Source organism: Paenibacillus ginsengihumi DSM 21568 (assembly GCF_000380965.1).
Lineage (GTDB): Bacteria > Bacillota > Bacilli > Paenibacillales > NBRC-103111 > Paenibacillus_G > Paenibacillus_G ginsengihumi.
This window is the reverse complement of sequence record NZ_KB905557.1, coordinates 57,672-114,762: the sequence shown is the minus strand read 5'-3', so window position 1 is coordinate 114,762 and position 57,091 is coordinate 57,672. Positions and strand designations below refer to the sequence as shown.

Sequence of the window (57,091 nt, the reverse complement as noted above, 5' to 3'; positions counted from 1 at the left end):
CAAGCCGTTCATCGTCATCGTCAACTCCACCAAGCCGCACAGCGATGCGGTGCAGGAGCTGCGAAGCGAGCTGCAGGCGAAACACGACGTGCCGGTCGTGGCGATGAGCGTCGCCAATATGGCTGAGGACGATATGATGAACGTTTTGCGCGAAGTGCTCTATGAATTCCCCGTTCACGAAGTGAACGTCAATCTGCCGAGCTGGGTGATGGTGCTGGAGGAAAACCATTGGCTCCGCTCCAGCTTTGAAAATTCGGTCCGCGAAACGGTGCAGGACATTCGCCGCCTGCGCGATGTCGACCGGGTCGTCAGCAATTTCCGGCAGTACGATTTTATCGAGAACGCCGCTTTGGCCGGCATGAATATGGGTCAGGGCGTTGCCGAGATCGATCTGCACGCGCCGGATGAGCTCTACGACCGCATTCTGATGGAAGTGGTCGGCGTGGAGATCCGCGGCAAGGACCATTTGCTGCAGCTGATGATGGATTTCACTCACGCCAAGCGGGAATACGATCATTTTGCCGAGGCGCTGGAGATGGTCAAGACGACGGGCTACGGCATCGCGCCGCCGACGCTGGCCGAGATGGCGCTCGACGAGCCGGAACTGATTCGCCAGGGAGCGAGATTCGGTGTCAGACTGAAGGCGACGGCGCCGTCGATTCATATGATTCGCGTCGACGTCGAATCCGAGTTTTCCCCGATCATCGGAACAGAGAAGCAGAGCGAGGAGCTTGTCCGCTATCTGATGCAGGACTTCGAGGACAACCCGCTGAAAATATGGGAGTCGGACATTTTCGGCCGCAGCCTCCATTCGATCGTTCGCGAGGGCATTCAAGGAAAGCTCGCCATGATGCCGGACAATGCGCGCTACAAGCTACAGGAGACGCTGGGACGGATCATCAACGAAGGCTCGGGCGGCCTCATTGCGATTATTTTGTAATGCATCCGGCATTCGTCAGCGCCCTCAAAATATGGTGCCATTTCTTTCGCCGTATCTTGCGAAATGCACTCCGCGCGGGTGCATTTTTCGTTTTTTACTTGAAATCGGTTCGTCCCTGTATTACTATAATCTTGGCTTGTTTACGAACATACGGGCTAAGGCATGTATATTTTGCCCCGAAACGGTGAACAAAGAGGAGTAATATGATAAGTCAGCTGTGGGGGGAGGTGAGTGGCATGAACAAGACCGATCTGATCAACAAGGTCGCCGAGGTTACCGAGTTGTCCAAGAAGGACGCTACCAAGGCGGTTGAAGCTGTATTCGACGCCATTTCCGAAGCGCTGCAAGCCGGTGATAAGGTGCAGCTGGTAGGGTTCGGCAATTTTGAAGTTCGCGAACGCTCCGCGCGCAAAGGACGCAACCCGCAAACTGGCGAAGAAATCGAGATCCCTTCGAGCAAAGTTCCGGCTTTCAAGCCTGGCAAAGCGCTGAAAGAGGGCATTCAGTAATTCGCTACATACAGGCGAGAAGGGCGTCCGGGGCTGATCGCCTCGGGCGTCTGATTTTTTTGAAATAACCTCTTTACAAACCTGCTGGACGTATGTATAATACTCTTTGTCGGCTTTCCAATAAATAGCCGCACATTCGGGGTATGGCGCAGTCTGGTAGCGCGCACCCTTGGGGTGGGTGAGGCCGTGGGTTCGAATCCCGCTACTCCGACCATGAAGAAGACATCGTTATATGCGGTGTCTTTTTCTTTTGTGCTCTGGCGCTGCTTGCGGGGGACGGTTGACATTGAGAGCGATTTTTTGCATGATATGCTTAAGAAGAGTAGAGGCAGGGGAGATGAGCAAGTGGAAAGCGACTGGAGACACGGTGAATGCTTCGTCGTGAAGGCGAAGGAGAACGGCGTGCAGGTGATCGGGCTGACCAGAGGACAAGATACGAAGTTTCACCATACGGAGAAGCTTGATAAGGGCGAAGTGATGATCGCTCAGTTTACCGATCATACGTCCGCAGTGAAGGTGCGCGGCAAGGCGATTGTTATGACGAGGCACGGTGTGATCGATACGGAGGAATAATTTTTCAAAGCGTGCAGGCATAGCCTGCTTTTTTTCGTTGTAGAATGATAAGAGACGCTAAGGACAACCTATGTTCCCGCGATTTCCTTACGAACCAAGGAGGCGCTGTTTCCGAGATGAACTGGTTTTCCCGGTTTCTTATCACAATACTGCTGTCGATCGGCGTGGCGGCCGCACTGACGTTTCTGTTCCGGCTGGACGAGAGCAGCGCCGTGTTCCGCACGATGCGGCAAGCCGAGCCGGTCACCGATGCCAACATCGTCGATGTGCTGAGCGCAACGGAGCTGCATTTGCGCATCCGCCGAGTGGAGGTAAGCCGCGCTACCGTTTCGGTCGACCTGCTGGCCGCAAGTGCTACCGATGCCGTCAGCGCGCTGCAGGACTTGGTCGAGCTGCCCCGCCATCTGTTCACTTCCTCGACGAATATTCACCAGGTGCTCGTCCGCGTCCTGGACGGCTCGCAGCGGGCCGGGGGGAGCGCTGCGCTGCTGGCCGCCGTCGATGCGAGGCGGGAGAAATGGACGCCGACCAAGACGCCGAAGAGCAAGGACAGCGCTGAAGAGTTGAAGCGGTTTCTCGATACGTATTACCGGGTTACGTATATGCCCAGATGGCAGGAGCGCTTCGGAAGCGCCGGCTGATGTGCAATTTTATTGAGCCGGAGCATGCGTTTCCGATTCGTTTATGCTATAATATTTTAGATTGCGAGATCTTTAACTTTTGTTCGGTTCGGAGGCTCAACTTTATGAACACCTTTCGGATTCCGGAAATGGCCAGACCTTACATCGAGTACGATATGATCCAGAACCATACGGATCTGCCGCATTTTCCCGAGTTCCGCACGCGTCTGTTGCATGCATTCCTGAATAAATCAACCAAGATCGCCGGCTTCAGCGACCTGTACACGCTCGTTACTTCGCTGGTACAGCTCGGGCTGGACACGCACGACATGGTCAGCGTCACGAACGACGACAAGGAACGGAAGGCGGCCCGCTCCCGCCAGCTGAAAGTGCTTGCGGGCGATTATTTCAGCAGCCGCTTTTATTATATGCTGTCCCATGCCGGCCAGATCGATCTGATCGGGGTGCTGTCGAACGCGATTTGTGAAGCGAACCGAATCAAGATGAACCTGTATTTGCTCATGAAGCAGTTCAAGATGACGGCTGACGAATATATCCGCCAGTCGGTCGAGGCGAAGTCGCAGCTGTTCCTGTCTTACGCGGATTTGCTGGAGGAACGGTTCCGCAAGCTGTGGCCCGAAGTGCTGCGGCTGTTTACCCGCTGCGAGGTGCTGCTCGCCGAGCTTGTCCGCTCCGAGTCGGCCGGCGATTACCGCAACAGCTGGGGATATTGGCACGTCATGCAGAACGGGACGAAGGAGGAGGCCAAGCTGCTTCGCTCGGACAACCTGGACCCGCTCAAGCTGCGGTCGCTGTGGCATAAATATAACGTCACCGCTGAGCTCTACAAGCGTCTCGAGCGCTGTTCGCAGGAGCTGCACGATAAGCTGCAGTCGCTCGGCTCCGATACGCTGGCCAAGGAGCTGCAGGCCATCGGCGAGCCGTTCAGGCATTATCTTGCCGGCGTCCGGATCGACGGGGGGAATATGAGGTGAAGGCCGTGGAATCAAAATCGAAGGAGCAATTCGTTCACTCCGTATTTGAAAGTATTGCGCCGAAATACGATATGATGAACGATATTCTAAGCTTCCGCCGGCATAAGGCTTGGCGGAATTTTACCATGAGAAAAATGAACGTAAGGCCTGGCAGCACGTCGATCGATCTATGCTGCGGCACGTGCGATTGGACGATCAGCCTGGCCCAGGCCAGCGGCACCGGGCGGACGGTCGGGCTCGATTTCAGCCAGAACATGCTGAGCGTCGGGGCAGAGAAGGTGGCGAGGCTCGGGCTGGAGCGGCAAATCGAGCTCGTCCAGGGCAACGCCATGGAGCTGCCGTTTCCGGACAATACGTTCGATTACGCGACGATCGGCTTCGCGCTGCGCAACGTGCCCGATCTTGTGAAAGTGATCGAGGAGATGCAGCGCGTGGTGAAGCCGGGCGGCCTGGTCGTATCGCTGGAGCTGTCCAAACCGACCTGGGAGCCGTTCAAGTCGCTCTATTACTTCTATTTTCAAAAAATATTGCCGCTGCTCGGCAAGCTGATCGCGCAAAAATACGAGCAGTACAAATGGCTCCCGGAATCGCTCGTTCATTTCCCGGATCACAAACAGCTCGCAGCCATCTTCCGGGAAACCGGTCTGACCGAAGTCCAAGCTTATCCGCTGACCGGGGGCATCGCCGCCGTGCATATCGGGAGGAAGAAGTAAGGCTTCAGTCCGCTTAGGGGGTCAAGCGCAACATGTGGAGAAAGACCAAAATCTTCTTGGAAATGATTAAAATCGAGCATACGCTCTTCGCATTGCCGTTTGCTTTCATGGGAGCCCTGCTGGGCTCTGTTGTCGTCTTCGGCAGCCTTCCGTCCTGGGGGCAGATCGGCTGGATCTTGCTGGCCATGGTCGGGGCGCGCAGCGCGGCTATGGGGCTCAACCGGGTCATCGACAAGGTGATCGATGCCAAAAACCCGCGAACAGCGATGCGGGCTATTCCGGCAGGACTGATTTCGTCGAAAGAAGCTATTCTTTTTATTATAATATCCTTCGTCCTGCTGTTCGTCGCTGCCGTCAACTTGAGTCCGCTGTGCGTGAAGCTGATGCCGATCGCGGTCGTACTGCTGGTGTTTTATTCTTATACGAAACGGTTCACCTGGACATGCCACTGGTTTCTCGGCCTGACCGTCGCTCTGGCGCCGCTGGGCGGGTGGGTCGCCGTAACGAACGGCGTGTCGTGGACGGCCATCGTCTTTTACGTGACCATCGTATTTTGGCTTGCCGGCTTCGATATCATTTACGCTTGCCAGGATGCCGAGTTTGACAAGCAGGAAGGACTGCACTCGGTTCCGAGCCGCTTCGGCATCGCCAAGGCGCTGAAGATCGCCCGCTGGTGCCATATCGTCACCGGATCGGGATTCGTTGCGCTATACTTCATGACCGAGCTCAGCTGGTTTTACTTGCTCGGCATCATTATCTCTATCGCGCTCCTTCTGTACGAGCACCTGATCGTCAAGCCGGAGGACATGCGGCGGCTGCAAACCGCGTTCTTCACCATGAACAGCCTGCTCAGCTCGGTTATGCTGGTGTTCACGCTGATCGATCTGGCGGTGCTTGTCTCATGAGCGCAGGCAGTCCTTGGGTCATCGGTTTGACCGGCGCCAGCGGCGCCGTATACGGCGTGCGGCTGATCCGCTTCATGCTGGAGACGGGCCGTTCCGTCCATCTGATCATTACGGATGCCGGCTGGAGGGTGCTGAAGGAGGAGCTCGGCTGGGATGTAAGCCGGAGAGTCGAAGCGCTTCGCGCCGAGCTTGGCGAGCCGGAACGGGGATGGACGTACCACCCGAACGGGGATATCGGAGCGGCGACAGCCAGCGGCTCGTTTCGCACCGCAGGCATGGTCATCGTCCCCTGCTCGATGGGGACGCTCTCCGGCATCGCCCGCGGCGCTTCCGACAACCTGCTGGAGCGCACGGCGGACGTGATGCTGAAGGAAGGACGGCCCCTTATTGTGGTCCCTCGCGAAACGCCGCTGCACGCCATCCATCTGGAGAACATGCTGGCGTTATCGCGCATGGGAGTGCGGATCATACCGGCGATGCCCGCCTTTTATCAAGGGCCGCAAACCGTCAGCGACATGGTCGATTTTATCGTAGGCAAAGTGCTTGACAACATGGGATTGGATCATCAATTGTACAGAAGATGGGGTATGCCGGATGAATGACTTGGAGCGGCCGGTTCGCATCGGCCGGATCGATTACACGAACGTGTGGCCGTTGTTTTATTATTTCCCGCTGGCCGCCTTCGGCGACGAGCTTGAGATCGTCCAGCAGCTGCCGACCGGGCTGAACCGGGCGATGGCGGCCGGAGATATCGACATCGGCCCGATCTCTTCGTTCGCGTACGGCGAGCATTTCGACGACTATATCTTGTTTCCGCACATGTCGGTCAGCGCGCTCGGCCGGGTGCACTCGCTGCTATTGTTCCATCGCGAGCCGCTGGCTCGGCTGGGCGGCAAGCAGATCGCGCTGACGACCGCTTCGGCCACGACCGTCGTCCTGCTCAAAATCATTTTACAGAAGTTTTACGGGGTGAGGCCGGTATATACGCCGATGGAGCCGAATTTGGACGAGATGATGAAGGAAGCCGACGCCGCGCTTCTCATCGGCGATCACGCGATTCGCGCCAGCTGGGCCGATCAGGGCTATCTCGTGACGGATTTGGGGGCGGAGTGGCATAAGCATACGGGCGAGTGGATGTCCTTCGCCGTATGCACGATGCGCAGGGCGCTGGTCGAGAGCCGGCCCGAGCTCGTAAAGCGCATCTACGACGCCTTTTTGGAAAGCAAGACGAAATCGCTATCCGACCTGACGGGACTCGTGCAGGAAGCCTGCGCGAAAATCGGCGGCTCAAGCCGCTACTGGACGGATTATTTCAGCAACTTGTGCTACGAATTCGGCCCGCGCCAGTGGGCAGGGCTGAAGCGGTATTACGATTACGCGGCGGAGCTCGGTTTTCTGGATCGGGAAGTAACTCTGCACATCTGGAACGATACTACGACAGTGCAGGTGACGGAATGAAACTTTTGGAATTATATGCCAAGATGAAACGGGATATCGGATACATCGAAAAGGAGCTGGAACGGAGCATCGATGCCGACCATGCGGTGCTGCGGGAAACGTCGCTTCATCTTCTGAAGGCAGGGGGCAAGCGTCTGCGGCCTGTATTCGTGCTGCTCGGCGGCAAGTTCGGGCAGTACGATCTGGAGCGAATCAAGCATGTGGCCGTTCCGCTTGAGCTCATCCATATGGCTTCGCTGGTGCACGACGACGTCATCGACGATGCGCAGCTGCGGCGCGGTCAGCTAACCGTAAGGTCCAAGTGGGACAACCGGATTGCTATGTATACCGGCGACTACATTTTTGCCAAGGCGCTGACCATCGTCACCAAGCTGAACAATCCGGCGATTCATCAGATCATGTCCAAGGCGATTATGGAGATGACGATCGGCGAGATGGAGCAAATTCGCTTCTTCTACAATTCCCGGCAGAAGGTCAGGGACTACTTGCTGCGCATCAAGCGCAAGACGGCTTTGCTCATCGCGGTCAGCTGCCAGCTTGGCGCGATCGCCGCGAACGCCCCGGAGCGGACGGCGCGGCAGTTGTACTCGTTCGGTTATTACGTCGGAATGGCATTCCAGATTCGCGACGATCTGCTCGATCTGTGCGGAACGGAGAAGGAGATCGGCAAGCCGCCGGGCAGCGATATCAAGCAAGGCAATATGACGCTGCCGGTCATCTATGCGCTGCAGGAAGATAAGCTGCGGCCGCAGCTGCTCAAAGAGCTGGAGATGATCCGCGAGCGCGACGGCCAGACCGATGTCAGCGCATTTTTGGATCTGATCCGCGGCAGCGCGGGACTGAGGCGGGCTGAGGAGCTGGCGAACCGCTACATCGACAAGGCCATTCATGCACTGGACGAGCTGCCCGATATTCAAGCCAAGAAGGATTTGACGGCGATCGCGCACTTCGTAGGCAACCGATCCTATTAACCTTGACTAACCAGAGAAAAGAGGTTGAATTCGATGGAAAAAACGTTTCTGATGATTAAGCCCGACGGGGTGCAGCGCGGATTGATCGGCGAAATCGTGCGCCGCTTCGAGCAAAAGGGTTTTCAACTGATTGCCGCCAAGCTGATTCAGGTAAGCAGGGAGCAGGCCGAGGCGCATTACGCAGAGCATAAAGGCAAAGATTTCTACGAGCCGCTGCTGGAGTTCATCACCTCCGGCCCCGTGTTCGCCATGGTATGGCAGGGAGAGCAGATCATTCAGCTCGCCAGAATCATGATCGGCAAGACGAGCCCGCTGGATGCGGCCCCGGGAACGATCCGCGGCGATTTTTCCGCCCGGACGCGCATGAATTTGATTCACGGCTCCGATTCGCCGGAAAGCGCGGAGCGGGAGATCGCGAATTTCTTCCGGCCGGAGGAATTGCTGCAGTACAATAAAACAATACAAACCTGGATTTGATAAAAGGCGGTTGGGCAGCGTGGAGGACCGGGATTATCTTCAATTCATACATAAAGTAAGAGATTATACCTCAATCGATTTATCGCAGTACAAGGAAGCGCAGATGAAGCGCCGGCTCACGACGTTGCGGACGAAGAAAGGCTATTCGACGTTCGCCGCGTTTTTCGAGGCGATGACGAAGGACAAGGAGCTGTTCTACGAATTTCTCGACCGGATGACGATCAACGTATCCGAGTTTTGGCGCAACCCGAACCGGTGGGAGGTGCTGGAGCGGCGCTTCCTGCCGGAGATGCTGCAGCGTTCGAAACGGCTCAAATGCTGGAGCGCCGCCTGCTCCACCGGCGAGGAGCCGTATACGCTGGCGATGATCTTAGCCGAGCACGGGGCGCTGGCAAGCAGCACGCTGATCGCATCCGATATCGACGAAGGAGCGCTCGAGAAGGCTAAGCGGGCGGTATACTCGGACAGGTCGATTCGGGATGTGCCGGCATTATATTTGAATAAATATTATCGGCAGGACAATCTGACATACTCGATCGTCGATTCGCTCAAGCCGCATATTCGCTTCCAAAAGCAAAATTTACTTACCGATCCGTTCGAATCCGGCTTCGATCTCATCGTTTGCCGCAATGTGATGATTTATTTTACCGAAGAGGCGAAGCATCTGCTGTACGGGAAGTTCGCCCAGGCATTGAAGCCTGGTGGCATCCTGTTCGTGGGCAGCACGGAGCAAATCTTCTCTCCGGGACAATACGGCCTGGAGCCGGCAGACACTTTTTTTTACCGGAAACAGGAAGCGTAGGGGTATAACGTCTGGCATTCGTTCCTATACTAGAATTAACACCATCCGGGAGGAAACGAATGGACAAGCGAAAAGTCATCCTAGCTTACCGCCGGGGATTTATTACAATGCAGGAATGTGCGCAAATCTTAGGTATCGATTCCGCCGCGATTCTCGGCTTCGTCAACGATCCGCAATTCGCGGAAGTTTCCCGCAAGCGGACCAAACAGCCGGTCAACGGCTGAGCGATTTGTCGAATTCTTGCTTGTAGCGCGCTGCCGCCGCGGTCCTGCATGGACTGCCGCTGCAGCGTTTTTTTTGCTGCCAGCGTTTTGGGAGAGTTGTTGCCTCGGCTTTTCTTGTCAAACCGTGGTGGCTGTACTATAATTAGCACATGATTAGCACATAAAAGCGCTAAAGCGCCGAAATGCGCGCACACGCACGGCATGGCATCGTCTGCAGCGCCTGCACGGCATGGGATAGGACGAAAGGGGAATAAACGCATATGAGATATTTAACAGCAGGAGAGACGCACGGGCCGCAGCTGACGGCCATCATCGAAGGTTTTCCAAGCAACGTAACCATTGATTTCGAAGAGATCAATCACCAGCTGGCGCGGCGGCAGAAAGGCTACGGCCGCGGCCGCCGCATGCAGATCGAACAAGATACGGCCATCATTGCCGGAGGCGTCCGGCACGGCAAAACGACCGGGGCGCCGATCGCGCTGGTCGTCGAGAATAAAGACTGGAAGCATTGGACGTCCGTCATGAACATCGAGCCGATCGAAGGCAGCGACGAGACGAAGCGGCGCGTCAACCGCCCGCGGCCCGGCCATGCCGATCTGAACGGCGGGCTGAAGTACAATCAGCGCGACTTGCGCAACATTTTGGAGCGGTCCAGCGCCCGCGAGACGACGATGAGGGTGGCGGTTGGCGCCATGGCGCGGCAGCTGCTGAAGGAGTTCGGCATCAAGGTGGCCGGACAGGTGATCCGCATCGGCGACGTGACTGCGCAGCGCAAGGAGATGCCGATTGACGAGCTGATCCGCATTACGGAGGAGTCTCCGGTGCGCGTGACGGACAAAGAGGCGGAAGCGAAGATGATCGCCGCGATCGACGCCGCCAAGGCAGAGGGCGATACGCTCGGCGGAGTGATCGAATGCATCGTCGAGGGTGTGCCTGTCGGACTCGGCAGCCATGTGCAGTGGGATCGCAAGCTGGACGGGCGCATTGCCCAGGCGGTCGTCTCGATCCAGGCGTTCAAGGGCGTCGAATTCGGCATCGGCTTCGAGGCGGCGGAGCGCCGCGGCTCCAAGGTGCATGACGAGATCATGCACGAGGAAGGGCGCGGCTTCTACCGGGCCTCCAACCGGGCCGGCGGCTTCGAGGGCGGGATGACGACCGGCGAGCCGATCGTCGTGCGCGCGGTGATGAAGCCGATCTCGACGCTGTACAAGGCGCTGCAAAGCGTCGATATCGATACGAAGGAAGCGTTCACCGCGCAGGTGGAGCGCTCCGATACGTGCGCGGTTCCCGCGGCGGGAGTCATTCTTGAGAACGTCGTCGCCTGGGAAGTAGCGCGGGCGTTCATGGAGAAGTTCGGCGGCGATTCCATCGAGGAGACTCGGCGCAATTACGAGAGCTACTTGGAGCAAGTACGCAGCTACTAAAAGGCGGTGAACGAGATGACCGTAACGGAAATGAAAGAGCTGACCGTCGAGCTCGGCGCGCGTTCCTACCCGATCTACATCGGGGAAGGACTGCTGCAGAAGCTGGGGGAGCTTTGCGGCAAGCATGGGCTGGGCGCTGCTTCGCCCATCCTCGTCGTCACGGACGAGCACGTGGCGGAGCCTTACCTGGCGCAAGTCATGGCGCAATTGGCCGGCGCGGGATACCAGGCCGTGTCGCATATCGTACCTGCCGAGGAATCGTCCAAATCGCTGGCTGTGCTTGAGGATATTGTGACGACGGCGCTGAAGGCGGGGCTTGATCGCAAGTCAACCGTCATTGCGCTGGGGGGCGGCGTCGTCGGCGATTTGGCCGGCTTCGTGGCGGCCAGCTACATGCGCGGCGTGCGCTTTATCCAGATTCCGACGACGATTCTTGCCCATGACAGCAGCGTCGGCGGGAAAGTCGCCGTCAATCATCCGCTGGCAAAGAACATCATCGGCGCGTTCCATCAGCCCGAATTCGTCCTGTACGATACGGCTACGCTCAAGACGCTGCCGCCGCGCGAGGTGCGTTCCGGGCTGGCCGAGATGGTCAAGCACGGACTCATCTGGGACCGGACGTTTACACAGTGGTGCGAAGCGAATGCGGAGAAGCTGCTGGCGCTTGATCCGCAGGCGCTCCAGCACGGTTTGTACGAAGGCTGCAAGGTCAAGGCTGCCGTCGTTTCGCGCGACGAACGGGAGAACGACCTGCGCGCCATTCTGAACTTAGGCCATACGATTGGCCACGCGATCGAGGCGGTATCCGGCTACGGCCAGTCGCAGCACGTGCTGCATGGAGAGGCGATCGCCATCGGCATGGTCGGTTCGGCCAAGCTGGCTCTTCGGTTAGGCTATCCGCAGCATATATACACGACGACCAAGCGCATCCTGAAAAAATTCGAGCTTCCTGTGCGCGTGCCGGAGCATCTGGATACGGAGCAAATGATGAGCGCCATGATGCACGACAAGAAGTTCAAGGAAGGCCGCATGGTATTTGTCATACCGACGGAGATCGGCAAGGTCGAAATCAACCATAACGTATCCGCCGACTGGGTGAGGGAAGTCGTGGAGGAACTGAAACGGGAGGACTAACGATGTTTGTACGGGGAATCCGCGGAGCGACGACCGTGGAGCGCAATGAAGCGAAGGAAATTTTGCAGGCGACGAACGAGCTGCTTCAACACATCGTTGCCGAGAACGGCATCGTTCCTGAGGAAATCGCATGTATTTTTGTGACGGTAACGCAGGATTTGACGGCGACGTTCCCGGCGCAGGCGATTCGTTCCATGGCGGGCTGGGAGCTGGTGCCGCTCATGTGCTCGCTGGAAGTGCCGGTGGAGGGCAGCCTGTCGCGCTGCATCCGCCTGATGGTCATGGTTAACACGGAGAAGAAGCAGGACGAGATCCATCATGTTTATTTGCGGGAAGCGATGCGGCTTCGCCCGGATTTATCGAAATTGACAAATGCATAGCGGTGCCTGTATAGTATAGGTAGTTCAGTACAGAGCTGTTAGCGGCCGGATCGGCAGCGATCTTGCCGGAGAGTAGAGACGAGTTAGCAGAGCAGAGCCGAGTCGAGCCTGACCGATATTTCGGGCTTCACAGGATGGAGAACCTATGGCGAACGAATTGTCGCCGCCGGTCGACATCTTCGGTTAATGGAAATTTGCCGGCAGATCACCGTCAAATTTTCAGGATGGACGCCTATGACAAGCGATTCCTTCGTCATCGGTCGTCACCTTCGTTACTGATCATATGCCGACGGAATGCGTCGAATGATCAGGATAGGTTGCGCGGATTGGAGAACGATTGCCGTTATTTTTATGATTAACGTTTATCGATACCGCTTTTCTCCTTTCTTCTGCAGACGCGAGCGCTATTGCCCGTAGCACGGGTATGCCGCGCTTGATGCTGTGCTGTAACCTATGCGATATCTGCTTCTAACCGCCTCTACTTTTACAGTAGAGGCTTTTATTTTTGTAAGGCTGACCTATTCGGGGCTGTCGCCAAGACGCCCTGCAGAAGAGACGAGAAGAGGAGAGATGGATATGTACAGTCCGGAAGCGAAGGAAGTGCTCAGGCTCGCCAAGACGTACAATTTGATCCCGGTGGTCCGCCATCTGCTGGCCGACACGGAGACGCCGATCCGCGTATTTCAGCATTTCTACGACGAGCAGCGGGCGTTTTTGCTCGAAAGCGTGGAGGGCGGCGTCAAATGGGCGAGATATTCGTTCATCGGCACCGATCCGTTCCTGATGCTGGAAGCGAAGAACGGCGAGACGAGAGTGAACGGACCGGACGGCACGGCCGTCTCCAGGGAAAGGCCGGTCGATGTGCTGAAGGCATACCTTCGCCAGTACCGCAGCCCTTCGCTCCCGGATCTCCCCCGGTTTACGGGCGGAGCGGTCGGATTTTTCGGCTACGACCTGCTGCAGTATTACGAGAAGCTGCCGGCGCACCGCAACGACGATCTGCAGCTGCATGACATCAAGTTCATGTTCTGCGACCAGGTGATTGCCTTCGATCACGTCAAGCAGCAGCTCAAGGTGATCGCCAATGTGCACGTGCCGAAGAACGGGACGGACGCCGAAATTTTGGCCGCTTACGAGGCGACCTGCGCCAAGATCGAGGAGACGATCGAGCGGCTGAAGCGCCCGCTGCCGACGTTCTCCATGTCGCAAAGCCCGATCCCGGACGATGTGGATCTGGGCGAAATCCGCTCCAATATGAGCCAAGAGCAGTACGTCGGCATGGTGGAGCAGGCCAAGGAATACATTCGCAGCGGCGACATTTTTCAGGTCGTTCTCTCCCAACGATTCGAGATCGAGACGGACGTATCGCCGCTTCACGTGTACCGGATTTTGCGGACGCTGAATCCTTCGCCGTATATGTATTTGCTGAAAATGGACGACGCCGTCATCGTCGGCACGTCTCCCGAGCTGCTCGTTCGCGTGGAGGACGACAAGGTGGATACGCGCCCGATCGCCGGCACGCGGCCGAGAGGCCGGACGCCCGAGGAGGATCTGGCGCTGGAGAAGGAGCTGCTGGCGGACGAGAAGGAGCGGGCGGAGCATCTGATGCTCGTCGATCTGGGACGCAACGATTTGGGCCGGGTCTGCGAATTCGGCACGGTCAAATGCGACACCTTCATGCAGATCGAGCGGTACTCGCACGTGATGCACATTGTCTCCAACGTGACCGGCCGGATGGCCAAGGACAAGGACTTTTTCGATGCCTTCATCTCCTGCCTGCCGGCGGGCACCGTATCCGGAGCGCCGAAGCTGCGGGCGATGGAAATCATCGCCGAGCTTGAGAATGAAGCCCGCGGCACCTATGCGGGAGCGATCGGGTATCTTGGCTTCTCCGGCAATCTGGACACATGCATTACGATCCGCACCATCGTGTTCAAGGGCGGCAAGGCCTATGTCCAGGCCGGAGCCGGCATCGTCTGGGATTCCGTGCCGGAGAACGAGTATCAGGAGACGGTCAACAAGGCGAAGGCGATGCTCAAGGCGATTCGCATTGCGGAAGCAGTATTCAAACCGAAGCCCGTCGACCATGCGCTGATCAATCACGATTATTATTGATTCGCGATGTTTAATGATCGAGGGACCACTTATTCCGTTCATTTGGGGGAGGCACGAATGATGGAAGCAACGACCATTACCGTACAGCAGGGCATACAAAAGGTGATCGCAGGACGCCACCTGACGCGAAGCGAGGCGCGCGACGTGATGAACGACATCATGGACGGGGGGGCGACGCCGGCGCAGATCGGCGGCTTGCTGACCGCGCTGCGGATGAAGGGCGAAACGATCGAAGAAATTACCGGCTTCGCCGATTCCATGCGGGCCAAAGCCAGCCGCGTGCAGACGGTGCAGACGAATCTGCTCGATACATGCGGCACCGGCGGCGACGGAGCCGATACGTTCAACATCTCCACGACGGCCGCGATCGTCGCGGCGGCCGGCGGCATCCGCGTCGCCAAGCACGGCAACCGGGCGATGTCGAGCAAGAGCGGCAGCGCCGATGTGCTGGAAGCGCTCGGCGTGAACATCCAGCTGAACCAGGAGCAGGCATCGCGCTGCCTGGAGCAGGTCGGCATCTGCTTCATGTTCGCTCCGCTGTTTCACCAATCGATGAAGCATGCGGCCGGCCCGCGCAAGGAGCTCGGCTTCCGGACAGTGTTCAACCTGCTCGGCCCGCTGACGAACCCGGCAGGAGCCGACCGTCAGGTGCTCGGCATCTTCGACCGCAGCAAAACGGAGACGATCGCCCATGTTATGCAGGCGCTCGGGCTGAAGCGGGCGCTCGTCGTCGCCAGCATGGACGGTCTGGACGAGATCAGCATCTCCGACGCGACGCAGGTGACGGAGCTGAAGGACGGCGAGATCCGCACGTATCAGGTGAGCCCCGAATCGCTCGGCCTGCGCCGCTACGCGATGGCCGACGTCGTCGGCGGGGACGCGACGGAGAATGCCCGGATCGTCAGCGATATTTTGGCCGGCGCTGAAGGGGCTTGCCGGGACGTCGTGCTGGCCAATGCCGGCGCCTGCTTCTATGTGACAGGCATGGCCGATACGCTGCAGGAAGGCGTGCGCATTGCCGCAGAGACGATCGATTCGGGCCGCGCGCTCGCCAAGCTCAAGCAATTAGTCCAATGTACGGGAGAAATGCGACATGTTTCTGGATAAAATCGTAGCAACGAAACGCGAGGAAGTCGCCCAGCTCAAGGAGCGCACAACGATTGCCGAAATGGAACGGGCCATCGCCTCGATGCCGCCGACGCTCGGCTTCGAGCGGGCGCTGTCGGCCGGACGCAAGCGGCCGATGGGACTGATCGCCGAGGTCAAGAAGGCGTCGCCCTCCAAAGGGCTGATTCGCGCCGATTTCGAGCCGGTGGAGCTGGCGCTGGCTTACGAGCGGGCCGGCGCCGACTGCATCTCGGTGCTGACCGACGCGCCTTATTTCCAGGGAAGCAACGATTATTTGAGCCGCGTCCGTGAGCAGGTCGGCGTGCCGATTCTGCGCAAAGATTTTACGATCGACCCGCATCAAATCTATGAAGCCCGCTTGATCGGAGCGGATGCGATATTGCTGATCGCCGCGATTCTCTCCACCGGGGAACTGAAGGAATTCAGCCGCATCGCCCGCGATATCGGACTCGACGTGCTTGTCGAGGTTCACGACCGGCAGGAGCTGGAGCGGGCGCTGGAGCTGGACACGACGCTGCTCGGCATCAACAACCGCAATCTGCACACCTTCGTCACGGACCTGAAGACGACCGAGGAGCTTGTCAAGGCCATTCCCGCCGGCATGACCGTCGTCAGCGAAAGCGGCATTTCCCACGCGGAGGAAATCGCCTGGCTGCGCTCTGTCGGCGCCCACGCCGTGCTGGTCGGCGAGCATTTCATGCGCCAGCCGGACGTCGCGCAAGCGGTCTGCGAGCTGATGGGCTCGCCCGCCGGCGCGGCAAAGGAGTAGATGGGCGATGACCGAGGTGAAAATTTGCGGCCTGCGCACGGCGGAAGCCGCTCGGACGGCGGCCCGCATCGGCGCCGATTACGCGGGCTTCGTCTTTGCTCCGAGCAAGCGGCAGGTAACGGCTGCCGAGGCGCGTGCGCTGATCGCGGCAATGCGCGAGAGCGGGGAAGGGACGAAGGCGGTAGGCGTCTTCGTCAATCTCGAGCGGGAGACGCTTGTCCGCATTATGGCGGAAGCGCCGCTGCAGGTGGTACAATTGCACGGGCAGGAGACGCCGGAGCTGTGCCGCTGGGTGAAGGAGACGTTCCCGGGCGTGCGCGTCTGGAAAGCGTCGCCGATCGCTTCCGGCGATTCGCAGCGAGCGGATTTGCAGGACGCCGTGAAGTTGCGGCTGGACCGCTACGCCGGAGTCATCGACGCGCTGCTGATCGATACGCATGATCCGGTATACGGGGGCGGCTCGGGCAAGACGTTCGCCTGGGAAGTAATTCCAGCGTATTTGGCATGGTGCCGTCAGCACGGCATCCCGCTGCTTGCTGCCGGCGGCCTGACGCCGGACAACGTCGGGGAGCTGGCCGGCCGCTATGCGGTGGACGGCGTCGACGTGTCGAGCGGCGTGGAGACGGACGGAATGAAGGATTTGGACAAAATGAGAAGCTTTGTGGAAAGGGTGAGGCGCATTGTTTAACGGACCGGATGAGCATGGCCGATTCGGCAAATTCGGCGGCAGGTACGTTCCGGAGACGCTGATGAACGCGTTGATCGAATTGGAGGAAGCGTACAAAAAATATTCTAGGGACCCGCGTTTTCAGCAGGAGCTGAGCGGCTTGCTGCACCGTTACTCGGGACGGCCGACGTCGTTGTATTACGCGGAGCGGCTCACCGAGCATCTGGGCGGGGCCAAAATTTATTTGAAGCGCGAGGATTTGAACCATACCGGCGCGCACAAGATCAACAACGCGCTGGGGCAGGGACTGCTCGCCAAATATATGGGCAAAAAGAAAATCATCGCTGAAACCGGCGCCGGACAGCACGGGGTGGCGACCGCGACCGTGGCCGCGCTGCTCGGCTTCGAATGCAAGGTGTTCATGGGCGAGGAGGACACGAAGCGGCAGCAGCTCAACGTATTCCGGATGAACCTGCTCGGCACGGAGGTCGTGCCGGTCACGTCTGGCACGCGCACCTTGAAGGATGCCTGCAACGAGACGCTGCGCTACTGGGTGAGCCATGTCGACGATACGTATTACATTCTCGGCTCGGCTACGGGGCCGCATCCGTATCCGCTGATCGTGCGCGACTTCCAGCGCATTATCGGGGACGAATCGCGCAAGCAGATCGTCGAGCTGGAAGGGCGGCTCCCCGATGCAGTCGTGGCGGCTGTCGGAGGCGGCAGCAACGCGATCGGCATGTTCTACCCGTTCCTAAATGACGACAAGGTTCGGCTTATCGGCGTGGAAGCGGCAGGCAAAGGCGTCGACACGAAGGAGCACGCGGCGACGATGACGAAGGGAAGCCACGGCGTGTTCCAGGGCTCGATGAGCTATTTGCTGCAGGACGAATACGGCCAGGTGCAGGAGGCGCACTCCATCTCCGCCGGCCTCGATTATCCCGGTGTCGGTCCCGAGCATGCTTATCTGAAGGATACCGGCCGTGCCGAATACGTGCCGATCACCGACAAGGAGGCGCTGGACGCGCTGCAGCTGCTCAGCCGCACGGAAGGCATCATTCCCGCGCTGGAGAGCGCGCATGCCATCGCGCATACGATGAAGCTTGCGCCGACGCTGAACAAGGATCAGATCGTCGTCGTCAGCTTGTCGGGGCGCGGGGACAAAGATGTGGAAGCGATTATGAAATATTTGGGAGGTGCCGGGCATGACCAGCAGCAACCGCATTGATCTCAAATTCGCAGAAATGCGCGAGCGGAAGGAGCCGGCCTTCATTCCTTTCCTGACGGTCGGCGATCCGGATCTGGCAACGACCGTCGATATTATTCTGGAGCTGGAGAGGGCGGGGGCGGCGATGGTCGAGCTCGGCGTCCCTTACTCCGACCCGCTGGCGGACGGGCCGGTCATCCAGCGTTCCTCCGAACGGGCGCTGAAAGCAAACCGGGTGACAATCCGGGACGTCATTGGCGTGGCGCGACAGGCGAGAGAAAGAGGCTGCGAGCTGCCATTCATCCTGTTTACTTATTTCAACCCCGTGCTGCAGCTTGGTCTGGAACCGATGATGAAGCTGATGCAGGAGAACGGCATCAGCGGAATGATCATTCCGGATCTGCCGATGGAGGAGGACGGCGAAGTGAGGCAGCTGGCGGGGCGCTATGGTCTGCACCTGATTCCGCTCGTAGCACCGACGTCCAACGAGCGGATTCGCCGCATCGTGGAACGGGCATCCGGCTTCGTCTACTGCGTATCCTCTCTCGGAGTAACTGGCGCAAGATCGCAGTTTCACAGCGGCGTGGACGATTTTTTGCGGACGGTCAAGGATAGCACCTCGCTTCCGATCGCGATCGGCTTCGGCATCTCCAGGCGGGAGCAGGTCGAACGGTTTGCCGCAGTATGCGACGGCATCGTCGTCGGCAGCGCGCTTGTGCTCAAGATCGAGGAGGCGCTGCCTCTGTTGCGCGAGGAAAGCACGAAAGCGAAAGGGCTATTGCAAATTCGCGAATTTGTGCGAGAATTAATAGGTAGCTAGTTTTTGCATTCATAGGCATTTTTATATTGTAACGAGGTGACCGTTGTGCAGCCCAAACAAAATATCGTTCATTTGCCTGTATATCAGCCGGGCAAACCGATCGACGAAGTGAAGCGCGAGCTCGGATTGACCGATGTGATCAAGCTCGCCTCGAATGAAAATCCGTTCGGATGCTCGCCCAAGGCGAAGGAGGCGATCGCTTCGCTGCTTGACCAGGTAAGCATCTATCCCGACGGGGGAGCCGTTCAGCTGACGGAAGCGGTAGCGGCTCATCTCGGCGTCGGCACCGACCAGATCATCTTCGGAGCGGGCTCCGACGAAGTGATTCTGATGATTGCCCGCGCCTTTCTGGTGCCCGGCGACGAGACGATTATGGCGGCTCCGACCTTCCCGCAGTACAAGCATAATGCCGAGATCGAAGGGGCCGTTATCGTGGAAGTGCCCGTCGATGCCGACGGCAAGCACGATTTGAAGGCGATGCTGGCGAAGGTAAACGAGCGCACGAAGATCGTCTGGATCTGCAATCCGAACAATCCGACGGGCACGATGAATACGGATGCCGAAATTCGCGCTTTTCTGGACGCGGTGCCGAAGCATGTGCTCGTCGTGCTGGACGAGGCATACGCGGAGTACAACGTATCCGGGCAATATCCTGATAGCATGAAGCTGCTAAAGGATTACGAGAACGTGATCTCGCTGCGCACCTTCTCCAAAATTTACGGCCTGGCCTCGCTGCGGATCGGCTACGGCGTAGGACGGCCGAACGTCATCCGCTCGGTCAATCAGGTGCGCGAGCCGTTCAACACGACGAGCTTCGCCCAGAAGGCGGCCCTCGCCGCGATTGGCGACCAGGCGTTCATCGACTCGTGCCGCGAGGCGAACACCAAGGGCATCCGCCAGCTTCAGGCCAAGTTCGGCGAGCTCGGGCTGCGCAGCTTCGAGGCGCACGGCAATTTCGTCATGGTGGATGTGCAGCGTCCGGGCAAGCCGGTCTTTGAAGCCTTGCTGCGCAAAGGCATCATCGTTCGCCACGACCCGTCCTGGGGATATCCGACGATGATTCGGGTGACGGTCGGCAGCGAAGAGCAGAACAGCAAGTTTTTGGCCGCGCTGGAAGAAGTGCTGAGCGAAGTGGCAGTTTCATGACGAAGATTGCGATCTTCGGAGTCGGTTTGATCGGCGGCTCCTTGGCGCTTTGCTTCAAGGGGAAGCCGGGGCTGACGGTTGTCGGCCATTCGAACCAGCCGGAGTCCGTCGAGAAGTATATGAAGCGCGGCGTCGTCGATTACGCGACCACCTCGATGGAAGAGGCCGCTTGCGATGCCGACTTTATTTTTCTATGCACGCCGGTCAGCTTGCTCGAGCCGTATTTGAGCAAGCTTTCGGCCATGAAGCTGAAGCCGGGCTGCATCATCACCGACGTGGGCAGCACCAAGGCGCAGCTGGACGAAAGCGCCTCGCGCATGGAATGGAAGGACGTTCATTTCATCGGCGGGCATCCGATGGCGGGCAAGGAGAAGTCCGGCGTGGAAGCGGCGACGTCGCTGCTGTTCGAGAACGCGATCTATGTGCTTACGCCGCAGGAGGGAACGCCGGAGGAAGCGTATGAGCGCCTGGCCGGATTGCTCAAATGGACGAAAGCGCACTTGATTCGGATCGATGCCAAGCTGCACGACGAGATCGTCGGAGCGATCAGCCATCTTCCGCATATTATCGCTGTAGCGCTTGTCAATCAGGTTGCCGCCTACAGCGAGCGCAACCCGCTGTATCAGGAGCTGGCGGCGGGAGGCTTCCGCGATATTACGCGCATCGCCTCCAGCGATCCGGTCATCTGGCGCGATATTCTGATGAACAACAGACAGGTGCTGCTGCGTCTGCTGCAGGATTGGAACGAGGAGGTCGGCCGCTTCATCCGGCTGCTCGAGGCCGGAGACGGCGAAGGCATAGCAAGCGAGTTCGCGCGCGCGAACCGGTTCCGCAGCGAGATGCCTGAACGGCGCAAAGGCGTCATTCATTCGTTCTACGACATCTATGTGGACGTGCCCGACCATCCGGGCGTGATCGGCCATATCGCCACGCTGCTCGGCAGCCATAAGGTCAATCTGTCCAACATTCAGATCATCGAGAGCCGGGAGGACGTGCACGGCGCGCTGCGCCTGTCGTTCAGCGAGGAGAGCCATATGGATAAGGCGATTTCGCTGCTCAAGGACCAATACGAGGTGTATCAGTAAGGGGAGGGGCTTCTGAGGGAGCCCCTCTTCACGTTGTTCTCGGCGTACCCCGCGCATCGGCACAAAAAATTCGGAAACGGTTGCAGAAAAACCGTTGACAAATTGAAAACGGATACATATAATAAGAGTACAGTATGGTTTCTCTCCACTCCTATCCGAATACTTGCACACTGTGCAGCCGCCTGATTCGTTCAGGTGGTCTTTTTTTTGTTTTGCGCCATACAGTAAGGTTAGTGCCTCCTGTTTTTGGCAGTGCTACGGAATCGTGTCGGAAAAGCAGGATTTTTGACTATTGACCGCGAATTGTAAATGTATGTACAATCGAATAGTTTTATTTTTTTCAAAAAATCCGGTTGTCGGACCGCAACTTTTTGCTCCCCTTACAGTAAAACATGATAGTATCGCTGGGAGGAGCAGGAACGCGAGGAGGGTCGCAAGTACATATGACCGATTCCCAGTTGATCCGTGAGATCAAGGACGGCAATGTCCAGCTGTACGACGAATTGATGCGCCGGTATGAACGCAAGATTTTGGCCTTCATTTTTCATATGCTGAAGAGCGCTCACATGGAGTCGATGGCGGAAGATCTCTGCAACGAGACGTTCTATAAAGCCTACCGCAGCCTGCACTCGTTCCGGGAGGTCGAAGCTACGTTCTCGACGTGGCTGTACACGATCGCCCGCAATACGGTGCTGAGCGAGCTGCGCAAACATAAAAATATGAAGGTCTCCCTCGAAGAGAGCGGATATGTCCCGCAAACCGATCTCGAAAAGCAGCCGGAGCAAACGGTGCTCCGCAACGAGAAGGTGCATATGGTGCGGGATGCCATCAACAATTTGCCGGAGAAGCAGCGCTCTGCCCTGATTCTGCGCGAATACGAACAGCTGGATTACCAGGAGATCGCCAACATTCTCGGGCAGACTGTCAGCTCGGTCAAATCCTTGCTGTTTCGCGCCCGGGCCAGCGTCAAGGTGCAGCTTGAACCATACTTCGACGATGCGAGCTTCGAGGGGTACGAGAGGATGAATCAACGATGAAATGCCGCGATGTACAGGAGCTGCTGGGCATGTATTGGGATTTGCCGGAAACCGACCTGCGCCGGCAGGCGGTAAACGAGCATACCAAGCACTGCAGCCAATGTTCGGAAGAATTCGACATTTGGCTCGAGAGCACGATGCTGATTCAATCTGCCGTCGTGGACGAGGAGCCGTTCGAAGCGGCCGGAGAGCGCTCGATATCCTCCAGCGTGATGAAGCGGATTTATGAAGACGAATCGTGGCGGCTGCCGGTGGCCGATCGAATGTACCGCTTTTCCTATAAGCTCAGGCGCAATGTGACGGCTGTTATCGCTGCTTGCCTGGCGATCTTTATCTTTACTTTTGCGGTATCGCTGATTGGGCCGCAAGGAACAGATTCGGGAGGCATCGATTCGGCCGTGTTCGGGAGAATCGGCGATCCGGTCGTTATCGCTGCCGGACAGAGCGGCTCCATGAACGCCTATGCGATGCCGACGACCGCGGTAGCGAGTCTGAAGGGCTTCAACGACCCGATCAAGATGAAGGTCGGCCCGATTCGCACGGTGAAGGACTATTTGCTGTTCGTGTCGTTGCTCGGATTTACGAGCACGCTGCTGATTATGAACTGGCTGTCACGGACGAGGTCCTGACCAAGCGGCCATGAAGGGGGAACATCGATGAAGACGATCGGACTTGTCCGGCACGGCACGACCGAATGGAATCTGGCCGGGAGAATGCAGGGGCAGATGGATACGCCGCTCGCGGAAGCGGGTCGGGTTCAAGCGCGGCTGCTGGGGCGGCGGCTTGCTTCGGAGCCAGGCTGGGACGGAATCATCGCGAGCGATTTGTCCCGGGCCGCCGAGACCGCGCAGATCGTAGCTGCCGCATCCGGCATTCCGCTGATCGGGACGGACGCGCGGCTGCGCGAGCGGTCGTTCGGGCAGATCGAAGGGACGACCCGCGAAGAGCGGATTGCCCGTTTCGGCGCGAGCTGGCGCGAGCTGGATTTGGGGGTCGAGAGCGACGAGCAGCTGCTGTCCCGGTGGGACAGCTTTCTCGGGGATGCCGAGAAGTCGCATGCGGGCCGACGTATACTGATCGTCACTCACGGGGGATATATCGCCCCCATCGTACAGCGGGCGCTTGGCCGCATCCTTGAGGAAAACCTGGACAATACGTCGCTGACGGTGCTCGATCGGGATGGAGAACGGTGGAACGTACCGCTGATCAACTGCACCGAGCATTTAAGAGAGCTGGAGCTGTCTCAACAGGGCTAAAACCTGGGGAGACGGCTTTTTAAGTATAGGCAGTCCGATGGCAAAAGGAATCGCTCGTCATACGGGCTGACTTTAAGCTAACGCAAGCCACAGAGCTTATTTCACTCGAAACGATCGATTTGAATTTGTAACGCAAGTGAGCGGCCTTATTCGGCAATTTGCCCGCCTGATTCAGCGTTTTTGACTAAATAGCGATACCAGCCTTCGGTTACATTTCAAACAGAGCACGGAATCAGCTAAATAGCGTTTGTCATTTGCGTTAGAGATGAGATTGTGACTCTTGGCTCGCTTGAACCCCTCGAACCGCGGCCCGTTCATCCTTGAATGGGCAAAACGTGAAATCGTTTGTGTTGCGAACGCAGATTGACGTTTTCTTGCGGCGATGCGTTTAAAACCGGCACATTTTCCCATAATGGTTAGTAAGAGAACGGGTGGCGGAATTTTCCGGGCAACGGGCCGCCGCCGACATCTTTGCCGGTTGTGAAGGGGGAACAAGCATGAACTTGGCCGACATGCTCAGCTATGCGGATATCCAAGATTTGAGCCGTATTGCCAGTAACTACGCATGCGAATGCAACGGGCACTCCAAGAACGAGCTGATCCAATCGATTCTGACGAAGGTCGGAAGGAAGGATGTGTTTGAGCAGCAGGTCGGCGAATTATCGCTGGAGGATATCCGGTTCCTCAACTCGCTGCTGTTCGATCCCCGCGGCACCTTCAGTCTGGAGGAGCTGACGGCGCGCGCCCAGCAGAGCGTATTCCACAGAGACGGGGCGGAGCCGAACCTTAATCCGCGCGAGACGATCGTCCGCTTCAAGCACCGCGGCTGGCTGTTCAACGGCCATTCGCTGCAAACACGTTATTTGTTCGCGATTCCCGCCGACCTGAAGCGCCGCTTTATCGCCTCGCTGGCAAAGCAGTTTCAGCGGCAGCTGCAGACGGCGGACGAGCCGCAGGTTTACCGCGACGAGCAGCGGCTGATTGCCGAGGACATCTGGCATTTCCTGAAGTTCCTCCGGAATCAGGACGTAATGCTGACGTCGGAGAATGTCATGTACAAGCGAAGCCTGCTGCAAATATTGGACAGCTTGTCCGTTCGCGAGGAGCCGGTCGGCCGCACCGCCTGGAGGTTCGGTTACGGCCGCATGTTCCGGGATTATCCGAACCGCTTCTCGCTCATCTACGATTATTGCTATTACAACGATCTTATCAGCGAGCACAATCAAGTGCTTGCGCTCACGGAGCTTGGCCGGGAACGGGTCGACAACTGCCAGAAGGAAGAATTGCCCGAGATATACCGCTTCTGGCTGAGGCTGTACAAAGGGCCGATTCCGAATCTGCAGTCGCTTGTCCAGTGGATCAATCTGCTGGCCCCAAATTGGGTTACGGCTTCCTCGCTCGGAGAGGTGCTGTGCGCGCTGATCAAGCCGTATTATTACGATAGTCCGGCATCGATTGTCGAGCAGCGCATTTTTCAAATGATGATGCATTTGGGACTGCTGCGGATCGGCGAAGACGATGAGGCCGGCCGGGTCGTCCAGGTGACGAAGCTGGGCAGCCGGATTATCGAGGGCGCTTATGTCGAGGAGGACGACCGGATCGTCATCGACGGTTGAAGCCGGGACGGCGGCGAAGCGAGGGCAGAAGCACATTCAAAGCGATGAAGGCGACTGTACTTAACGGCGTTATGGCCGTTGAATATGATTTATTAGGAGCAGGAAGGCACAATTACGAATCATGAATCGTCAGGAGGGGGTTCTTATGGGCAAAATAAACGCAGCGGGCGACGGAATGCTCGGTTTGTTCGCAGAGATGGTGCTGGATGAAGCCCTGCGCAAGTTCAGGGAACAGTCCCTTTACCAGGAAATCGATCAAGCATTGGCCAAAGGAGACGAACAGTCCTTCATTGCCCTGACGAATGAACTGAATGCACTGCGCGCCGTAGGACAATGATAACGTTGCGACGAAGTGAATTATGACACTTCTATGAAAGGCATGTGAAGCCCCGTTCATATGCCTTTTTTTGTGGTACAGTTAGACGGGAAGGAAAGGAGCGTAAGGACAATATGAAATTCAGCGATATTGCCGAGGGCCAGTGGGACGAGCTTAAGCCTTATCTGGATACGGCGCTGCTGCCGCTTACGGGGCTTGGCGGCGGCGAAGCGCCGCATGAGGCGACGCGGGCCCTGGAGCAATTGCGGGATGCGCTCGACTTGATCGAGATTCCGTTCAAGGGGCGCATCGTTACATACCCGGCTGTGCACTTCGCGGCGGAGCCTGACGAGACGAAGCGGCAGCTTGAGGCCGTATGCCAGCGGCTGAAGGAAGCGGGCTTTCGCTATATCGTCTTGATGACGGCGAGAAGCGAGGACGAGCTGCCGCTCGCCGCTCCGCAGCATGCGGACGCCCTCATACGGATCACCCCCGAGCAGTTGAAGGAGGATGCCGCCGGCGCCAGGCAGCTTGTGTCGGAAACTGTGGCGAAATTATGGGCGGGGGAAGCGGCAGAAAGCAGCAGCAATGTATGAATTGTGGCAAGATGGCTCAATCTAAACAAGAAATCGTTCTAAACAAGAAATCGTCGCCAGAGGCGGGCGAATCCTTCGCGATCGGATGTCCCGCGGTACTGAAATCGTGTCGGCGGGTCTCCGTTCATTTTTGAAAGAGTTGTGACAATTTAGTTAAATGTGACATAAGCCCGCCGACGAATGCGCGGCTGCGGCTTGTCCCAATTCTTGACGCACCAGGGGACGTAGGCTATTATATTTATGTCCTAGTGTATGGTGTAAACTAATGTCGAACGACGACTGATATATGTTGCGAAGGGGGTTGAACGAGAATGAACGACCACATGAATCAGGAAGCGCAGCACGGAGAGAAGCCGGTCAAACGCCGCGAGATGTCCCGGCGCCAGTTTCTTTCCTACACCCTCGGTGGAGCAGGTGCTTTCATGGGAGCCGGCATGCTGTTTCCTATGATCCGGTTTGCGGTGGATCCGGTTCTTCAGCCCAAGTCGGAAGCGGAATGGGTAAAAGTTGTTGAAGAATCGCAAATTACAGAAGTGCCCAAGTCCTTTAAATTCCAAGTGCATCAGGTTGACGGCTGGTACGAGAGCGACCCGGAGCTGGAAGCATGGATTGCGCGCGACGCAAGCGGCAAGATTTTCGCCTTGAATCCGACCTGCAAACATCTCGGGTGTACGGTAAACTGGAACGGAAGCCCTCAGTTCAAGGATCAATACTACTGTCCTTGCCATGGTGCTCATTACACGATCGACGGGCAAGCGCTTGCGGTCGCGCCGTTGCCGCTTGACGAGTATCAGGTCAAGGTCGAGAACGGCTTCGTGTATGTCGGCCAGCTTGGACCGAATACGAGGGTTTAATTGAAGGAGGCGTAACATCGGATGTTGAAAAACGTCTATAACTGGATCGATGAACGTCTGGATATCACGCCGTTATGGAGAGACGTTGCGGACCACGAGGTGCCCGAGCATGTCAACCCTGCTCATCACTTCTCCGCTTTCGTATATTGCTTCGGCGGCTTGACGTTCTTCATCACGGTTATACAAATTTTGTCCGGCATGTTCCTGACGATGTATTATGTGCCGGATATCATCAACGCCTATGCAAGCGTTGACTACTTGCAGCACAAGGTCGCATTCGGCGTCATCGTGCGCGGGATGCACCACTGGGGAGCAAGCTTGGTCATCGTCATGATGTTCCTACATACGCTCCGTGTATTCTTCACGGGCTCTTACAAAGCGCCCCGCGAGATGAACTGGGTTGTCGGGATGCTGATTTTCTTCGTGATGCTGGGCCTTGGCTTGACGGGTTATCTGCTCCCGTGGGACAACAAGGCTTATTTCGCGACAAGCGTTACGCTGAAGATCGTCGAGTCGGTTCCGTTCATCGGCGAATATGCCAAAACCTTGCTGCAAGGCGGCGAAATCGTAGGGGCTCAAACGTTGACGAGATTTTTCGCCCTGCACGTGTTCTTCCTGCCGGGTGCGCTGCTCGCCTTGCTCGCCGGACATTTCTTCATGATTCGTAAGCAAGGTATTTCCGGACCGCTGTAAGACCCGGGGAAGCATTGCACAGTTTTCTGCCCAAGAAGACGTTAAGGAGGGGCGATTCGTGGCTCATGGTCATAAAAATGATGAAAAAATAGTTTACGTAGGGGACTCGCGTGTCCGTGCCAAATCATCGCGTCCGGTTCCGCCGGATTACTCGGCATACCCGGGCAAGTCGGAAGTATTCATTCCGAACTTCCTGCTGAAGGAATGGATGGTTGCCGTCGTCGTGCTGGTCGGCATTCTGGTGCTGACCATGTCCGAGGCCGCGCCGCTCGGTTACCCGGCGGACCCTACGAATACGGAATTTATTCCGATGCCGGACTGGTACTTCCTGTTCATGTATCAGCTGCTGAAGTACCCGTACACGTCCGAACAGTACGTCGTGCTCGGTACGCTCGGCGTTCCCGGAATCGCGTTCGGCGCGCTGCTGCTCGCACCGTTCCTGGATACAGGGAAGGAAAGACGGTTTTACCGCCGTCCGATCGCTTCCTCGCTGATGTTCCTCAGCTTGATTGCGGTTACGTACTTGACCGTCGTCTCCTGGACGCATTATCAGCACGAGCTGAAGGAGAAGAACATTATTCCGGAGCATATCAAGCGCGAGGAAGAGATGCACGCAGCGAAGGGCAAAGGCGAAAGCCCTGCGCCTAAAAAATCGAACCAGCAGGTGGCGATTGTGGCGGAAGACGATCCGGCGATGGAAATTTACAAGAAATCAACGTGCGTTTCCTGCCACGGCGGCGATCTGAAAGGCATGCCGACAGCCAAAATTCCGGCGCTGCGCGGAGTCGGCGACAAGCATTCGAAAGATGAAATTCTCAATATTATTCACAACGGTATCGGCCAAATGCAGCCGCAGTACGATGTGAACATCGCGCAAGGCTTGACCGATGCCGATCTGGATGCGCTGGCGGACTGGCTGTCCAGACAGAAGAAGCAATAAAGACGAAATAAAACCTGACTGCTGCATAGGCGGTCAGGTTTTTTCCATAACAATCCGCCTACAGGAGGGACATCGGCGACTTGGCTAAAACCTTAAGCTTCTGGTTCTCCGATACGTGGCTCGGCAGCCGGTTCATGCTCTGGAGTCTGTTCTGGATCAATCTGCTCGGAACCGTATACGGATACATATGGTATGACGACCAATTGATTTATACCGCCGTCAAGCTATCCCCGTGGTATTTGCCTTTCGTTCCGGACAGTCCGACGGCAAGCTTGTTTTTCACCATCTTTATAGCCATGCTGCTGGCGGACAAGAGCAGGTCCAGGAACCGGCACACCGCGATTCGCGAGGTGAGGCCGGACCCGGCAGGCGGCATCGCCCGTTCGACCGTCGAAGCGTTCGCCTTGATTACATCGTTCAAGTACGGCATCTGGGCTGTGACGATGATCTGGGCCGGCGCATATCAGGGAGATGCCGTGACGTGGCAGGATTGGATGTTGACGATCTCGCACCTCGGCATGGCGGCGGAGGCGCTGCTGTATGCCGGATTTTACCGCTACCGCTGGCCGGCGGTACTGCTTGTCGGTCTGTGGACGGTGTGGAACGACTACATGGACTACGCCGTCGGCGTTTTTCCTTGGCTGCCCAGGTCGCTTGAGGACGATGTGCCCGCTGTAGCAACGTTCACCGTCGCGCTCAGCGCTGTCTCCATCTTGCTGGCGCTGGTCTTGTGGCTGATGCGGGAACGAAAAGGGGCAGAGCACAGGCAAACCGGCATAAAATAGGACATCCTCCCATAGGATCTACCTAGGAGGGGATGTCCGATGCGACGAATCCGCAGGTGGAGATGGACAGGCATGCTGGCGGTGCTGCTCGCCGTAAGCTTCGTGCTGCTTGGCTGCCGGACCGGGAAGGAGCAGGCCGATGCGGCGCCCAGACCGACGGAGGAGCAGCTGGCCAGCCTGCGGCTGCTGAACGAGACGGCCGCTGAGATGTATCAAAAAGTGATGCGGGGAGACTTGGAAGGCGGACGGGTCGGCATGCAGCAGATCAGCGACCAGGTGACGCAGCTCGGCAGCTTCGAGGGCGTCGCTACGGTGGAGGGGATGAACGCGCTCACCGAGGCGATCGTTCAGGCGAAGCGGGCCCTTGCGTCGGTTCAGGGCAACGTGGGCGCGGCGCAAATCGCCGCCGCCAAGGTGCGCCTCGCGACAGATGCGCTTACGCATCCGAGCCAGCCGATGTGGCTGCAATATTATTCGCTGCTGCAGGAGGATGTCGAGCTGCTGGAGCGCTCCGCCGCCGAGGGGAATAAAGCGTCGCTCCGTCAAGGGGCAAGCCGGCTCGACCAGCATTATGCGATCGTCAGACCGAGTCTTCTGATCAGCCGCAGCCTGGAAGATGTGACGAGAATGGATTCATTGAACACGTTTATAAGCAATCAGTCGGACGCGGAAGATCCGTTCAAGAACATCGAGAACGTCATTCTGCCTTTGCGGCAGACGATAGACAGGCTGTTTATGAAAAAAGAAACGACTGCCTACTTGCCGATCGCCGAGCCGCGCAATCCGATCATTTGGACGCTGGCGTTCGGCTCGGCCATTATTGCCGCGCTAACGTTCGCCGGCTGGCGCCTGGCCCAGAAGGAGGACTCAACCCCGCTGGGCGGGCCTGGCCAGGGCGTTTGAACGTCTATTCGGGCTTAAAGCCCTCGCCGAGCACATCGTGCACTTCATTAATAATGATGAAGGCGCGCTGATCCACCGCCCGGACGAGGTCTTTGAGCCTTTTCATTTCTTGCCGGTACACGACGCAGTATACAGCATGCTTCGATTGGCCGGAATAAGCGCCGACGGCTGGCAGAAGCGTGGCTCCCCTGTCCATCCGGGTCGTAATGGCTTCGGCGATCTCGTGGGCGCGGTCGGTAATGATCAGAAACGCCCTGGCCGCATATCCGCCCTCAATAACGAAGTCGATCATTTTCGAGACGATAAAGACGACAATCAGCGTATACAGTATTTTCTCTTTCGTAATGAAAAACAGCGAGGAGCCGATGACGGCTGCATCGAAGGCGAGCACGAACTGCCCCACGCTCCAGCCGAACCGCTTCTGGACGATGCGGGCCGCGATGTCCGAGCCGCCGGTCGTGCCGCCGTACCGGAATACGATGCCCAGACCTGCGCCGAGAGTAAAGCCGGCATAGGCCGCCACCAGAAAAAAATCGCGCTCGGTGCGAAACGGCACAAGCAGTCCGCGGGCGATCAGCAGCTCCATGATCCATAAAAAAAGCGATAGCGAGACAGTGCCTATAATCGTATACGCCATAGACGTTCGGCCAAGCGCCCGCCATCCTGCATAAAATAGCGGAACATTGATCAATAATGTACTGATTGACGGAGGAAAGCCGAAGACATAATTGAGCAGCAGAGCGATTCCCGTGATACCGCCCTCCATCAGCCCGTTAGGAATCACGAAATAATGAAGCCCGAACGCATATATGGCGGTTCCGAGCACGATCGGCCATGCCGAATTGAGGGAACGAAGCGACGTCGTCATGAGGCACCTCCGGATGTTGCTTTTTGCAAGGGCAAGTATATTGTCACCGTTTTTCGCGAAAAAAAATTTGTCATATCCCCTCGTTTTGCGTTAACATGGGGAGGAAATGAAATATCGCCGATCACTGACAGGAAGGTGGGTGATTTTTAGCCCGATGAATGCGCAGCCGCAAGAAAACCGCAAGGAACGAACGCTTAGGGACCTCCAGGACGAGGTTCATGCATACATATCCCAATTCAAGGAAGGATATTTCTCCCCGTTGTCTATGCTTGCAAGAATGTCCGAGGAAGTCGGGGAGCTTGCCAGGGAAGTCAATCACAGATTCGGGGAAAAGCCGAAGAAGCCGACGGAGGAGGACAATTCCATCGAGCTGGAATTGGGCGACATTTTGTTCATCACCATCTGCTTCGCCAATTCGCTCGGCATCGATCTTACGGAAGCGCATGATAAAATCATGCATAAATTCAACACGCGCGACGCGGATCGTTGGACAAAAGTGAACACCGAATCTTGACTCCCCTCATATTGTGTTATGTGAGGGGGGTTGATCATGAATGGCGAAGAAGCGATCCGAAGAGCGTACGATGCGATATTGAAGCACGACTTCGAGCAGGCCATCTCATGGTTCGAGCGAGCGATTGAGCTGGAGCCCGCCTGCGCGGCTTATCATTATAAGCTGTCCATCACCTACGCCCGCAGCAACAAGCTGGCCAAGGCGATTCACCATGCGAGAGAAGCGGTCCGGCTCGATCCGCACGACGAGCATTATTTGTTCCACTCCAATCATTTGCAGGCCAGGGAACTGACGATGCAGGCGGAGCGAATATTCGAGGACTCGGACGGGAAGCTGTGGCTGGCCGTGTCTTTGCTGAAGAAAGCGACCGAGCTCGATCCGCTGTCGCTGGAAGCACTGCTCTTGCTGGGCGTCGCATACTCCCGACTGAACGAATACCATGCGGCGGTGCAAGCTGTGAAGGAGCTGCTGAGACTGGACCCTCAGCATTCGCTCGGCCGCCGGCTGTTGCGAGAATATGAATGGAAATGGAAGCAGTACCTGAACGCAGGACATCGAGATTCAGCAGAAGATACCGGAAAGGATAGGATAAACGATGAGTCAACCGATTAGAGTAGCGGTAGCCGGCGCGACCGGCAGAATGGGACGGGAAACGGTCCGAATGGTGCTGTCCGATCCCGAGCTGCAACTGGTAGCGGCGGTCAGCCGTACGGCAGAGGCGATCGACGCCGGCCGGCTAGTGGGGCTGGAGCCTTGCGGCGTCCCGCTGACAGCGGATTTGGAGCTTGCTTTGGTGGAGACGAAGCCGGATGTACTGGTCGATTTTACGACCCCGCATTCGGCGGTCGCCCATACTTCGCTGGCGATCCGCCACGGCGTTCGCCCTGTCATCGGCACGACCGGCTTCAGTCCGGAAGACATCGAAGCGTTGGACAAGCAGTGCCGCGAGAAGGGGATCGGCGGGCTGATCGCCCCCAACTTCTCCATCGGCGCGATTTTGATGATGAAATTTGCCGCGCAGGCGTCCAAATATTTTCCTCATCTGGAGATCATTGAATATCACGGGGATCAGAAGCTTGACGCGCCGTCCGGCACGTCGGTGAAAACGGCCGAAATGATCGCGGAGGTCCGCGAGGAAGTCCGGCAAGGTCATCCGCAAGAGAAAGAAACGATTGAAGGCTCGCGCGGAGGGTATTACAATGGTTTCAGGATACATAGCGTCAGGCTGCCGGGTATCTTCGCCAAGCAGGAGGTTATCTTCGGCGCATTCGGCCAGACGCTGATAATCCAGCACGATTCTTACGATCGGGCGGGTTATATGCCTGGCGTCAATACGGCTGTCAAGAAGGTTATGCAGACGACCGGCATGGTATACGGATTCGAGCATTTTATCGATTGACCAGATTGCTTGCCGCATGAGGAGAGGAGACAGAAATACGCCATGTCCAAGCCGATGAATATTGCATTGATCGCGCACGACCGCAAAAAAGAGGAAATGGTCAATTTTGTAATCGCCTACGAAACGGTGTTCGAGCATCACAATCTGTATGCGACCGGAACGACCGGGACGAGAATTATGGAAAACACGAAGCTGAGCGTTCACCGCTTCATGTCCGGGCCGCTCGGAGGAGACCAGCAAATCGGCGCGCTCGTGGCGACGAATGAGATGGATTTCATCATCTTCCTGAGAGACCCGCTGATGGCGCAGCCTCACGAGCCTGACATCATCGCGCTGCTCCGGCTTTGCGATGTGCAGGGCATACCGGTCGCCACCAACATCGCGACGGCGGAAATATTGGTCAAGGCGCTGGACCGCGGAGATTTCGCCTGGCGCGAGCTGAAGGACAAATATAAGCCGGGTGTGGACGGATGACGGGCGGCGCAGGTGCAGGCGCTGCCAACGCCGCGTCCGGACCGCTCGATATGCTTATCTTCGGCGCGCACCCCGACGATGCCGAGATCGGAATGGGCGGCACCATTGCCCGTCATGCGGTGGCCGGGTACCGCATCGGCATCTGCGACCTGACCCGGGCCGAGATGTCCTCCAACGGGACGGTGGAGCGGCGCAGCGCAGAAGCGGAGGCCGCGTCGCGCGCGCTGAAGCTTGCCGTTCGCACGAATCTGGAGTTGCCGGACCGGGGCTTGTTCCTTCAGCCCGACTATATCGAACGCATTGCAGCGGAAATTCGCAGGTGGCGGCCGCGAATCGTATTCGCCCCCTATTGGGAAGACCGGCATCCGGATCATGTCGCCTGCAGCCATCTCGTGCAGGAGGCGGTATTCAACGCCAAGCTGAGGCGCTATATGCCGGAGCTTCCCGCGCATACCGTGCAGGAGACGTATTTTTATTTTATCAACGATGTGTATGAGCCGGATTTGATCGTGGACGTGTCCGAAGCGTATCCACAGAAGCAAGAGGCGCTTAAAGCGTACGCTTCCCAATTCGAAATGCCGGCGTCCGGGGATGTCGTCGCGACTCCGCTCAACCAGGGCTATCTGGAGCGGGTGGAAGCCCGCGACCGTCTGCTTGGACAAAGGCGATCGCTCGAATATGCCGAAGGGTTCGTCTGCAAGCTTCCGCTGCTGGTCGATTGGCTATAAATAAGCTTTCAGCAAGCAGCCTGCGGCTGCAATCCGAACAAACGGCGATGTGCCTGTTCTATGCGGGCGCGAGGGCCGTTTGTTTCGCACTCGGGGAGGGAAAAGCATGAAGAACCGGCTGAAAATCGGCATTACCTGTTACCCGACGCTGGGGGGCTCGGGCGTCGTGGCGACCGAGCTGGGCAAGCTGCTGGCCGAGAAGGGGCACGAGGTGCATTTTATTACGCATAGCATGCCTTTTCGGCTGGGGAAGTTTGACAAAAATATTTATTATCACGAGGTCGAGGTCAACGACTATTACGTGTTCAAATATCCGCCTTACGATCTGTCGCTCGCCAGCAAGCTCGCCCAGGTGGCGCAGCTTGAGCATCTCGATCTGCTGCATGTTCATTATGCGATTCCGCATGCCGTCTGCGCGCTGCTGGCCAAGCAGATGGTCGGCGCCGAGCTGAAGGTCGTCACGACGCTGCACGGCACGGATATTACAGTGCTGGCCCATGACGAGAGCTTGAGCGACCTGATCCGCTATGCGATCAACGGCAGCGACGCCGTGACTGCGGTATCGCAGGATCTTATTCGCGAGACGCGGGAGTTGCTCAACATCGAGAAGCCGATCGATCTGGCCTACAACTTCGTCGACAAGCGGGTGTACTATCCGCGCGATGTCCACAGCTTGCGGCGGGAGTTCGCGCATCCCGACGAGAAAATATTGATTCATATCTCCAACTTCCGTCCGGTCAAAAGAGTGCCGGATGTCGTCGACATCTTCGACCGGGTAAGCCGCGACATTCCCGCCAGACTCCTGTTCGTCGGCGAAGGGCCGGAGCTGTCGAAGGTGCTGTGCCAGGTGAAGGAGCGCGGGCTGCTCGACCGGGTGACGTTCTGCGGGAAGCAGGACGACGTCGCTCAGCTGCTGTCGCTGTCCGATCTGATGCTGCTGCCGTCGGAGAAGGAAAGCTTCGGCCTCGTCGCGCTGGAGGCGATGGCCTGCGGCGTTCCGACGATCGCCTCGAATGCCGGGGGCATTCCGGAATTGATCGCACACGGGGAGACCGGCTTTTTGGCCGAGATCGGCGATACGGAGCAGATGGCTCTGTATGCCAAGCGTCTGCTGACGGATCGGGGGCTCTATGAGCGGTTCGTGGAAGCTTGCCTGCAGCGGGCTCGCTTTACGTTCTGCAACGATCTGATCACGAGGCAATATGAAGAAATTTATTATCGCGTGCTGGACCGTCCTTTGCCCGAGCATGTGAGGCTGAGACCTGTCAGCTGTTGAGGGCGGGACGAAGGCGACGCGGGAAAGGCGGTGGCGGGAGCTATGAGCGAAGGGCTGGAACAAGGAGCGGTGCGCATTGTCCGAAGGTTGACGGAAGCAGGATATGAGGCTTACATGGTCGGCGGCTGCGTGCGCGACAAGCTGCTCGGCCGCCCGGTCAAAGATTACGATATCGCCACCTCCGCCAGGCCTGAGCAGGTGCAAGATCTGTTCGAGCGTACCGTGCCGACGGGGCTTAGGCACGGCACCGTCACCGTGCTGTTGGGCGGAGCTTCCTATGAAGTGACGACGTTTCGGGCCGAGGCGGAGTACGAAGATTACCGCCGCCCTACGGAAGTCGCTTATGTCGATAGCCTGGAGGAAGATCTGAAGCGGCGCGATTTCACGATGAACGCGATGGCGATCGACGCCGAAGGGCAGCTCGTCGATCTGTTCGGCGGGCAGCGCGATTTGGCGAAGAGACAGCTGCGCTGCGTCGGGAAGCCGGAGGAAAGATTCGGCGAGGACGCGCTGCGCATGCTGCGCGCGCTCCGTTTCGCCGCGGAGTACGGGCTGACGATGGAGGCAATGACCTGGCACGGCCTGCTCCGCTCGATCCCGCTGCTGAAGCATATCGCCATGGAGCGGGTGAGAGCGGAGCTGGCGCGGATGATCGAGGGCAGTGATCCGGACGAAGCGCTGCGGCTGCTCATCTTAAGTAAGGCGCTGCGCTATACGAAGGAGGGGCTTGCGCTTGCCGCAGCCGACGCCATCGGCGACTGGCGGGAGCTGCGCCGCCTGGAGGACGCCGAAGCGCGCTGGGCCTATCTGTACCTGCGCACAGGCCTCAGCTCTGCGGAGACGGCGGACGATTTGCGGCGGCTGACCTGCTCGCGCGCCTTTATCGACGCCGTCAGCCGGATTGCGGCCGCCCACGAAGCTATGCGCGCGGCGAATCAGCCGGATAGCGCGGCCGAGACCGCCCAGCCGGAGGAGCTCAGGCGCAGCTGGCTGCGCGCGGCGCTGCGCTTCGGGCGGCCCGCGCTGCGCCGCCTGCACGGGATCTATGCGCTCGATGCGGCCTGTCTGGCTGCGGCCTTCGGCCCGCATGCCGGCCCGCTTGGCGCGCAGCTGCTGCAGCGCGGCGCGGCCTGGCTCGGGGAGATGCCGGTAACGGGCATGGCCGAGCTGGCCGTGACGGGCGAGGACCTGCTCGCGCTGCCCGGCATGAAGCCCGGCCCGGCCCTGGGCCGCCTGCTCGGCGAGCTGCTGGACAAGGCCGCGCTCGGCGCTGCGCCGAACGAGCGGGAGCCGCTGCTGGACGAGGCGCGGCGCTTCCTTGCATCAATGTCCAATCGGGAGAACGAAACGACATGAACGATACGCGATTATTGGCTTTGTTCGAAGAAGCCGGCGGTGTCTTCCTTTCCGGCGAAGAGCTGAGCGGCAAGCTCGGCATCAGCCGCACGGCGGTATGGAAGCAGATCGAGCGCCTGCGTCGTCAAGGCTACCGCTTCGAAGCGGTGCCGCGGCGCGGCTATCGGCTCATCGCCAGGCCGGAGAAGCTGGATGTGGCTCGCATCTTGCGGACGCTGCAGACCGAATGGCTCGGCCGCTCTATCAAGTATTTGGAGCAGGTCGATTCCACGAATACGCTGGCCCATCAGCTGGTGGCGAAAGGGGAAGCCCAGGGCACGCTGATCGTCGCCGAGGAGCAGCTGTCAGGACGCGGAAGAATGGGGCGGTCGTGGCATTCTCCAGCAGGCAAGGGCATCTGGATGAGCTTTATTTTGCGGCCGGATATTCCGCTGCTGTTCACGCCGCAGCTGACGCTGCTTACGGCTGTTGCCGTATGCCGCGCGATCCGCGCCGTTGGCTCCGCCGAGGCCGGGATCAAATGGCCGAACGACATCCTGATCGGCGGCCGCAAAGTATGCGGCATTTTGCTGGAAACGAGCGCCGAGGAGGATCGGCTGCTGCATGTTGTAGCGGGGATCGGCGTCAGCGTCAATTTGACGGAGGACGATTATCCGCCCGAGCTTCGCAGCATCGCCACATCGCTGCTCATCGAGACCGGCCGACGGGTAAGCCGGGAGGAGCTGCTGTGCCGCATTTTGCAGGAGTGGGAAAGCTTGTTCTCCTTGTACCGGGCGGAAGGCTTTTCGCCGGTGCGCACGCTGTGGGAGACATTGTCCGTCACGCTGCATCGTCCGGTTCGCAGCGTGACGCCTCAGGGCGTGATCGAAGGGACCGCCCTTGCGCTGGACGAATCGGGCGCTTTAATCGTGCAGACAGCGGACGGCCAGCCTCATAAATTGTACTCCGGCGTCGTGGAATTCGGATGACAGTCCATGGAAAGTCTGCTATAATCGCTAGTACGACAGACGGTATCGCCGCGGCGCGAACCGTACTGGATGAGTGCCATTTTAGCATGACAAGTGCATATGGGTTGAAGCGATATGTCGGATTCTGCTCTGAGCCTGACGGACCGAGACAGAAGGATCATATGCGATGAAGCGTACATGTGACCTTTTAGCCTCTTGATTGCCGGGCTGAAGGTCTTTTTTGTTATCTACAGGTTCGATCGCCATCGTCCTGGCTCGCTAGGCTTTGCATTTTCTGGCTGTTTGCAACAATCCGGCCTACCTTCGCAATACTAAGATCCAAGATCAGAATGAAGAAAGCGGGTGCTGGGACTTGAGCGCAAGAAAACCGGTTACAACGGCCAAATTGAGAAAAATGAAAGAGGACGGCGTACCGATTACCGTCGTGACGGCTTACGACTATCCGTCCGCGATGCTGGCCGAGCTTGCCGAGGTCGATGCGATTCTGGTCGGCGATTCGCTCGCCAACGTCGTCCTCGGCTACGAATCGACGGTCCCGGTGACGATCGATGACATGGTGCACCATACGAAGGCGGTCACCCGGGCCGCGCGCGCCAGCTTCGTCATCGCCGATATGCCGTTCAATACGTACCATGGAAGCATTGACGCCACGCTGCGCAACGCTTCCAGGCTGATGCAGGAGGGGCTGGCGAAGGCGGTCAAGATGGAAGGTGGGGCGGAGATCGTTCCCGCTGTCGAGGCCTGCGTCAGGGCGGGCATTCCGGTCATGGCCCACATCGGCCTTACGCCGCAATCGATCCATCAGATCGGCGGCTACAAAGTGCAGGGCAAAAGCTCGGACCAGGCGGTCAAGCTGATGGAGGACGCCAAAGCGCTGGAGGCGGCAGGCGCCTTCTCCATTGTGCTCGAGCTGGTAACGGAACAGCTGGCGGCGCAAATGACCAGGGCGCTGTCCATCCCGACCATCGGCATCGGGGCCGGAGCCGGCTGCAGCGGCCAGGTGCTCGTCTTCCACGACCTGCTCGGCTATGCCGCGAAGCCGCAGCCCAAACGGTTCGTCAAGGAGTATGCCCGGATCGGCGAGCAAATTTTGCAAGGCTTGAAGCAGTATGTCAAGGAAGTGAAGGACGGGAGCTTCCCGGGACCGGAGCATTCGTTCAAGATGGATGACGACGTTGCCGAATATTTGTACGGTTCGTCCGGCAAGCCGCAGGCATAACAGGGGGGCGTAAATCATGAAGGTGATTCGATCGATTGCGGAGCTGCGCAACGCTTTGAAGGAGGAGCGGGCAGCAAGGCCGGGGCTTGCGGTCGGCTTCGTGCCGACGATGGGCTATCTGCACGAAGGGCATGCCTCGCTGCTGAAGGCGGCGCGGCAGTCATGCGACACAGTGGTGCTGAGCATATTCGTCAATCCGCTGCAATTCGGACCGGGCGAGGATTATGAGACATATCCCCGGGACGAGCAGCGCGATCTGGCTGTCGCCGAAGCCGAGGGCGCCGATTACGCCTTCCTACCGAGCGTTGCCGAGATGTACCCGTCGCCGACAAAAACAAAAGTGACGGTCGGGCAGGTTACGGAGCGGCTGTGCGGCGCATCGCGGCCGGGGCATTTCGACGGCGTCGCCACTGTCGTCACGAAGCTGCTTAACATCGTGCAGCCGGACCGGGCTTTTTTTGGCATGAAGGACGCCCAGCAGGTCGCTGTCATTCAGCAGATGACCCTGGACCTTAACCTTCCCGTCGAGATCGTGCCTTGTCCGACGCTGCGCGAAGCGGACGGGCTCGCCCGCAGCTCGCGCAACGTATACTTGAGCGAGGAGGAGCGGAAGCAGGCCGTCGTGCTTTACGAGGCGCTGAGCTTGGCCCGATCGCTGGCGGAGGCTGACAGGCAGATGACCGCGGAGGAGCTGAAGCGCCACATCGAGGCCAAGATCAGCTCCGCGCCGCTGGCCAGGATCGATTACGCGGAGGTGCTCGCTTACCCGTCGCTGGAACCTGTCGGCAAGCTAGCGGAGGCTGGCCGCGTCATCGTCGCGCTGGCGGTCAAGTTCGGCCGCACGCGGCTGATCGACAACATGATCCTGGAGTGAGGGCGGATCACCGCCAAATTCTCAAGATGGGAGGCTGCGGCATGTTCCGTACAATGCTCAAATCGAAAATCCACCGCGCGACCGTTACCGAAGCGAATTTGAATTACGTCGGCAGCATTACGATCGACGAGGATTTGCTCGATCTGGTCGATATGCTGCCGAACGAAAAGGTGCAAATCGTCAACAACAACAACGGGGCCCGCTTCGAGACGTATATTATTCCGGGGCCGCGCGGCTCCGGCGTCATCTGTCTGAACGGCGCCGCCGCCCGGCTTGTGCATCCCGGCGACACGGTCATCATTTTATCGTATGTCATGTTGACGGACGAGGAAGCGCGCCGCCATGTGCCGCAAATCGCCATTATGGGCGAGAACAACAAAGTCGTCAGCGTGCTCAAGGAAGAAATTCATTCCACCGTGCTGTAAGTCGAATGAAATAAAGCGGGGCGACGCACAATGAAGGTACAATTCAAGAAGCTCCGAGGTGGGATGAGCCATGTTCAAACATCTTTTTGCTTCCATGAACGAACTGCTTGACGAAGTGATGGCGCAGTACCCTTCTGCGGACGGGAACAAGCGGAGGGAGCTTGAAGAAAAATGGCAAGCCCTAAAAACGATGAGCGATCAATGCATCGAGGAATGGCTGTTGTTCGAGGAGAAGATGGGCAAGTTCGCTCAGAAGCACGGCGCGCCCAACGCTCCTCATGCCCCGGCCGCGGCGGAGCAGGAGACGATCGGGCGCAAAAACGAACGGTTCATCCGCGGCCAGGGCTACTACAAGCTGCATATGTTCCGCGAGGCGATCGATGCCTTCAAGGAGCTGGTCAAGCGGCAGCCTGACTTCAATCTGGCCCGCATGTATTTGGCCATGTCTTACCTTCGGCATGGCGAGCCGGACGAGAGCTATTATCATTTTCAATTATTATCCCGCCTTAGCGAAAACATTCAGATCAAGGCGATCGCCTACAACGCGATGGGCTGCATTCAGGCTGGCAAGCGAAATACGGATAAAGCGCTGGAATATTTCAACATGGCGTACCGCAACGACCCGGCCAGCATCGAGCCGCTGATCGAAGCGGGATTGTGCCGGGAATGGAAGGGCGGCTTGCAATTCCCTTTTCAATCTGCAAGAATGGAAGATGGCGCCGTGCAAGGAAAAGGTTGAGTTTTGCTATTTCCTTTTCTTCGCCATATTGGTATGCTAATGAGAAGAGCGGGGATGAAGGGATTGACCAGGCTGCATGAAATTTGCCGTATTGGATTTTGAGACTACCGGAAGCACCTCTTCGGATCGGATCATCCAAGTAGGGCTGACCGTTATACATGATCAGGAAATTACGGACAGGTATACTTCGCTGGTTCATCCTGGCATAAGTATACCTGCTTCTATTACGGCGCTTACCGGCATCGACGACGAGATGGTGAAGGAGGCGCCGCAGCTGGATGCCGTTATGGCCGAGCTCGTTCCGCTGCTGGACAATGCCGTGCTCGTAGGGCATAATATCGCTTTCGATCTCGCTTTTTTGCAGCGGGCGCTTGATGAGAGCGGCTACTTTCCGTTCGACGGCCGCGTGCTGGATACGATGGATTTGCTGCGCATGCTGTATCCCGGCATGTCCAGCCTGCAGCTCACCATGGCCTGCCAAGCGCTCGGCATTCCTCATGAGCGGCCCCATCAAGCGGACAGCGACGCCGAGGTTACGGCGCTCATCTGGCTGCGCTGCCTGCAGCGGCTCAAGTCGCTGCCGCTGCTCACCTTGCAGCGTCTGGAAACGGTGTTCGCGGATTCGGCAACCGACCTGCACTGGTTTCTTGCGGAAGTGCGCAAGGCCCAAGAGTTGCAAGAGCCGCTCGACCTAGATTCGGACCGGTATTTCCGCCAATTCGCGCTGCGCGTCGGCAATTGGGGAGAGGAGGAGGAAGCTGCGGACGCTGGTGACACCGAGCTGCCGGAGACGTTCGACAGCTTTAACGAAGCGTTCAAGGAAGCGCTTCGCCAGCGTTTCGCCGCCTACGAGGATCGCGAAGCCCAGACGCTCATGCAGCGGGAAGTGGCCGAGGCGCTTAAGCAGGGGCGCCATCTGATGATCGAAGCGGGCACGGGCACCGGCAAGTCGCTCGGCTATTTGATTCCTTCCTTATATTACGGGCTGAAGCACGAGACGAAGGTGCTCGTCAGCACGCATACGATCAATCTGCAGGAGCAGCTTCGCGAACGGGACATCCCTTTGCTGAACGAGCTGTTTCCCGTGCGGTTCAAGGCGGCTGTGCTCAAAGGGCGAAGCCATTATTTGTGCCTGCGCAAGTTCGAGCAAAAAATCAACCTGCAAGATTTTGAAAACGGCAAGGACGATCGTATCACAGCCGGTCAAATGCTCGTCTGGCTCGGGGAAACGGAGCGCGGCGACGACGAGGAGCTGCATTTTTCCGGGAAAGGCTCGTTCTTCTGGCAGTCGGTGGCCAGCGACGCGGATTCCTGCCTGAACCGGCAATGCCCGTGGTTCAAGAGGTGCTTCTATCACCGGGCCAAATACGAATCGAACGCCGCCGATGTCGTCATTACGAATCATTCGCTGCTGTTTACGGATATGAAGGCCGACAACCGCATTTTGCCGGGGTACAAGCATCTCGTTATCGACGAAGCCCATCATTTCGAGGAAGTGGCCGGCAAGCATCTGGGAATGGAGCTGCATTACCAAGGCTTGTCCAACGTCTTGTTCCGCTTGTATAAGGACGCCCGCACCGGCCAGCTGTCGGCCCTGCGGAACAAGCTGTCCCGCTTCGAGGACGAGCGCGCCATGGCATGGTGCAGTACGGTGGACATGGCTGTGGAGAAGCTGATCGTCCTGAAGGAGGAATGGGATCAACTCGCCGAGCAGCTGTACCAATTGCTGGCGGCGCGAAGCGATGCGGCTCAGGCCGAGTCGAACCAATTGGTGCTGCGGCTGAAGAAGGAAGCGTTGCCGCGCGGCTGGGACAGCCTGGCGGTGCTCGTCGACAACATGCATATTCACTTCAAGGAAGCGCTGCGGCCGCTTGAGAAGCTGCTCAGCGAGCTGAAAGACGTCGAAGACGAATACGATGTGCAGAGCCTCCTGACCGATTTGGGGGGGACGGTCAAAGATTTGCAGCGTTGCCGGGATACATTGCAGTTTTTCATGCAGCTTGGCGACGATAATTATGTGTATTGGATCGAAGCGGGACAATACGCCAAACACCGTTCTCTGCAGCTGGTATGCGTACCGATCGACGTCAGCGCGCTTTTGCACGAGCATTTCTTCAAACCGAAGGAAAGCGTCATTCTGACTTCCGCCACCTTGTCGGTCGGCAAGTCGTTCGACTACACCTGCGAGCAATTGGGACTGCGCGCAGAGCCGGCAAGTGCCGACGCGGCCGCGGCCGATCCGGGAAAGCTGAAGACGGTTCAGCTCCCATCGCCCTTTAATTACCGCAAGCAGGCGCTTGTCGCGATTCCGCGCGATTTTCCGAGCATTCGCGGCAGCTCCGGCGAGAAGGAATTCGTCGATCGCCTCATCCTGTCGCTGACGGAAGTGGCTTTGGAGACGAGGGGGCGCATGCTGGTGCTGTTCACCTCTAACCGGATGCTGAAGGCCGTGCATGCCGGTCTGAAGGATATGCTGGCTTCGTTCGGCATCCAAGTGCTCGGCCAAGGCGTGGACAGCAGCAACCGCAGCAAGCTGACAAGGCTGTTTCAGAGCCATCCCGAGAGCGTCCTGCTCGGCACGAGCAGCTTCTGGGAAGGCGTCGATATTCCCGGCGATGCGCTCACCTGCCTGGCGATCGTCCGCCTGCCGTTCCAGCCTCCGAATCATCCGCTGGTCGAAGCGAAGACGGAAAATTTGAAAAAACGCAATCTCAACGCGTTCATGAAGCTGTCGGTGCCGCAGGCGGTCATTCGCTTCAAGCAAGGGTTTGGCCGGCTCGTCCGAACAGCGTCGGATAAAGGCATCGTTATTTTGTACGATACCCGCGTCATCGATACGAGCTACGGCAAATACTTTCTGTATTCGTTGCCAGGGCCAAAAATCGAACATATGACGACGAGCCAGCTCGTACCGCGCATCAAGCAGTGGATGGAGGAGAACGGGTCATGAAAACGCCGAAAATTTCGGAAGCGGTCGTCCGGCGTCTGCCGGTCTACCTTCGTTATTTGAATGAGCTCAGCAAAAAAAACGTGACTACCGTATCATCGCAGGATCTCGGGCAGAAGCTCGACCTGAACCCGGCGCAAATCCGCAAAGATTTGGCTTATTTCGGAGAGTTCGGGAAAAAGGGGATCGGTTACGACGTCGACTATTTGATCGAAAAAATACGGCATATTCTCAAACTGGATAGAATCATCCCGGTAGCGCTCGTCGGCGCCGGCAATCTGGGCCGGGCGCTCTGCAACTACAACGCGTATTTGAAGGATAACATGAAGATTGTCGCCGTCTTCGATGCACAGCCGTCCAAGATCGGCACCTCGGTCAACAACCTGCAGGTGCAGCCGATGAACGAGCTTGGGGAAACGATTCGCCGGCTCGGCGTGCGCATCGGCATCATTACCGTGCCGGCCGGCGAAGCGCAGCAGGTGGCCAGCCAATTCGTGGAGGGCGGGGTGGAGGCGATTCTTAATTTCGCTCCCAGCATCATCAAAGTGCCGCCGGAAATTCGCGTGCACTACGCCGATTTTACGACAGAGCTGCAAAGCTTGGCCTATTATTTAGAATAAAAAAAAACAAGCCCGGCGGATTTCATCCGCCGGGCTTGTCCATTATTTGGAGAGAACGAACATGATCTCATAGATGAGATAGGCGAGCACCATGCTGATCGGAATCGTGATCAGCCAGGTCATGATCATCTTCGTCACGACACCCCACTTGACGTCGTGGAAGCGCATGACCGCCCCGGTGCCGATGATGGAAGAAGAAATGACATGGGTCGTCGAGAGCGGCATGCCGAGATGCGTTGAAGTCTGAATGACGATGGACGAGTTCAGATCCGAAGCGAACCCGTTGATCGGTTCGATCTTCAGCAGCTTCTTGCTCATCGTCTTAATGATGCGCCAGCCGCCGATCGAGGTGCCGAGCCCCATCGCCGTCGCTGCCGCCAGCTTGACCCATAAAGGCACGTCCAGTGTGTCCTGATAGCCGAGGGCGACGAGACCGAATACGATGATGCCCATCGCCTTCTGGGCGTCGTTGCCGCCATGGGAGAAAGACAGCAGCCCGGCAGACAATACTTGGAAAGATCTGAACATCCGGTTCAGCTTCGTCCGGGAATGGTTCCCTGCGGCGATAATCCACTTCTTGATGATCCACATGATAATGAAGCCGGTGCCGAAGGCGACGATCGGGGACAAAATCAGGATGAGTACAATTTCACCTAAACCGCCGAGATTGAGCGCTTGCCAGCCGGCGCCCGCGATGACCGCACCGGCCAGCGAGCCGATCAGCGTATGCGACGACGATGACGGAATGCCGTAATACCAGGTGACCAGGTTCCAGATAATGGCCGACAGCAGCGCGGCGATAACGACATGGACGCCGTTGTCGATCGTGGCCGGATCGGCGACTTTGCCGCCGACCGTTTTGGCGACTTCGGAAGAATAGATGGCGCCGACAAAATTGAGCACGGCAGCAAATAGAACGGCGAACCGGGGGGAAAGCGCCCGGGTTGAGATGGATGTGGCGATCGCGTTGGCCGTGTCGTGAAAGCCGTTGATAAAGTCGAAGATCAGCGCCAAGGCGACGATGATGATGATTAGTTCGAGCATAAGTTCCTCCTAAGCGGACTAGGCAGCGGCGTACGCTGTCCCGGATGTGCCTGTTGAAGCAAACATGTTCAGTCGATCAGGAATACCGGAGAACGACGCTTTCCAATATATTGGCAACGTCCTCGCAAGCATCGGTCGCCTGCTCCAGCCGCTCGTACATCTCTTTCAGCTTGAAATCGTGGTACGGGTCTGTCGGGTTGTGGAAAATTTCGCGTATGCCTTCGCGCATAAGCCGGTCGCCTTCGTTTTCCAGGCTGTTGATTTGAACGGTATGCTCGGTGATCTGCATGTACTTCTTCTTGGAGAGAAGCTTGAACGCATCCAGTATATGCTGACAGCATGAAACGAGCACAGCCGAAAAATCTTTCATATACTTATCGCTCTTTGTGATCTTCATGTAATCGAACCGTGCGATGGTCGCTTCGATGCCGTCCATGACATCGTCCACCTTGGAGGCCAGCTCCATGATATCCTCGCGGTCGAGCGGTGTAATAAACACTTTGTTCAAGCCTTTGAAGATTTGGTGGGTAATCTCGTCGCCCTGGCTCTCCAGCTCCTTAAGCTGGGGGTAATACGAAGCCGGCGGCTCGTCGCCCATCACCGCATTGCGGAAGATTTGCGCCGCCTGCAGCGTATTTTCCGATGCCTTGATGAGCAGCAGCAAAAAATCGGTGTCATTTTTTTTGGTGAACAACATGGTTCAAGCCTCCTCAGTATTTGGACAGGGTAATCCCTGAATTAACAAAACATCAACAAAACAGCCTCGAATTATGTAGAAAAAGGTCCGAAATTAACACAAAATTAAAAATAACACAATCGGCTTGCGAAAAGCAATCCTCGTTTATCCCGTTTAGAATATGTCGATGACGCCATTCTTATGAAGACGGCCGCAAGCCGCGCGCTGCTTGAATTTTAAGCGGCAAAGTTGTACATTGGAAACAATGAACTGATGGGGAAAGGTCGTGTAGCTCAAGTGAAGAAAACCGTGATCACAAACGGCATTTTTTTGACCATGGACGAGGCGCAGCCGCTCGTCCAAGGATGCATGGCGATCGAAGGGGAGAGCATTGCCTATATCGGCACCGAGCCCCCGCTGCCGCTGGAAGCTTATGACGAGCGAATCGACGGCAAAGGCAAGCTGTTCATGCCCGGTCTTGTCAATACGCATTGCCACGCGGCGATGTCGCTGCTGCGCGGCTACGGGGACGATCTGGCACTCCAGATTTGGCTTGAGCAAAAAATGTGGCCGATGGAAGCGCAGTTTACGGCGGAAGACGTGCGCGCAGGCACCATGCTGTCGATTCTGGAGATGATCAAGAGCGGCACGACGACTTTTGTCGATATGTATGACCATATGGATGAAGTGGCCAAAGCGGTGCAGGCGAGCGGCCTGAGAGGCTGCCTCACCCGCGGCGTCATCGGCCTCTGTCCGCCGGACGTGCAGGACGCCAAGCTGAAGGAGGCGGTCCAGTTCGCTAGAGATTGGCACGGCCAGGCGGAAGGACGCATTACGACGATGATGTCGCCGCATGCCTCGTATACGTGCCCGCCCGATTATATCGAACGGATCGTGCAAGCCTCGCACGATCTGAACTTGCCGATTCATACCCATATGTCGGAGACGGCGCGCGAGGTGCAGGACAATGTCGATCGATACGGGGCGCGGCCGGTCGCCCATCTCGAGAAGCTTGGCGTATTCGAGCGCCCGACGCTGGTAGCGCACGGCGTCCACCTCACCGACGAGGAAATCGCTGTGCTGAAGCGCTACGACGTGCGGGTATCGCATAATCCGGGAAGCAATCTGAAGCTGGCCAGCGGCGTGGCCCGCGTGCCCGAGCTGCTTAAGGCCGGCGTGCTCGTGTCGCTTGGAACCGACAGCTCGGCCAGCAACAACAATCTCGACATGTTCGAGGAGATCAGGCTGGCGGCCCTGCTGCATAAAGGGGTATCCGGCGATCCGGTCGCCGTCCCGGCGTGGGAAGCGCTGAAGCTGGGCACGACTTACGGCGCGCGGTCGATCTGGCTGGATCAAGTCGGGATGCTAAGGCCCGGCATGAAGGCCGACGTGATCGGGCTCGATATCGAGCAGGCGCACTTCTATCCGCGCACGAATTTGATCTCGCATGCGGTATACGCCGCTTCCGGCAGCGATGTCGTCGACATGTGCGTGAACGGCCGCTGGATCATGCGCAGCCGGGAGTGCTTGACTGTCGATGAAGAACGGGTGCGCTTCGAAGCGCAGCGCAGCTTTGAGAGGCTGACGGGACAGTGATGGCACGGCTTCGCGACAATCGCTACCTTCGCCGCTTTCTCGGCTGGAAGCTGGCCGCGGCAGTCGCCACGATCGCGATATTGCTGCTGGTGCTCGGCAGCCTGCTGTTTTCTTCCATCATGGGCGGCGAATGGGAGGCGCGGCGCGCCGCTGTACTTGCCGCTTACGAGAAGACGATTTTGGCCAAAGCGGACAAGGTCGACAGGTTCGTCGGCGACAAGACATATACCGTGATTCAGGGGCAGGATAAGATCGGGCAAGGTCTGATCGTCTGGGTGAGCGAGGATGAGCTGATCGCCGAGATGGCGGCAGACGGCATCGGCCCGGAGCAGGCCGTCTCGCAAACGATGTCCAAAGCGCAAGGCATCGAAGTGCTGCGGGTTACGCCCGGCATTTTGCACAATGAAAAGGTGTGGGAAGTGTTTTACAAGCTGCCTCCGGAGAATGGAGGCCGCAGCAAGTATTATTACGATTATTATACGTTCAAGGACGGGACTCCGATCGATACGTGGCGCCTCAGCATTCAGTAGCCGCGCTTGCCATCGGCCCGGTCAAGCCGCTTGCAAGCTTTGCTTGCAGCGGCTTTTTTCGCTTGTTTCCCGGTCTTCCACACATTGCATCCGCCATTTTGATATATCGTATGCTATACTTTAGATATGCCTTTTGCTGGCGTATGATCGTTATATCAACGAAAATCGATTTTTAACATATAGAGAGGGGGACGATGGCAGATGAAGATACGTCTCTTACCCGTTATCATCAGTGTTTGCGTTTCGGCGGTATTGCTGTTCGGCGGATATTTCGCATACCGCAGCGTGGCCATGGAAAGTCCGCTGCATTCGGTTGTCTCCGGCATTCCCGGCGCAGAGCTCGTCTCCTTGAAGCTGAGCGGCGACAAAGCCGAGATCGCCGTCAAACTGGCTCCCGAGGCAAGCCTCAGGGAAGTATATCAGCGCATCGAAGCGGAAGGCGCCGTGGCGCTGAAAGGCCGCGAATTGGTGCTGAAGGCGGAAGAATCGCCGGATGCGGCGCTCGATCAGTGGTGGGCGTCGGCGTTGTTCGAGGTCGCCCAAGCGATGGAGACGATGCATTATGCGGACATACCGAAAGCGCTGGAGGCGCGGGCGGAGGCGTCGGGCAGTGGCCTTACGGTCGAGACCGAAATGGACGAGAAATATGTCTACGTCACATTGCGGAACAACGAAGCAGTCAAGCGCATCATGCTGCCGCGGACGCCTGCCAAGCTGGGAGTGTGGCCGAATGAGTAAATACGGCAAGGAAATTTTTATCGGCACGACGCCGGTCGTGATCGCCTTCCTCATATACATGGGCGTGAACATCGTTCCGATCGTATTTATGACGGCGATTTTGGGCATTTTCTTCTATATGAGCCGCGCTCGCGGCGGCATGGGCGTAGGGGGCTCCTCCGAGCGCAAAAGCCGCAGCAGGCCGCCGGTCTATATGACCTTTGACGATATCGGCGGGCAGGACCGCGCCAAGCGGGAGCTAAGGGAGGCGCTCGATTTTCTGATTCGGGCGGACGATATCCAGCGCCTCGGCATCCGTCCGCTGAAAGGGATTTTGCTGACAGGGCCTCCGGGCACAGGCAAGACGCTGCTGGCCAAGGCGGCGGCGCATTATACGAATTCCGTCTTTTTGGCCGCTTCCGGCAGCGAATTCGTCGAGATGTATGTCGGCGTCGGTGCCAGCCGCATCCGCGATCTATTCAAGGAAGCGCGGAGCCGCGCAGCCAAGGACAACAAGGACAGCGCGATCGTGTTCATCGACGAGATCGATGTGATCGGGGGCAAGCGCGACGGAGGCCAGCACCGGGAGTACGATCAGACGCTGAACCAGCTGCTGACCGAGATGGACGGCATCCACACCGCGCAGACGCCGCGGGTGCTAGTTATTGCCGCCACCAACCGGAAGGAAATGCTGGATAGCGCGCTGCTGCGCCCGGGACGCTTCGACCGGCAGATCGAGGTCGACTTGCCGGACAAGAAGGGGCGGCTGCACATTCTCCGCATTCATGCGAAGAACAAGCCCCTGGCCGAAGACGTCGATCTGGAGATCGTCGCCCGGGAAACGTTCCAATTCTCCGGCGCCCAGCTGGAGAGCGTGATGAACGAAGCGGCGATCTACGCGATGCGCGAAGAGGCGGAAGCGATCAGCCAGAAGCATCTGACGCTGGCTGTGGACAAGGTGATGCTTGGCGAAAAGACAGACCGCGAATCGACGCAGGAGGAGCGGGAGCGCGTCGCCCTGCACGAGCTCGGCCACGCGATCGCCGCCGAGGTGCTGCGGCCCCGCTCGGTCGCCCAGGTAGCGCTCAGCCCGCGGGGCAAGGCGCTCGGCTATGTGCGCCATAATCCGCAGCAGGACCAGTATTTGTATACGAAGGAGCAGATCGAGCACCAGATTATGATCGCGCTGGGCGGCGCGGTCGCCGAAGAAATGTTCTACGGAAGCCGGAGCACAGGCTCCCGCAACGATTTCGAGCAGGCGCTCGGCATGGTGCGCACGATGATGGACGCCGGCCTGACCCGCCTCGGCATCGTCGACAGAGAGATGGCGACGAAAGAGCGGCTGATGGAGGAGAACCGGGCCATACTCGAAGAGCTGACCGAGGCGACGCGAAAGCTGCTTGAAGAGAGGCGTCCGGTGTTCGAACAGTCGCTGGAGCTGCTGATCCGGGAAGAGACGCTGTCGGGCGACGAATTCCGCAAGCTGCTGCAGCAATGCGACAAAAAAAGCATAGCCTGACAACAACCGTAATGCGGGCCGGATAGGCCGCGTTGCGGTTTTTTGCGCTTTTTCGAGATTGGTGCAACTTTTTTCTGTTATGATAGTCTAATAGAATGGGAGATTTCGCCATATAACCTGCGCTTTCGTCTGCAAATCCAGCAGATTTGCAGATATTTACATAAATCTTGAAAATTTTCACGAAAAATCGAGGTGCATGATGAAAAAAATCACTGTCTGGCTAGTCTTGCTGCTCTCATCGATTTTGCTTCTTCCCGCCTTGGTGTCTGCGGCGGAGGCACCTATTCAACTGTTTATGAACGGGAAGCCGCTTGTCGGCGAAGTGCCTCCCCGCATCGTGAATGGCAACACGCTCGTGCCGATCCGCATCATTGCGGAATCGCTCGGCTCGGAAGTATCCTGGGAGCCAAAGGAGCGTAAAGTGACGATCGAAAAAGGCAAAACGAGCATTCAATTGTTCATTGACAAAACGAAGGCGCTGGTCGGCAGCCAGGCTTACGAGCTGGAGACGGCGCCGATGATCGCGGAAGGCAATACGCTGCTTCCCGTCCGCTTTGTGAGCGAGCAACTCGGAGTCGATGTGAAATGGGACGAAATTACGAGATCCGTATTTTTGTACCAAAATGAGGAGGCGAATCAAGGCGACGGTTCGGAAACGGTCGATTCCCCTCAATCTGAAGGGCCGGTCAAGGCGGGCGACGAAGCGCCGGCCGGCGGCGATGAGGCTCCGGCGAATAACGCCAAGGCTCCCGAGCCGATAGCCGGCTGCCCCGCTCCGCGGGCTCCCGCCGCCAAGCAGGCGGAGACTGCAGGCGAGCAGCAGCCGACGGATGCCGCCGAGGCGAACGCGGCAAGCGGCCGCGCGGCAGAGGGGAAAGAGCAGCCGGCAGGCGGCAAGTCGGATCGCACGTCCGATAAGGCCGAAAACCGGACCGATGCGGCATCAGAGAAGAAGAAGGAAGCCGCGGGAACGAATAAGCCGGATTCGGAGGGGATTGTCAAGACATCTTCGCTCCAGCGCGAATCTTCCGCGGACCAGCAGCAGGAAGGCCAATCGTCCGCAGGCGGCAAGAAGACCGAAGCGGCTGACGCCGCCGGCAAGGAGGCGGGTAAGAGCGCCGGGCAATCGTCCGGAACGGAAATCGCCGGGGACAAGCAGGATTCCCGGGGGGAAGCGGCGAATACGTTAAACGGAGAGGCCGCTTCCGGCGCGCAAACAGACAAAGCTGCGGCGCTTCCCGTGTTCAAGGGCGTTAAGGTCGCCGGCGAGTGCCTTGTCGTCATGACCGACGGCGGCGAGCCTGAACCGAAAGTGTTCTCCCTGTCCGGGCCGGACCGCATCGTTATCGATCTCCCGCAGGCCGTACTGGATCCGGAGCTGGATGCCCGTGTTAACCCGCAAGGGGAAGGGCAGCTGGCGGAAAACAGCGATTACGTCGCATCAATTCGCTATTCTCTATTTTCAAAAGAGCCATCGACCGTTAGAATAGTAATAGATTTGGCTAAAAAAGCGAAGTTTACTAGAGTGGAAGAATCGGTGCCGAATCAACTCACCTTCGTATTCGGCGGCAGGAGCTTCCCCGCCAAATCCGGCAAGCCGAGAATCGTGCTCGATGCCGGCCATGGCGGCAAGGACCCCGGCACGACATCGGCCAGCGGGCGGCATGAGAAAGATTTCGTGCTTCCCTTGACGCTGAAGGTGAGCGAGTTGCTCAAGCAGGACCCCCGGCTCGAGATCGTTTTGACGCGCAGCGACGATACGTACCCGGAGCTTTCCGAGCGCGTGGAAATCGCCAATCTTGCGCAGGCGGACCTGTTTGTCTCCATTCATGGCAACTCCGTGCTGGATAATCCGTCGATTCGCGGCACGGAGACGTATTACTGGACTGATCAGAGCCGCGAATTCGCCGAGCTCATGCACCGGCATTTGCTGGCCGCTACGGGATTTCCGGACAGGAAAGTGAAGAAGAACAATTTTTACGTGATCCGCAACACGGAGATGCCCTCTGTGCTCCTGGAAATCGGATTTCTATCCAACCCGACCGAGGAAGCGTTGATGTACAGCGAGGCGTTCCAGGACAAGGTCGCCGCGTCGATCGCCGCAGCCATCAAAGAGCAGTTGAATCTCGACTAAGGAGTGGGTGTAACGATGACAGCGAAAATGTGGAAACGCGCGGCGTTAGCAGCGGCTGTACTGGCGGTGCTTGCGGGATGCGGGCAGAAGCCGGCAGCGAATCCTCCGACGGAATCGCCAGGGACGAATCCGGGCGTCAGCCAGGGAGCGAATCCGGGCGCGGAACAGGGCGCGAATCCGCCTGCGGTGAATGAGTCGCAAAAGCCGGCGAACGAGCAGGAGAAGAAGGAATATACCGTCAAGCTGTATTACGCGGACGCCCAGATCGAGAAGCTGGTGGAGCGGGAAAAATCGGTTTCCGTCGAGCAGGAGAGCGACAAATATTTGGCGGTGCTGAAGGAGCTCGCCACGAGCCCGGACAGCCAGACGATCGCGCTCTGCAAAGGCTTCACGTTTCATTCTGCAGCGCTTAAGGACAAGCAGCTGAACGTGGATTTGAGCATTTCTCCCGAAGGGCGGCTCGGCTCGGGCGGAGAACAGCTCGTGCTCGATGCAATCAAGCGCACGCTGTTTCAATTTGACGAGATTGAAAGCTTTGATCTATTGGTAGACGGCCAGCAGGTCGAGAGCTTGATGGGCCATATGGATCTTCCCCATCCCATCAAACGTTAACGCTGCGGACGGCGCGGCATCCAACAGGGAAAAGCAGACAATCGAGAGGAGTTTACAAAGTACATGTCCAAACGCAAGCATACTTATCCACTTACGGCCGCCGCATTGGCTTTGACCGTCATGGCGGCCAATCCTGCGGCAGCGGCCGAGACGGGCGCTTCAAGCAGCGTCTCGACCCGCTCGGCGCAAGGCTTTACGGACGTCAGTGCCTCGCACTGGGCGATTAAGCATATTACGAAGCTGGCCGCTCTCGGCGTCATCGAAGGCTACGAGCGCGGGGAATACCGTCCGGAAAATTCCGTCTCTCAGCAAGAGGTTATCGTGATGGCGCTGCGGATGATGGGGCTGGAGAGCGAAGTGAAGAAATCCAGCGTAGCTACGGCGTTTCCGTTTCTGGTCGACGATTTTTTCAAGCCGTACGTCGCCTATGCGTTTGACCGGGGGCTGATCGACATCGGCGAGGAGACGGAAGGAACGACTGCCAAGACGCAGTGGGGCCGCAAGGAAGCGACGAGAGAATGGGTGGCGAAGCTCGTCATCCGCACGATCGGCAAGGAGAAATTGGCCGACAGCTTGGCGGACGATACCCCGCCGTTCAACGACTCGAAAGACCTTTCCTCCTGGGCGGCAGGATACATCAATGCGGCTGTCGACCTGAAGATCGTTGACGGCTTCGAAGACGGTTCGTTCAAGCCGAAAGGCACCGTAACCCGCGCCCAGATGGCAACGTTTCTGAGCCGCGCGGAGAAAGACATGCCGTCGGCGCCGGAACGCGTCACGACCGGCTACATTCTGGAAATGAACAGCAACAAGCTGGTGCTGCTGACGAAGGACGAGAAAAAGGTCGAATATAAGCTCGGCTCGAATACCGTCATTTACAAGCGCGAGGACGACAGCCGCATTCCGGCGTCCGATCTGAAGCTGACCAACGAGATCTATTTGATTCAAAACGGCGGCAACGTATCTTACATAGAGCTGCTGGACGACAAGCAGCAGCTCGAGACGTTCGAGGGCACCTTGAGCGAGCTGTTTGTGGACGACATGATCGTCTCGCTGCAGCAGGGCAGCGCCAAAAAGCTGTATCAGCTCGATTCCAACGTAACCGTAACCGACAAGGACGGGCGGGGCTTGAGCCTGAACGGCATCGCGACAGGGAGCATCGTGCAGCTGAGCCGCAATCCGCTGCTCAAGGAAGAGAAAATTACGCAAATTGTCGTCAAGCAGGCTCCGGTCAGCAAAACCGCCGAGGGAACGGTCGTATCTGTCGACAGGGAACAAAATGTGGTTTCGTTCCTCGAAACGTCGACGGGAGCAACGGAAACGTACGGCATCGGCGCCAAAACGACGCTTACGCTGGCGGACGGCTCGGCGGCCGACTTGTCCAGGCTGACTGCGGGAGACATCGTCTCGTATGAAATTAAAGCGAATGAGCTCGTCTCGATGAAAGTGACCAAAGCGGCGGATGTCAGCATTTCGGAGCAGGGCAAGCTGACGGCGATCAATCACGATACCCGCACGCTGACGATCAACCGTTCGGGGAATGCGCTGGACGCCTATTATTTTGCCGACAACGCGATCGTATCCATTGACGGTCTGCCTGCGGCCACCTTCTACGATCTCGAGATCGGGGACGAGCTGAAGCTCGACATTGTCAACAATGAGGTTATCAAAGCGACGGTAACGAGCCGTGCCATCGAGCAGCTGACCTTCGCGACTATTCTGAACTATTCGACGCAATCCAAGGTGCTCACGGTTTCGAAGCACGACGGCTCGGTAGGCGCCTACAAATTGACCGATTCGACGGCGATCCGCTATGCGGAATCGAATCTTAATTTGAACAACTTCGACCGCTTCTTCCTGGACAAAGCCGATAAGAAGGTCAATATCAAGGCATCGAAAGACCGGATCATCGAGATCGATTATGCGCTCGATATCGACGGGTCCATTCAGCAGGTCAATACGACTTCATACGATGTGACGATCCGGACGGCCGGCGGCCAAACCTTGACCTTCCGCGCGCCAAGCGCCGTTCCCGTCGAATCCCAGGACGGCAAGAAGACAGGGCTAGGCGAGCTCAAGCCTGGCGATAACGTTCGCCTGCGGCTCAGCAACTCGCAGGATTTGGTGACGTCCATCACCGTGAAAAAGACGGGCTTGTACCGGGTGACCGGCGTGAACACGAACCGCAGCGAGCTGACCGTGAAGGACGAGAACGGAAAAAGCTTGACGATCGAGATCGACAGCAACAATCAAATAATAAATCCCGGCAAGCCGACGCACGATCTGAAGGATATTCAGGTCGACGAATTCGTCAAAGCTGCTTTCAACGGCAGCGAGCTGGAGCATGTGACGCTGTTGAATGCGGTTCGCGGCAAAGTGACCGCCGTCGATCTGGCGGCTAATACGATTACGGTGCAGGATTACAATAAAGGCATTCAGGTCGTGCCGGTCGGTCAATTGTTCACGGTGAAGCAGAACGGAACATCGTACACGACGCTCTCTTCGATCAAAGCGAATGACCGGGTCGAAATCGTCAAAAATACGGACGACAAAGCGACGATCTATGTGGCGACGTCCGCCAAGCGGGTCGTTCAGTCTTACGATTCCGTGCTGAGCCGGATGTCGTTCAAGGCTTCGGACAGCGACGGCAAATCGACGTACTATTTCTTCGCCAAGGCATACTTGCACAAAGGCGGCGACACCGTCACGCCCGGCGCTTTTGCCGAGAACGAAGAAGTAACGGTATATATTTTGGACGACAAAATCGTCGAAATCGAAAAATAATCCGGATGCCAGCGCAATTTTGTGCTATGAATATGTAACCTTTTACCCGGATAACCCGTCTATTTAGGTAGGCTAGGCCGCCTTTGGACGGGTTTTTTTTCGCGAAATTTGCGTCCTTTGTCGGAAAAAATTCGTTTTTGACAGGTACAAGCCATTGATTCGCCGCATTCGTTTCGTTAAACTGTAGAACAATACCCGTTTCTCCCGACAACGGACGGCGGGTTCGACTTCCCGATATGTTGGAGGGAGCAAGGCATGTCAACGAAGGTTCGCCGTGTCCTCGATACGATCGCCGAAATGTTTCCCGACGCTCGCTGCGAGCTGAATCATTCCAATCCGTTCGAGCTGACCATCGCCGTGCTGTTGTCCGCACAATGCACCGACGAGACGGTGAATAAGGTGACAGAGAGCCTGTTTAGGAAATACCGGCGGCCCGAAGATTATTTGGCGGTGCCGCTCGAGGAGCTGGAGCAGGACATACGGCGCATCGGACTGTTTCGGAACAAGGCGAAGAACATTCAAGCGTTATGCGCGCTTCTCCTGGAGAAGCACAACGGCGAAGTGCCAAAGTCGCACGAGCAGCTTGTCGAGCTGCCGGGCGTAGGGCGCAAAACGGCTAACGTAGTCATATCGAACGCCTTCGGCGTTCCGGCCATTGCTGTCGATACTCATGTGGAGCGGGTGTCGAAGCGCCTCGGGTTAGCTATGGCGAACGATTCGGTGCTCGAGGTCGAGAAGAAGCTGATGAAGAAAGTGCCTAAGGACGAATGGACGCAAACCCACCATCGGTTAATTTTTTTTGGTAGATATCATTGCAAAGCTCAAAACCCCAAATGCGAGACTTGTCCGCTGATCGATTTGTGCCGGGAAGGAAAGCAGCGTATGAAAACCGGCAGAAGCAGGAAAACTAGTAAACAGGCATAGAGGCTTGCAGCCTGAGCGAGCGATGAACACGACAAATGAACACGACAATTGAAAGGACGATACGGCATGAAGTGCATTTCCGTGTATACG

61 protein-coding genes and 1 tRNA gene (2 of these 62 only partly in view) are annotated in these 57,091 nt (G+C 57.7%); 59 read left to right on the top strand and 3 right to left on the bottom strand.

From position 1 onward, the window contains the following. The 36 genes from spoIVA to F591_RS0107810 all read left to right on the top strand — a co-directional run. Positions 1–940, top strand: partial view of a stage IV sporulation protein A gene (gene spoIVA / locus F591_RS0107985; RefSeq protein WP_019534070.1) — the 3' portion only. 539 nt of this gene lie to the left of the window's left edge; 940 of the gene's 1,479 nt are visible here — the last part of the coding sequence; its start codon lies beyond the left edge, outside the window; its stop codon occupies positions 938–940. A 236-nt stretch (positions 941–1,176) separates the two neighbouring features. Continuing rightward, a complete protein-coding gene (locus tag F591_RS0107980; protein ID WP_019534069.1) occupies positions 1,177–1,449 on the top strand; it encodes an HU family DNA-binding protein in 273 nt (90 codons plus the stop codon). A 137-nt stretch (positions 1,450–1,586) separates the two neighbouring features. Further along, positions 1,587–1,663 (top strand) — tRNA-Pro (locus F591_RS0107975). Between the two features lie 95 nt (positions 1,664–1,758). Next, positions 1,759–2,022, top strand: a complete 264-nt coding sequence (gene mtrB, locus F591_RS0107970; protein WP_051109147.1) for a trp RNA-binding attenuation protein MtrB — start codon at positions 1,759–1,761, stop codon at positions 2,020–2,022. 116 nt (positions 2,023–2,138) lie between these two features. Next, complete coding sequence (locus F591_RS0107965; RefSeq protein WP_019534067.1) at positions 2,139–2,663, top strand: hypothetical protein; 525 nt, start codon at positions 2,139–2,141, stop codon at positions 2,661–2,663. Between the two features lie 104 nt (positions 2,664–2,767). Next, the gene (locus tag F591_RS0107960) at positions 2,768–3,637 is read left to right on the top strand and encodes a heptaprenyl diphosphate synthase component 1 (RefSeq protein WP_026326449.1); all 870 of its coding nucleotides are present in this window, start codon (positions 2,768–2,770) and stop codon (positions 3,635–3,637) included. Between the two features lie 5 nt (positions 3,638–3,642). Then, complete coding sequence (locus tag F591_RS0107955) at positions 3,643–4,350, top strand: demethylmenaquinone methyltransferase (protein ID WP_026326448.1); 708 nt, start codon at positions 3,643–3,645, stop codon at positions 4,348–4,350. A 32-nt stretch (positions 4,351–4,382) separates the two neighbouring features. Continuing rightward, on the top strand, positions 4,383–5,255 hold the full coding sequence (locus F591_RS0107950; protein ID WP_019534064.1) for a UbiA-like polyprenyltransferase: 873 nt from the start codon (positions 4,383–4,385) through the stop codon (positions 5,253–5,255). Next, positions 5,252–5,857 carry a UbiX family flavin prenyltransferase gene (locus F591_RS0107945; RefSeq protein WP_019534063.1) on the top strand — a complete coding sequence of 202 codons (606 nt, stop codon included), beginning with the start codon at positions 5,252–5,254 and terminating at the stop codon, positions 5,855–5,857. Before F591_RS0107950 ends, F591_RS0107945 begins: the two co-directional genes overlap by 4 nt. Next, positions 5,850–6,713, top strand: coding sequence for a menaquinone biosynthesis protein (locus F591_RS0107940; RefSeq protein WP_019534062.1), 864 nt, complete (start codon positions 5,850–5,852; stop codon positions 6,711–6,713). The genes F591_RS0107945 and F591_RS0107940 overlap by 8 nt, the downstream gene beginning before the upstream one ends. Then, positions 6,710–7,684 (top strand): heptaprenyl diphosphate synthase component II, encoded by a 975-nt coding sequence (gene hepT, locus F591_RS0107935; RefSeq protein ID WP_019534061.1) that lies wholly within the window; start codon positions 6,710–6,712, stop codon positions 7,682–7,684. Before F591_RS0107940 ends, hepT begins: the two co-directional genes overlap by 4 nt. 33 nt (positions 7,685–7,717) lie before the next feature. Next, positions 7,718–8,161 carry a nucleoside-diphosphate kinase gene (gene ndk, locus F591_RS0107930; RefSeq protein WP_019534060.1) on the top strand — a complete coding sequence of 148 codons (444 nt, stop codon included), beginning with the start codon at positions 7,718–7,720 and terminating at the stop codon, positions 8,159–8,161. A gap of 19 nt (positions 8,162–8,180) precedes the next feature. Beyond that, positions 8,181–8,963, top strand: a complete 783-nt coding sequence (locus F591_RS0107925) for a CheR family methyltransferase (protein WP_019534059.1) — start codon at positions 8,181–8,183, stop codon at positions 8,961–8,963. Positions 8,964–9,022: 59 nt separating this feature from the next. After that, complete coding sequence (locus F591_RS31930; RefSeq protein ID WP_019534058.1) at positions 9,023–9,187, top strand: hypothetical protein; 165 nt, start codon at positions 9,023–9,025, stop codon at positions 9,185–9,187. 260 nt (positions 9,188–9,447) lie between these two features. Next, positions 9,448–10,611, top strand: coding sequence for a chorismate synthase (gene aroC, locus F591_RS0107915; protein ID WP_019534057.1), 1,164 nt, complete (start codon positions 9,448–9,450; stop codon positions 10,609–10,611). 30 nt (positions 10,612–10,641) lie between these two features. Beyond that, positions 10,642–11,745: a 3-dehydroquinate synthase gene (gene aroB / locus F591_RS0107910; protein WP_026326447.1), complete on the top strand. Its 1,104-nt coding sequence runs from the start codon at positions 10,642–10,644 to the stop codon at positions 11,743–11,745. A gap of 2 nt (positions 11,746–11,747) precedes the next feature. Further along, positions 11,748–12,125 carry a chorismate mutase gene (aroH, locus tag F591_RS0107905; protein WP_019534055.1) on the top strand — a complete coding sequence of 126 codons (378 nt, stop codon included), beginning with the start codon at positions 11,748–11,750 and terminating at the stop codon, positions 12,123–12,125. Positions 12,126–12,701: 576 nt separating this feature from the next. Further along, complete coding sequence (gene trpE / locus F591_RS0107900) at positions 12,702–14,240, top strand: anthranilate synthase component I (protein WP_019534054.1); 1,539 nt, start codon at positions 12,702–12,704, stop codon at positions 14,238–14,240. Positions 14,241–14,300: 60 nt separating this feature from the next. Beyond that, complete coding sequence (trpD, locus tag F591_RS0107895) at positions 14,301–15,347, top strand: anthranilate phosphoribosyltransferase (RefSeq protein WP_019534053.1); 1,047 nt, start codon at positions 14,301–14,303, stop codon at positions 15,345–15,347. Continuing rightward, positions 15,334–16,137, top strand: coding sequence for an indole-3-glycerol phosphate synthase TrpC (gene trpC / locus F591_RS0107890; RefSeq protein WP_019534052.1), 804 nt, complete (start codon positions 15,334–15,336; stop codon positions 16,135–16,137). Before trpD ends, trpC begins: the two co-directional genes overlap by 14 nt. Before the next feature lie 7 nt (positions 16,138–16,144). Next, entirely contained in the window at positions 16,145–16,825 is a 681-nt protein-coding gene (locus tag F591_RS0107885; protein ID WP_019534051.1) for a phosphoribosylanthranilate isomerase, read from the top strand. After that, positions 16,818–18,032: a tryptophan synthase subunit beta gene (gene trpB, locus F591_RS0107880; protein ID WP_019534050.1), complete on the top strand. Its 1,215-nt coding sequence runs from the start codon at positions 16,818–16,820 to the stop codon at positions 18,030–18,032. The genes F591_RS0107885 and trpB overlap by 8 nt, the downstream gene beginning before the upstream one ends. Beyond that, positions 18,010–18,831: a tryptophan synthase subunit alpha gene (trpA, locus tag F591_RS0107875; protein ID WP_019534049.1), complete on the top strand. Its 822-nt coding sequence runs from the start codon at positions 18,010–18,012 to the stop codon at positions 18,829–18,831. The genes trpB and trpA overlap by 23 nt, the downstream gene beginning before the upstream one ends. A gap of 45 nt (positions 18,832–18,876) precedes the next feature. Continuing rightward, positions 18,877–19,977 carry a histidinol-phosphate transaminase gene (gene hisC / locus F591_RS0107870; RefSeq protein ID WP_019534048.1) on the top strand — a complete coding sequence of 367 codons (1,101 nt, stop codon included), beginning with the start codon at positions 18,877–18,879 and terminating at the stop codon, positions 19,975–19,977. After that, entirely contained in the window at positions 19,974–21,062 is a 1,089-nt protein-coding gene (locus F591_RS0107865) for a prephenate dehydrogenase (RefSeq protein WP_019534047.1), read from the top strand. The genes hisC and F591_RS0107865 overlap by 4 nt, the downstream gene beginning before the upstream one ends. Positions 21,063–21,505: 443 nt before the next feature. Beyond that, entirely contained in the window at positions 21,506–22,099 is a 594-nt protein-coding gene (locus tag F591_RS0107860) for an RNA polymerase sigma factor (protein WP_019534046.1), read from the top strand. After that, entirely contained in the window at positions 22,096–22,728 is a 633-nt protein-coding gene (locus tag F591_RS0107855; protein ID WP_019534045.1) for an anti-sigma factor family protein, read from the top strand. Before F591_RS0107860 ends, F591_RS0107855 begins: the two co-directional genes overlap by 4 nt. Before the next feature lie 27 nt (positions 22,729–22,755). After that, positions 22,756–23,355 carry a histidine phosphatase family protein gene (locus tag F591_RS0107850; RefSeq protein WP_019534044.1) on the top strand — a complete coding sequence of 200 codons (600 nt, stop codon included), beginning with the start codon at positions 22,756–22,758 and terminating at the stop codon, positions 23,353–23,355. Positions 23,356–23,852: 497 nt separating this feature from the next. Further along, entirely contained in the window at positions 23,853–24,971 is a 1,119-nt protein-coding gene (locus tag F591_RS0107845) for a hypothetical protein (RefSeq protein WP_019534043.1), read from the top strand. Positions 24,972–25,116: 145 nt separating this feature from the next. Continuing rightward, a complete protein-coding gene (locus F591_RS0107840; protein ID WP_019534042.1) occupies positions 25,117–25,308 on the top strand; it encodes an IDEAL domain-containing protein in 192 nt (63 codons plus the stop codon). Positions 25,309–25,421: 113 nt separating this feature from the next. Continuing rightward, positions 25,422–25,883, top strand: a complete 462-nt coding sequence (locus F591_RS0107835; RefSeq protein ID WP_019534041.1) for a DUF2487 family protein — start codon at positions 25,422–25,424, stop codon at positions 25,881–25,883. Positions 25,884–26,194: 311 nt separating this feature from the next. Beyond that, complete coding sequence (locus F591_RS0107830; RefSeq protein WP_019534040.1) at positions 26,195–26,737, top strand: Rieske (2Fe-2S) protein; 543 nt, start codon at positions 26,195–26,197, stop codon at positions 26,735–26,737. Between the two features lie 21 nt (positions 26,738–26,758). Further along, on the top strand, positions 26,759–27,430 hold the full coding sequence (gene qcrB / locus F591_RS0107825; RefSeq protein ID WP_019534039.1) for a menaquinol-cytochrome c reductase cytochrome b subunit: 672 nt from the start codon (positions 26,759–26,761) through the stop codon (positions 27,428–27,430). Between the two features lie 58 nt (positions 27,431–27,488). Continuing rightward, positions 27,489–28,370 carry a c-type cytochrome gene (locus tag F591_RS0107820; RefSeq protein WP_019534038.1) on the top strand — a complete coding sequence of 294 codons (882 nt, stop codon included), beginning with the start codon at positions 27,489–27,491 and terminating at the stop codon, positions 28,368–28,370. A gap of 80 nt (positions 28,371–28,450) precedes the next feature. After that, positions 28,451–29,155 (top strand): DUF1405 domain-containing protein, encoded by a 705-nt coding sequence (locus F591_RS0107815; RefSeq protein WP_019534037.1) that lies wholly within the window; start codon positions 28,451–28,453, stop codon positions 29,153–29,155. A 39-nt stretch (positions 29,156–29,194) separates the two neighbouring features. Continuing rightward, entirely contained in the window at positions 29,195–30,058 is an 864-nt protein-coding gene (locus tag F591_RS0107810; RefSeq protein ID WP_051109139.1) for a sporulation protein YpjB, read from the top strand. 4 nt (positions 30,059–30,062) lie between these two features. Here the strand turns inward: F591_RS0107810 and F591_RS0107805 are convergent, their stop codons facing one another. Further along, entirely contained in the window at positions 30,063–30,926 is an 864-nt protein-coding gene (locus tag F591_RS0107805; RefSeq protein WP_019534035.1) for a YitT family protein, read from the bottom strand. A gap of 154 nt (positions 30,927–31,080) precedes the next feature. On the opposite strand from F591_RS0107805, the gene F591_RS0107800 reads away from it, so the two are divergent. The 14 genes from F591_RS0107800 to F591_RS0107735 all read left to right on the top strand — a co-directional run bounded on the left by F591_RS0107800 (position 31,081) and on the right by F591_RS0107735 (position 44,465). Further along, the gene (locus F591_RS0107800; RefSeq protein WP_019534034.1) at positions 31,081–31,440 is read left to right on the top strand and encodes a nucleotide pyrophosphohydrolase; all 360 of its coding nucleotides are present in this window, start codon (positions 31,081–31,083) and stop codon (positions 31,438–31,440) included. A gap of 36 nt (positions 31,441–31,476) precedes the next feature. Next, positions 31,477–32,052: a tetratricopeptide repeat protein gene (locus tag F591_RS0107795; protein WP_019534033.1), complete on the top strand. Its 576-nt coding sequence runs from the start codon at positions 31,477–31,479 to the stop codon at positions 32,050–32,052. Then, on the top strand, positions 32,036–32,839 hold the full coding sequence (dapB, locus tag F591_RS0107790) for a 4-hydroxy-tetrahydrodipicolinate reductase (protein WP_026326446.1): 804 nt from the start codon (positions 32,036–32,038) through the stop codon (positions 32,837–32,839). The genes F591_RS0107795 and dapB overlap by 17 nt, the downstream gene beginning before the upstream one ends. A gap of 54 nt (positions 32,840–32,893) precedes the next feature. Beyond that, positions 32,894–33,313 carry a methylglyoxal synthase gene (locus F591_RS0107785; RefSeq protein ID WP_026326445.1) on the top strand — a complete coding sequence of 140 codons (420 nt, stop codon included), beginning with the start codon at positions 32,894–32,896 and terminating at the stop codon, positions 33,311–33,313. After that, a complete protein-coding gene (bshB1, locus tag F591_RS0107780; protein WP_019534030.1) occupies positions 33,310–34,041 on the top strand; it encodes a bacillithiol biosynthesis deacetylase BshB1 in 732 nt (243 codons plus the stop codon). The genes F591_RS0107785 and bshB1 overlap by 4 nt, the downstream gene beginning before the upstream one ends. 106 nt (positions 34,042–34,147) lie before the next feature. Beyond that, positions 34,148–35,317, top strand: coding sequence for an N-acetyl-alpha-D-glucosaminyl L-malate synthase BshA (gene bshA / locus F591_RS0107775; protein WP_019534029.1), 1,170 nt, complete (start codon positions 34,148–34,150; stop codon positions 35,315–35,317). A gap of 42 nt (positions 35,318–35,359) precedes the next feature. Then, entirely contained in the window at positions 35,360–36,673 is a 1,314-nt protein-coding gene (locus tag F591_RS0107770; protein WP_019534028.1) for a CCA tRNA nucleotidyltransferase, read from the top strand. Then, on the top strand, positions 36,670–37,641 hold the full coding sequence (locus F591_RS0107765) for a biotin--[acetyl-CoA-carboxylase] ligase (protein WP_019534027.1): 972 nt from the start codon (positions 36,670–36,672) through the stop codon (positions 37,639–37,641). Before F591_RS0107770 ends, F591_RS0107765 begins: the two co-directional genes overlap by 4 nt. 352 nt (positions 37,642–37,993) lie before the next feature. After that, entirely contained in the window at positions 37,994–38,860 is an 867-nt protein-coding gene (gene panB, locus F591_RS0107760; protein WP_026326443.1) for a 3-methyl-2-oxobutanoate hydroxymethyltransferase, read from the top strand. A gap of 16 nt (positions 38,861–38,876) precedes the next feature. Beyond that, on the top strand, positions 38,877–39,734 hold the full coding sequence (panC, locus tag F591_RS0107755) for a pantoate--beta-alanine ligase (protein ID WP_019534025.1): 858 nt from the start codon (positions 38,877–38,879) through the stop codon (positions 39,732–39,734). Positions 39,735–39,775: 41 nt separating this feature from the next. Next, positions 39,776–40,159 (top strand): aspartate 1-decarboxylase, encoded by a 384-nt coding sequence (panD, locus tag F591_RS0107750; RefSeq protein WP_019534024.1) that lies wholly within the window; start codon positions 39,776–39,778, stop codon positions 40,157–40,159. Between the two features lie 70 nt (positions 40,160–40,229). Then, complete coding sequence (locus tag F591_RS0107745) at positions 40,230–40,898, top strand: tetratricopeptide repeat protein (protein WP_019534023.1); 669 nt, start codon at positions 40,230–40,232, stop codon at positions 40,896–40,898. Positions 40,899–40,974: 76 nt separating this feature from the next. After that, positions 40,975–43,848 (top strand): ATP-dependent DNA helicase DinG, encoded by a 2,874-nt coding sequence (gene dinG, locus F591_RS0107740; protein WP_019534022.1) that lies wholly within the window; start codon positions 40,975–40,977, stop codon positions 43,846–43,848. Beyond that, on the top strand, positions 43,845–44,465 hold the full coding sequence (locus F591_RS0107735) for a redox-sensing transcriptional repressor Rex (RefSeq protein ID WP_019534021.1): 621 nt from the start codon (positions 43,845–43,847) through the stop codon (positions 44,463–44,465). The genes dinG and F591_RS0107735 overlap by 4 nt, the downstream gene beginning before the upstream one ends. A gap of 42 nt (positions 44,466–44,507) precedes the next feature. Here the strand turns inward: F591_RS0107735 and F591_RS0107730 are convergent, their stop codons facing one another. Then, positions 44,508–45,509, bottom strand: a complete 1,002-nt coding sequence (locus tag F591_RS0107730; protein ID WP_019534020.1) for an inorganic phosphate transporter — start codon at positions 45,507–45,509, stop codon at positions 44,508–44,510. 76 nt (positions 45,510–45,585) lie between these two features. Continuing rightward, positions 45,586–46,206 carry a DUF47 domain-containing protein gene (locus F591_RS0107725; RefSeq protein WP_019534019.1) on the bottom strand — a complete coding sequence of 207 codons (621 nt, stop codon included), beginning with the start codon at positions 46,204–46,206 and terminating at the stop codon, positions 45,586–45,588. A 276-nt stretch (positions 46,207–46,482) separates the two neighbouring features. On the opposite strand from F591_RS0107725, the gene F591_RS0107720 reads away from it, so the two are divergent. The 9 genes from F591_RS0107720 to F591_RS0107675 all read left to right on the top strand — a co-directional run. Further along, entirely contained in the window at positions 46,483–47,781 is a 1,299-nt protein-coding gene (locus F591_RS0107720) for an amidohydrolase (RefSeq protein WP_019534018.1), read from the top strand. Further along, a complete protein-coding gene (locus F591_RS0107715) occupies positions 47,781–48,311 on the top strand; it encodes a cell wall elongation regulator TseB-like domain-containing protein (protein ID WP_019534017.1) in 531 nt (176 codons plus the stop codon). The genes F591_RS0107720 and F591_RS0107715 overlap by 1 nt, the downstream gene beginning before the upstream one ends. Before the next feature lie 201 nt (positions 48,312–48,512). Next, complete coding sequence (locus tag F591_RS0107705) at positions 48,513–49,049, top strand: hypothetical protein (protein ID WP_019534016.1); 537 nt, start codon at positions 48,513–48,515, stop codon at positions 49,047–49,049. After that, positions 49,042–50,547, top strand: coding sequence for an AAA family ATPase (locus tag F591_RS0107700; protein ID WP_019534015.1), 1,506 nt, complete (start codon positions 49,042–49,044; stop codon positions 50,545–50,547). The genes F591_RS0107705 and F591_RS0107700 overlap by 8 nt, the downstream gene beginning before the upstream one ends. Positions 50,548–50,743: 196 nt before the next feature. Beyond that, positions 50,744–52,681 (top strand): N-acetylmuramoyl-L-alanine amidase, encoded by a 1,938-nt coding sequence (locus F591_RS0107695; protein ID WP_019534014.1) that lies wholly within the window; start codon positions 50,744–50,746, stop codon positions 52,679–52,681. Between the two features lie 15 nt (positions 52,682–52,696). Continuing rightward, positions 52,697–53,293: a GerMN domain-containing protein gene (locus tag F591_RS0107690; protein WP_019534013.1), complete on the top strand. Its 597-nt coding sequence runs from the start codon at positions 52,697–52,699 to the stop codon at positions 53,291–53,293. A 63-nt stretch (positions 53,294–53,356) separates the two neighbouring features. After that, positions 53,357–56,077, top strand: coding sequence for an S-layer homology domain-containing protein (locus F591_RS0107685; RefSeq protein ID WP_019534012.1), 2,721 nt, complete (start codon positions 53,357–53,359; stop codon positions 56,075–56,077). A gap of 255 nt (positions 56,078–56,332) precedes the next feature. Next, a complete protein-coding gene (nth, locus tag F591_RS0107680; RefSeq protein WP_019534011.1) occupies positions 56,333–57,001 on the top strand; it encodes an endonuclease III in 669 nt (222 codons plus the stop codon). Between the two features lie 66 nt (positions 57,002–57,067). Beyond that, positions 57,068–57,091 carry the beginning of a hypothetical protein gene (locus F591_RS0107675; protein ID WP_019534010.1) on the top strand. The gene runs 249 nt beyond the window's last position, so the window shows 24 of its 273 coding nt (coding positions 1–24); it begins with the start codon at positions 57,068–57,070; the stop codon falls past the right edge of the window.

Bases quoted from the DNA above. Each gene is read 5' to 3' on its own strand.
- F591_RS0107765 (WP_019534027.1), top strand. From the start codon at position 36,670: ATGAACGATACGCGATTATTGGCTTTGTTCGAAGAAGCCGGCGGTGTC.
- trpA (WP_019534049.1), top strand. From the start codon at position 18,010: ATGACCAGCAGCAACCGCATTGATCTCAAATTCGCAGAAATGCGCGAG.
- F591_RS0107785 (WP_026326445.1), top strand. From the start codon at position 32,894: ATGAATATTGCATTGATCGCGCACGACCGCAAAAAAGAGGAAATGGTC.
- F591_RS0107725 (WP_019534019.1), bottom strand. From the start codon at position 46,206: ATGTTGTTCACCAAAAAAAATGACACCGATTTTTTGCTGCTGCTCATC.
- F591_RS0107715 (WP_019534017.1), top strand. From the start codon at position 47,781: ATGGCACGGCTTCGCGACAATCGCTACCTTCGCCGCTTTCTCGGCTGG.
- panD (WP_019534024.1), top strand. From the start codon at position 39,776: ATGTTCCGTACAATGCTCAAATCGAAAATCCACCGCGCGACCGTTACC.
- trpC (WP_019534052.1), top strand. From the start codon at position 15,334: ATGTTTCTGGATAAAATCGTAGCAACGAAACGCGAGGAAGTCGCCCAG.
- ndk (WP_019534060.1), top strand. From the start codon at position 7,718: ATGGAAAAAACGTTTCTGATGATTAAGCCCGACGGGGTGCAGCGCGGA.
- F591_RS0107805 (WP_019534035.1), bottom strand. From the start codon at position 30,926: ATGACGACGTCGCTTCGTTCCCTCAATTCGGCATGGCCGATCGTGCTC.
- trpD (WP_019534053.1), top strand. From the start codon at position 14,301: ATGGAAGCAACGACCATTACCGTACAGCAGGGCATACAAAAGGTGATC.
- F591_RS0107950 (WP_019534064.1), top strand. From the start codon at position 4,383: ATGTGGAGAAAGACCAAAATCTTCTTGGAAATGATTAAAATCGAGCAT.
- F591_RS0107800 (WP_019534034.1), top strand. From the start codon at position 31,081: ATGAATGCGCAGCCGCAAGAAAACCGCAAGGAACGAACGCTTAGGGAC.
- qcrB (WP_019534039.1), top strand. From the start codon at position 26,759: ATGTTGAAAAACGTCTATAACTGGATCGATGAACGTCTGGATATCACG.
- F591_RS0107835 (WP_019534041.1), top strand. From the start codon at position 25,422: ATGAAATTCAGCGATATTGCCGAGGGCCAGTGGGACGAGCTTAAGCCT.
- F591_RS0107830 (WP_019534040.1), top strand. From the start codon at position 26,195: ATGAACGACCACATGAATCAGGAAGCGCAGCACGGAGAGAAGCCGGTC.
- F591_RS0107960 (WP_026326449.1), top strand. From the start codon at position 2,768: ATGAACACCTTTCGGATTCCGGAAATGGCCAGACCTTACATCGAGTAC.
- F591_RS0107885 (WP_019534051.1), top strand. From the start codon at position 16,145: ATGACCGAGGTGAAAATTTGCGGCCTGCGCACGGCGGAAGCCGCTCGG.
- F591_RS0107845 (WP_019534043.1), top strand. From the start codon at position 23,853: ATGAACTTGGCCGACATGCTCAGCTATGCGGATATCCAAGATTTGAGC.
- F591_RS0107690 (WP_019534013.1), top strand. From the start codon at position 52,697: ATGACAGCGAAAATGTGGAAACGCGCGGCGTTAGCAGCGGCTGTACTG.
- F591_RS0107855 (WP_019534045.1), top strand. From the start codon at position 22,096: ATGAAATGCCGCGATGTACAGGAGCTGCTGGGCATGTATTGGGATTTG.
- F591_RS0107940 (WP_019534062.1), top strand. From the start codon at position 5,850: ATGAATGACTTGGAGCGGCCGGTTCGCATCGGCCGGATCGATTACACG.
- F591_RS0107980 (WP_019534069.1), top strand. From the start codon at position 1,177: ATGAACAAGACCGATCTGATCAACAAGGTCGCCGAGGTTACCGAGTTG.
- F591_RS0107735 (WP_019534021.1), top strand. From the start codon at position 43,845: ATGAAAACGCCGAAAATTTCGGAAGCGGTCGTCCGGCGTCTGCCGGTC.
- F591_RS0107840 (WP_019534042.1), top strand. From the start codon at position 25,117: ATGGGCAAAATAAACGCAGCGGGCGACGGAATGCTCGGTTTGTTCGCA.
- F591_RS0107965 (WP_019534067.1), top strand. From the start codon at position 2,139: ATGAACTGGTTTTCCCGGTTTCTTATCACAATACTGCTGTCGATCGGC.
- trpE (WP_019534054.1), top strand. From the start codon at position 12,702: ATGTACAGTCCGGAAGCGAAGGAAGTGCTCAGGCTCGCCAAGACGTAC.
- bshA (WP_019534029.1), top strand. From the start codon at position 34,148: ATGAAGAACCGGCTGAAAATCGGCATTACCTGTTACCCGACGCTGGGG.
- F591_RS0107795 (WP_019534033.1), top strand. From the start codon at position 31,477: ATGAATGGCGAAGAAGCGATCCGAAGAGCGTACGATGCGATATTGAAG.
- F591_RS0107730 (WP_019534020.1), bottom strand. From the start codon at position 45,509: ATGCTCGAACTAATCATCATCATCGTCGCCTTGGCGCTGATCTTCGAC.
- F591_RS0107705 (WP_019534016.1), top strand. From the start codon at position 48,513: ATGAAGATACGTCTCTTACCCGTTATCATCAGTGTTTGCGTTTCGGCG.
- dinG (WP_019534022.1), top strand. From the start codon at position 40,975: ATGAAATTTGCCGTATTGGATTTTGAGACTACCGGAAGCACCTCTTCG.
- hepT (WP_019534061.1), top strand. From the start codon at position 6,710: ATGAAACTTTTGGAATTATATGCCAAGATGAAACGGGATATCGGATAC.
- F591_RS0107770 (WP_019534028.1), top strand. From the start codon at position 35,360: ATGAGCGAAGGGCTGGAACAAGGAGCGGTGCGCATTGTCCGAAGGTTG.
- aroC (WP_019534057.1), top strand. From the start codon at position 9,448: ATGAGATATTTAACAGCAGGAGAGACGCACGGGCCGCAGCTGACGGCC.
- F591_RS0107850 (WP_019534044.1), top strand. From the start codon at position 22,756: ATGAAGACGATCGGACTTGTCCGGCACGGCACGACCGAATGGAATCTG.
- F591_RS31930 (WP_019534058.1), top strand. From the start codon at position 9,023: ATGGACAAGCGAAAAGTCATCCTAGCTTACCGCCGGGGATTTATTACA.
- panC (WP_019534025.1), top strand. From the start codon at position 38,877: ATGAAGGTGATTCGATCGATTGCGGAGCTGCGCAACGCTTTGAAGGAG.
- nth (WP_019534011.1), top strand. From the start codon at position 56,333: ATGTCAACGAAGGTTCGCCGTGTCCTCGATACGATCGCCGAAATGTTT.
- bshB1 (WP_019534030.1), top strand. From the start codon at position 33,310: ATGACGGGCGGCGCAGGTGCAGGCGCTGCCAACGCCGCGTCCGGACCG.
- F591_RS0107810 (WP_051109139.1), top strand. From the start codon at position 29,195: ATGCGACGAATCCGCAGGTGGAGATGGACAGGCATGCTGGCGGTGCTG.
- F591_RS0107945 (WP_019534063.1), top strand. From the start codon at position 5,252: ATGAGCGCAGGCAGTCCTTGGGTCATCGGTTTGACCGGCGCCAGCGGC.
- F591_RS0107865 (WP_019534047.1), top strand. From the start codon at position 19,974: ATGACGAAGATTGCGATCTTCGGAGTCGGTTTGATCGGCGGCTCCTTG.
- F591_RS0107685 (WP_019534012.1), top strand. From the start codon at position 53,357: ATGTCCAAACGCAAGCATACTTATCCACTTACGGCCGCCGCATTGGCT.
- aroB (WP_026326447.1), top strand. From the start codon at position 10,642: ATGAAAGAGCTGACCGTCGAGCTCGGCGCGCGTTCCTACCCGATCTAC.
- dapB (WP_026326446.1), top strand. From the start codon at position 32,036: ATGAGTCAACCGATTAGAGTAGCGGTAGCCGGCGCGACCGGCAGAATG.
- F591_RS0107700 (WP_019534015.1), top strand. From the start codon at position 49,042: ATGAGTAAATACGGCAAGGAAATTTTTATCGGCACGACGCCGGTCGTG.
- F591_RS0107745 (WP_019534023.1), top strand. From the start codon at position 40,230: ATGTTCAAACATCTTTTTGCTTCCATGAACGAACTGCTTGACGAAGTG.
- F591_RS0107695 (WP_019534014.1), top strand. From the start codon at position 50,744: ATGATGAAAAAAATCACTGTCTGGCTAGTCTTGCTGCTCTCATCGATT.
- mtrB (WP_051109147.1), top strand. From the start codon at position 1,759: ATGCTTAAGAAGAGTAGAGGCAGGGGAGATGAGCAAGTGGAAAGCGAC.
- aroH (WP_019534055.1), top strand. From the start codon at position 11,748: ATGTTTGTACGGGGAATCCGCGGAGCGACGACCGTGGAGCGCAATGAA.
- F591_RS0107860 (WP_019534046.1), top strand. From the start codon at position 21,506: ATGACCGATTCCCAGTTGATCCGTGAGATCAAGGACGGCAATGTCCAG.